Consider the following 57671-nt stretch of genomic DNA (forward strand, 5'->3'; position numbering starts at 1 on the left):
TCTTTAAAGACAGTTGGCTCACTCCCACCGGATCTCGGCTGGCTGAAAGACCAGGCTTCCACACATTCCAAGGTGTTGCACTTCTGTAGGAGCGCGCTTGCCCGCGAAGGCATTCCTACAGTCTCTGGAGATGTGGCGGCAGGGCCGGCCTCTTCCCGGCTGAAGCCGGTCCTACTGACGCTCCAAGCTTTTCGTAGGACCGGCTTTAGCCGGGAACGCGTCGGGTATCGCGCCGTTGATCGAAGAGCTCTTTAAAGACAGTTGGCTCACTCCCACCGGATCTCGGCTGGCTGAAAGACCAGGTTTCTCCACATCCCAAGGTGTTGCACTCTTGTAGGAGTGAGCTTGCTCGCGAAGGCGGATTCGTGGGCGCCGCATCTGCAGCGGCTTTCCCCTCCGTGGGAGCGAGCTTGCTCGCGAAAAGGGCCGGTTCATCCGCTCAACAGAGGGTGGGCAAATCAGGCCTTCGCGGGCGAGCTTTTCCCTGAGTTGGCCGGCGAAGGGCGTGAATTCAGGCGCTGCCATCTCGGCGTCAGTAACTGCTCTCGGGCAAGCTTGCGATGATCGATCGATAGCTGTTCATACGTTGCTGCTGCACGCGGCCGTCTTCCAGCGCCTTGAGCAGCGCGCAGCCGGGTTCGCGGTCATGCTTGCAGTCGCGGAAGCGGCAGCGGCCAAGCAGGTCGTTGAATTCGATGAAGCCTGCTTCGACGTCGGCACGGCTGACGTGGCCCAGGCCAAACTCACGGATACCGGGCGAGTCAATCAAATCGCCGCCACGCGGAAAGTGGAAAAGGCGTGCGGTGGTGGTGGTATGTGTGCCTTGCCCGGAATACTCCGAAAGGGGGCCGACCCTTGTTCCGACTTCCGGCAGCAGGCTGTTGACCAGCGATGACTTGCCTACGCCTGACTGGCCCACGAACACGCTGATATGGCCGTCGAGCTGGTCTTGCAACTGCTGCATGCCGTTTCCGTGATGCGCCGAGACCTCCAGCACCGGATAACCGAGCGTGCGATAAACCGCCAGCAGCGCATTCAGCGCCGGGGCGTTTTGCTCATCGATGAGGTCGAACTTGTTCAACAGCAACAGCGGACGAATGCCAGCGTGTTCGGCTGCAACCAGGTAGCGGTCGATCAGGTTGGCATGTGGCTCGGGCATCGGCGCGAAGACGATCACGATCAGGTCGACGTTGGCCGCAACCGGCTTGAGCTGGCCTCGCGTGTCGGGGCGGCAGAGTTCGGTAGTGCGCGGCAGCTGCGCAACGATGACGCCAATGCCCTGATTGCCAGCCCGCCAGACCACTCTGTCACCCGTGACCAGCGCCGGCAGGTTTGCCCGCAGATGGCAGCGGAATACCTGCCCGCTCAACTCACCTTCCTGAGCCTCGACTTCCACCTGCACGCCAAAATGCGCGATGACCAGGCCTGTCTGTTCAGGGCCCAGATCGCCGCCTTCCAGTGTTTCCAGTGCTTGAGATTCACGTTTGGCGGCACGCGCGGCGCGCTCGCCCTGAATCTTTTCGATGCGCCAGTTCTGGCGGCGGTTAAGTTGGCGTTTGGCCATGGGTGTTCAGTGTTCCATTTATATGATGCGTAAAGCATCCGAAGAGTGAAGCGCGGGGGAGTCTAGCATGCCAGCCTGAGCTAAACTGCGCGCCTACGTTGAGGAGCCGACTTATGCAGAACAAGCAGAACCTGATCTGGATCGACCTGGAAATGACTGGTCTTGACCCGGATAACGACGTCATCATCGAGATGGCCACCATCATCACCGACAGCGAATTGAACACGCTGGCAGAAGGCCCGGTGATCGCCGTTCATCAGAGCGATGAGCTTCTGAACGGCATGGATGAGTGGAACACGCGTCAGCACGGCGGCTCGGGCCTGACCCAACGGGTACGTGACAGCAAAATTTCCACGGCAGAAGCCGAGGCGATGACCCTGGACTTCATCAAGCAATGGGTGCCGGAACGCAGCTCGCCGATCTGCGGCAACAGCATCTGTCAGGACCGCCGCTTTCTTTATAAGCGCATGCCGACGCTGGAAAACTATTTCCACTACCGCAATCTGGACGTCTCGACCCTCAAGGAACTGGCGGCACGCTGGTCGCCTGAGTTGAAGTTCAAAAAGGGCAGCACGCACCTGGCGCTGGACGACATTCGAGAATCGATCGCCGAGCTGCGCTTCTATCGCGAACACTTCATCAAAGTCTGACCTCAGCCCCGCGTGTGCAGGATGCCACCGAAGCGACATCTGCGTCGTTGCCCTCTTTTGGTGCTCCGGCGCAGTGGTTAGACTGCGCCTCTTTTCGCAGGGACTGCTGCCATGCTGTTGATGCTCTACCTGATCGCCATCACTGCTGAGGCCATGACCGGCGCCTTGTCCGCTGGACGTCGCGGCATGGACTGGTTCGGCGTCGTGCTGATTGCGTGCGTCACCGCGCTGGGCGGCGGTTCGGTACGTGACGTGCTCCTGGGGCATTACCCGCTCACCTGGGTCAAACACCCGGAATACCTGATTCTCACCAGCGTTGCGGCGCTGGTGACCATCTTCATCGCGCCGCTGATGCGTCACTTGCGCTCGCTGTTTCTGGTGCTTGATGCGTTGGGATTGGTCGCCTTCACGCTCATCGGCTGCATGACCGCGCTGGACATGGGGCTGAGCCTGCTGGTCGCCGCGGTAAGCGGCGTCATCACGGGTGTGTTCGGCGGCATCTTGCGAGACATCTTCTGCAACGACATCCCGTTGATTTTTCGTCGTGAGCTCTACGCCAGCGTCTCGTTTGCCGCCGCGTGGTGTTTCATCGCGTGCCAGCAATGGGGATTGCCCATCGAGCAGGGCACCCTCATCACCTTGTTCGGCGGGCTGCTGCTGCGCTTACTGGCCATTCGTTTTCACTGGGAAATGCCCAAGTTCATTTACAAAGATGGGCATTGATAAAGCGGTCTACACCGTTGCAGCGTTCTGCCGGGCTTCATGCTGGCGCAACGCCCATTCCACATGTTCGCGCACCATGTCCGAGGGATAGGCCAGTCGTGCTTTCAGCGCTTCGATCACCGGAATGCTCGACGGTGCGTTGCCCAGCCCGACCGCCAGATTCCTGAGCCAGCGCTCGTAACCCGCGCGTCGCAATGGCGAGCCTTCGGTGTTGCTGAGGAAGGTCGTTTCATCCCATAAAAACAGCGTGGTCAACTCAGCGTTGTCCAGCCCGTGCCGGGGTTTGAAGTCATTCTGATCGGTCGGCCTGGCGAAACGATTCCATGGGCAGACGATCTGGCAATCGTCGCATCCGAATACCCGATTGCCGATCAGGGCGCGCAGCTCTTCCGGGATCGAGGTTTTCAATTCGATGGTCAGGTAAGAGATGCAGCGTCTGGCGTCCAGCACATAAGGCCCGACGAAGGCATTGGTCGGGCATATGTCCAGGCATGCGCTGCAACGGCCGCAATGCTCAGTGGCGTGGGGAGCGTCCACCGGCAGCGGCAGGTCGACGAACAGCTCGCTCAGAAAGAAATAGCTGCCTGCCTTGCGGTTGAGCACCAATGTGTTTTTACCGATCCAGCCGAGTCCGGCCTGTTCTGCGATGGCTTTTTCCAGCACGGGCGCGCTGTCGACAAAGGCCCTGAAACCAAATGGGCCGATGGCCTGCTGGATGCGCTCGGCCAGCTGCTGGACCCGCTTGCGAATCAGCTTGTGATAGTCGCGCCCCAAGGCGTAGCGAGAGACGTAGGCTTTCTCCGGCTGACTCAGGCGCTGAGCCATCTCAGTATCGCCGGGCAGATAGTCCATGCGCAGCGAAACGACCCGCAGCGTCCCCGGGACCAGTTCGTCGGGATGCGAACGTTTGCTGCCGTGAGCTGCCATATAGTCCATCTCGCCGTGATACCCGGCTTCAAGCCAGCGCTGCAAGTGCTGCTCGTGTTCCGCCAGATCCAGCCCCGAGATGCCGATTTGCTGGAAGCCGAGCTCGCGGCCCCAGTCCTTGATCGATCGAGCAAGGTCGGACAGCTCGGCCGTCGTGAGCGGCGCTGAGTTTGTGGATGGATCTACAGTTATCGCGGACATGCAAAGAGGACACCGGGGCGCAGGTGCGTATAATTCTGCCAGACATCGGAGCTCAAAGACGCATGTTGCACAGCAAACCCCCATTTCCCGACGCACTGTACAGCGCCGCGCAGGTGCGCGACCTCGATGCGCGCCTGATCGCCGCCGGCACGCCCGGATTCGAGCTGATGCAGCGTGCCGCCCATGCCGCCTGGCGTGCACTGCGCCGGCAATGGCCGGATGCCAGGCAACTGACGGTGATGGCAGGGCATGGCAACAACGCCGGTGACGGCTATCTGATTGCTGCTTTGGCCCAACGAGCCGGCTGGCAGGTCAGTGCGCTGGCAGTGGGCGATGTTTCGGCGCTGAGCGGCGATGCCGAATCTGCTTATAAAGAAGCGGGAGCAGCGGGCGTCGAGATCAAGGGCTGGCAGCAGCAGGCGCTTGCCGGGATTGTCGTTGATGCGCTGCTGGGGACCGGGCTCAAAGGGGACGTTCGTTCGCCGTACAGCGAAGCGATCCAGGCCATCAATGACTGCGGTCTGCCTGTCATGGCGGTGGATATCCCGTCCGGATTGTGTGCCGACACCGGCAGGCTGCAGGGTCAGGCGGTAAGCGCTGACCTCACCGTGACATTCATCGGTCTCAAGATCGGGCTGTTCACGGGCGATGCGCCGGATGTGGTCGGTGAGCTGGTATTCGATGATCTGCAAGCGGACGCCGATGTCGTCGCGCAGGCGCAGGCCACCATCACGCGGCTGGACACCTTCAATCTACCGAAACTCGATGCGCGCCCGCGCACTGCGCACAAAGGCATGTACGGGCGTGTTCTGGTGATCGGCGGCGATCTGGGTTTTGGGGGTGCGGCGTTACTGAGCACTGAAAGCACCCTGCGTTGTGGTGCAGGCATGGTCACGCTGGCAACCCGGCCTGAGCACATCACTGCCGCCCTGGCGCGCTTCCCTGAAGTGATGAGCGCAGGCGTCAGGTCAGCCAACCAGCTTCACGGGTTGATTGAGCCGGCGTCCGTTCTGGTGGTCGGTCCTGGCCTTGGGCAACACAGTTGGGGGCGGGCGCTTCTTTCTGCCGCCGCCAATGCCGATCGGCCGCAAGTCTGGGACGCTGACGCCTTGAACCAGCTCGCGTCCGGACAGGTGAAGCTGCCAGAAAACTGTGTGATCACGCCTCATCCCGGCGAAGCTGCGCGCTTGTTAGGCGTGAGCACCAGGGAAATCCAGAATGATCGCCCCGCAGCGGCGAAAGCGCTGGCCAGGAAATTCAATGCGGTCTGCGTGCTCAAAGGCAGCGGCAGTCTGATCGCCAGCCCGGACGGACGACTCGCGTTGGTCGATCACGGGCATCCGGCGATGGCGACAGGCGGGCTGGGTGACGTTCTGGCCGGGGTGATCGGGGCATTGCTGGCGCAAAAAATGGCCCCGTTCGACGCCGCGTGTCTGGCCGTCTGGCTTCATGCGCTGGCCGGAGAAAAGTGCGGAGCGAGCGGGCGCGGGCTGGCTGCCGCTGATCTGATTCCTGTTATTCGTCAGCTTCTGGAGGAGCAACAACCGTGTCTGAGTTAACCCTGCACCTGATCGGTGAAGAGGCCATGACCCACTTTGGTGCGCGAATTGCCCAAGTCACTGAAAGCAATGGGATTATTTTTCTTGAGGGCGATCTGGGGGCTGGCAAGACGACGTTATCGCGCGGAATCATCCGCGGCTTGGGTCACGTTGGCGCGGTAAAAAGCCCGACCTTCACGCTTGTAGAACCTTACGAAATCGGGAGAAATCGCGCGTATCACTTTGATCTTTACCGACTTGTTGATCCAGAAGAGCTAGAATTCCTCGGCATACGCGACTACTTCGAAGGAGAAGCGCTTTGCTTGATCGAGTGGCCTGATTTGGGTGCAGGCTTTTTGCCAAAGCCTGACCTGATCATTACCATTAGGCCGCACGCGGAAGGTCGAGCGCTGACCTTAAGCCCGAAAAGCTCGCGCGGCGAGAAGTGGTGTGCCGCTTTGGCTTTGGAAATCAAATAGATATGGGGTTAGGTATGCGCATGCGCGCGCTGGTTACTGTGATAGGACTGTTGCTGACGACATTGGCTGTCGACGCGTTGGCCGCTACACAGGTACGAAGTGTCCGCTTATGGCGCGCTCCGGATAACACTCGACTGGTGTTCGACCTGTCTGGCCCGGTCCAGCACAGTGTTTTCACGCTCCAGTCCCCGGATCGTCTGGTCATCGACATCAACGGCGCCACGCTGGGTGGTTCGCTCAACATTCCGACCGCCAACACCCCGATTACCAGCATGCGCTCCGCCCAGCGTACGCCTGACGACCTGCGCGTGGTTATCGACCTCAAGAAAGCCGTGACTCCGAAAAGCTTCACGCTGGCCCCGAACCAGCAGTACGGCAATCGCCTGGTGGTCGACCTGTACGACAATCCGGCCGATGCCAACCCGACGCCGACCGTTGCCGACACGCCTGCCACGGCGGCGCCGGCGACACCAGCCGTGCCGGTCAGCCCGTCCAAGCCGGAAATCAAGCTGCCTCCAGTGCCGAATGGCAAGCGCGACATCGTAGTCGTGGTCGACGCCGGCCACGGCGGTGAAGATCCGGGCGCCTCCGGCGGTCGTGGTCAGAAAGAAAAGAACGTCGTGCTGGCGATCGCCAAAGAATTGCAGCGTCAGATCAACGCCGAGAAAGGCTATCGCGCTGAGCTGACCCGCACTGGCGACTACTTCATTCCGTTGCGCAAACGCACTGAGATCGCCCGCGCCAAAGGTGCCGACCTGTTCGTCTCGATTCACGCCGACGCCGCGCCGTCTTCTGCAGCGTTCGGCGCCTCGGTCTTTGCCCTCTCCGAACGCGGCGCAACGTCCGAGACCGCCCGCTGGCTGGCCGACAGTGAAAACCGGTCCGACTTGATCGGCGGTGCTGGCGCTGTGAGCCTGGATGACAAGGACCGCATGCTTGCCGGGGTGTTGCTGGACCTGTCCATGACCGCCTCCCTGACCTCCAGCCTTAATGTCGGGCAGAAAGTGCTGACCAACATCGGCCGCGTCACTTCGCTGCACAAGTCCCGGGTGGAGCAGGCAGGGTTCATGGTGCTGAAGTCCCCTGACATTCCGTCGATCCTGGTCGAGACCGGTTTTATTTCCAACGCCGCCGAGGCCAACAAGCTCGAGGGAGCAAGTCACCAGCAGGCGCTGGCCCGCTCGATCACCGCAGGCGTGAAGCAGTTCTTCCAGCAGAATCCTCCGCAAGGCACTTACATCGCGTGGCTGCGGGACAACGGCAAGCTGGCGATGGGGCCGCGCGAGCACACAGTCCGCTCCGGCGAATCGCTGAGCATGCTGGCTGCACGCTACGACATGAGCATGGAAGCGCTGCGCAATGCCAACAAATTGAGTTCCGACGAGCTGAAAATTGGCCAGCAGTTGAAAATCCCGAGCGCAGAACTGGCGGGTGAGCCATGACCGACCTGCTGCTGGACGATCATGGCTTCGAGGTTTCCTCCGGCGCCGACAATGCGGCCGAAGCTGCGCGTATTCAATTGCTCAGCCCAAGGCTTGCCAACCAGATCGCTGCCGGTGAAGTGGTCGAGCGTCCGGCATCGGTCATCAAAGAACTGCTGGAAAACAGTCTGGACTCCGGTGCGCGACGCATTGATGTCGACGTCGAGCAGGCGGGTATCAAGCTGTTGCGCGTGCGCGACGACGGCGGCGGCATTTCGGCGGACGATCTGCCACTGGCCCTCGCGCGGCACGCCACCAGCAAGATTCGCGAGCTCGAAGACCTCGAGCGTGTCATGAGCCTCGGATTTCGGGGCGAGGCGCTGGCGTCGATCAGTTCCGTAGCCCGCCTGACACTGACCTCGCGCACCCGTGACGCCGATCAAGCCTGGCAGGTGGAGACCGAAGGCCGCGACATGGCTTCCCGCGTCCAGCCAGCCGCGCACCCGGTGGGCACGTCGGTGGAAGTGCGCGATCTGTTTTTCAACACACCCGCGCGGCGCAAGTTTCTCAAGGCTGAGAAGACCGAATTCGATCATTTGCAGGAAGTGATCAAGCGCATGGCGCTGGCGCGCTTCGATGTGGCTTTTCACCTGCGCCACAACGGCAAGACCATTCTCAGCCTGCACGAGGCCCGTGATGACGTTGCCCGCGCCAGACGTGTGTCGGCAGTGTGCGGGCCGGGATTTCTTGAGCAGGCGCTGCCAATCGAGGTTGAACGCAACGGCCTGAAACTCTGGGGCTGGGTCGGTTTGCCGACGTTCTCCAGAAGTCAGGCGGACTTGCAGTATTTCTTCGTCAACGGCCGGGCCGTGCGAGACAAGCTGGTTGCCCACGCGGTGCGTCAGGCCTATCGCGATGTGCTGTTCAACGGGCGCCACCCGACCTTTGTGCTCTTTTTCGAGGTCGATCCAGCCGTCGTCGACGTCAACGTCCACCCCACCAAGCACGAAGTTCGCTTCCGTGACGGCCGCATGGTTCACGATTTCCTTTACGGGACGTTGCACCGTGCGCTGGGCGACGTGCGCCCCGAGGATCAATTGGCGGGGACCACGTCGGTCACTGCGCTTGTGCGCCCCAGCGGGCCAGAGGCGGGTGAGTTCGGCCCACAGGGCGAGATGCGTCTGGCTAACAATGTGCTCGAGACCCCGCAAGGTCCGGCCTGGAATCCACCCGCTGGAGCAAGCAGCTCAGGCAGTGGCGCCGGTTATCAATATCAGTACACGCCGCGTCCGGCGTCGGTGTTGCCGGCCGAAGAGGCGCGCGCCGCCTACAGCACGTTTTTTGCGCCATTGCCGGGTACTCCGGCCAACCCCGAGCCCGGGACGCGCGTTGATCTGCCTGAGTCTCAGGGCGATATCCCGCCCCTTGGCTACGCGCTCGCGCAGCTCAAAGGCATCTATATCCTGGCTGAAAACGCCCACGGTCTTGTGCTGGTCGACATGCACGCTGCTCACGAGCGGATCATGTACGAACGCCTGAAAATCGCGATGGCCAGCGAAGGCTTGAGCGGGCAACCGTTGCTGGTGCCCGAGTCCATCGCCGTCAGTCAGCGTGAGGCCGATTGCGCTGAAGAACACATGGCCACCTTCCAGCAGCTGGGTTTCGAATTGCAGCGTCTCGGTCCCGAGAGCCTGGCGATCCGGCAGATCCCGGCGTTGTTGAAGCAGGCCGAGGCAAACCGGCTGGTGCACGCCGTTCTCGCTGACCTGATGGAATACGGCACCAGTGACCGGGTTCAGGCTCACATGAACGAGCTGCTGGGAACGATGGCGTGCCATGGCGCCGTGCGGGCCAACCGGCGTCTGGCGATTCCGGAAATGAACGGCCTGCTGCGCGACATGGAAAACACCGAGCGAAGTGGCCAGTGCAACCATGGACGACCGACCTGGACCCAGTTGGGCCTGGACGACCTCGACAAACTATTTCTGCGCGGTCGCTGATGAGTGCTCTTCCTCCGGCCATCTTTTTGATGGGGCCGACTGCCGCTGGCAAGACCGACCTGGCCATCGAGCTGACCAAAGTGCTGCCCTGCGAGTTGATCAGCGTCGATTCCGCGCTCGTTTATCGCGGCATGGACATTGGCACGGCAAAGCCTTCAAAAGCGCTTTTGGACAAGTATCCACACCGGCTGATCGATATCCTCGACCCGTCGCAGAGTTATTCGGCCGCAGACTTTCGCAGTGATGCTCTGCAGGCGATGGCTGAAATCACCGCTCGAGGAAAAATTCCTCTGCTGGTCGGTGGCACCATGTTGTATTTCAAAGCTCTATTGGAAGGCCTGGCGGACATGCCGGCAGCTGACGCTCAAGTTCGTGCACAACTTGAAGTCGAGGCGGCCAGTCGTGGCTGGCAGGCGTTGCACGATGAGCTGGCGAGCATCGATCCGGTGTCGGCGGCCAGAATTCATCCCAATGATCCGCAGCGTCTGGTTCGGGCGCTGGAAGTTTATCGGGTCAGCGGGATGAGCATGACCGCACATCGCGAGCAACAAAGTGCGCAAACTGCTCAAGCTAGCGCTTCGGGGCGTCATCAATTGCCCTATACTGTCGCAAATCTCGCGATAGCACCGACGGATCGCAAGGTGTTGCATGACCGGATCGCTCTTCGTTTCAGGCAAATGCTCGATGAGGGATTCGTGGAAGAAGTTATAGCGCTGCGTTCGAGAGGGGACCTTCACTCGGATTTACCGTCTATAAGAGCTGTAGGGTATCGCCAGGTCTGGGACTATCTGGACGGCAAACTGAACCATGACCAGATGCAGGAACGCGGCATCATCGCCACGCGCCAGTTGGCCAAGAGACAGTTCACCTGGTTGCGAAGCTGGGAAGATTTACACTGGTTGGACAGCCTGGCTTGCGACAATCTGCCACGCGCCTTGAAATACCTGGGATCGGTCTCCATATTGAGCTGAGTCCTTGCAATAGCCGTCTATCCTTGGGGGGTAACGGCCCAAGCCAATGTTTTCGAATTTATTCTATTGATCCTTAAAGGAGTGCGGCACATGTCAAAAGGGCATTCGCTACAAGACCCTTACCTGAACACTTTGCGTAAAGAAAAGGTTGGGGTTTCGATTTATCTGGTAAACGGCATCAAGCTGCAAGGCACCATCGAGTCCTTCGACCAGTTCGTGATCTTGCTGAAGAACACTGTCAGCCAGATGGTTTACAAGCATGCCATCTCCACCGTCGTTCCGGTTCGTCCTATTCGTCTGCCTAGCGCGTCCGAATCCGACCAGGCTGACGCAGAGCCAGGTAACGCCTGATAGGAGTCTGCTTTGTTCTTTGAGCGCCACGGTGGTGGTGAACGGGCCATCCTCGTTCACTTGGATGGTCAGGACCCTGAGGCGCGCGAAGATCCGCAGGAGTTCCGGGAACTGGCTCTTTCGGCAGGCGCCGATATCGTCGCATTCGTAAACGTGCCACGGCATCGGCCAACGGCCAAATATCTGGTAGGCAGCGGCAAGGTCGAGGAACTGCGCGATCTGGTCAAAGCCGAAAAATCGGATATCGTCATTTTCAATCACGTCCTTACACCCAGTCAGGAACGCAACCTCGAGCGAGTATTCGAGTGTCGCGTGCTTGACCGTACGGGCCTGATTCTCGACATCTTCGCCCAGCGCGCGCGCACTCACGAAGGCAAGCTGCAAGTCGAACTGGCTCAGCTTGAGCACATGAGTACCCGTCTGGTTCGTGGCTGGACTCACCTTGAGCGTCAGGGCGGCGGTATCGGCCTGCGTGGACCGGGTGAAACCCAGCTGGAAACGGACCGTCGTCTGTTGCGGGTTCGTCTGCGTCAGATCAAGGGCAGGCTTGAGAAAGTCCGCAGCCAGCGTGATCAGGCGCGTCGCGGTCGTTCACGGGCCGATATTCCCACTGTTTCCATCGTCGGTTATACCAACGCCGGCAAATCGACCCTCTTCAATGCGGTCACCGATTCTGACGTCTACGCTGCTGACCAACTGTTCGCAACGCTCGACCCGACCCTGCGTCGCCTCGAGCTCAACGACCTTGGCCCGATCGTACTCGCGGACACGGTGGGTTTTATCCGCCATCTGCCGCACAAGCTGGTCGAGGCCTTTCGGGCTACGCTCGAAGAGTCGAGCAATTCGGATCTGCTGCTGCATGTCATCGACTCTCACGAGCCTGAGCGCATGGAGCAGATTGAGCAGGTGATGGTGGTGCTGGGCGAGATCGGTGCCCAGGACTTGCCGATGCTCGAGGTGTATAACAAACTCGATTTGCTCGAAGGGGTCGAGCCCCAGATACAACGCGATGCCGATGGCAAGCCGCAACGGGTCTGGGTTTCTGCTCGTGACGGTCGTGGTCTGGATCTGCTTCGGCAAGCGATTGCCGAGCTGCTGGGCAACGACCTGTTCGTTGGAACTTTGCGCCTGTCGCAACGCTTCGCCCGGTTGCGTGCCCAGTTTTTCCAGTTGGGTGCGGTACAGAGCGAAGAGCATGATGAAGAAGGCCAGAGCCTGTTGGCTGTGCGTTTACCCCGAGTTGAACTCAATCGCCTGGTGAGTCGCGAAGGACTGCAGCCGCTGGAATTCATCGAGCAACACACTTTGCAATAAAAGCCTGAAAAAGCGGTTGTGCTGCTTTGACGGGCATTCTGTAGCATTGGTCGGCGCGCCGCGGGCGCGTCTTTGCTTTATCAGATGGAGAGCGCTATGGCTTGGAATGAGCCGGGTGGCAACTCGAATAATCAGGATCCTTGGGGTGGCAAGCGCAAGGGCGGCGACCGCAAGGGGCCACCAGATCTCGACGAGGCCTTCCGAAAGCTGCAGGAAAGCCTGAATGGGTTGTTCGGTGGTGGCAAGAAACGTAGTGGTGACGGCGGCGGCAGTGGCGGCGGTTCGGGCAAGGGCGGTGGCTTCGGCCTGCTCGGCATCGGTCTGGTCGTGCTGCTCGCGATCTGGCTCTACAACGCAATTTACGTGGTCGACGAACAGGAGCAGGCCGTTGTCCTGCGCTTCGGCAAATACTACGAAACGGTCGGTTCGGGTCTGAACATTTACTTCCCGCCATTCGATCGCAAGTATCTTGAAAACGTGACGCGCGAACGTGCGTACAGCAAGCAGGGCCAGATGCTGACCGAGGACGAAAACATCGTCGAGGTGCCTCTGACCGTGCAGTACAAGATCACCAATCTGCAGGATTTCGTGCTGAACGTGGATCAGCCTGAAGTCAGTCTGCAGCATGCAACTGAAAGTGCACTGCGCCACGTTGTCGGCTCTACCGCAATGGATCAGGTGCTCACCGAAGGTCGTGAATTGATGGCCAGCGAGATCAAGGAGCGCTTGCAGCGTTTCCTCGATACGTATCGCACCGGCATCACCGTGACCCAGGTGAACGTACAGAGCGCTGCGGCGCCGCGTGAAGTTCAGGAAGCGTTCGATGACGTGATCCGTGCCCGTGAAGACGAGCAACGCTCGCGCAACCAAGCCGAAACCTACGCCAACGGTGTGATTCCAGAGGCTCGTGGTCAGGCTCAGCGCATTGTCGAGGACGCCAACGGTTACCGCGATGAAGTGGTGTCGCGTGCCAAGGGTGAGGCGGACCGCTTCACCAAGCTTGTCTCCGAGTATCGCAAGGCTCCCGAAGTCACTCGCGAGCGTCTGTATCTGGACACCATGCAAGAAGTCTTCAGCAACACAAGCAAGGTGCTCGTGACCGGCGACAAGGGTCAGAACAACCTGCTTTACCTGCCATTGGACAAAATGATCGAAAGCAGCCGCACTGGCTCTGCTCCGTCTACCGGCGCAGCAGCGACCGTAGTCGATCCGGGCTCTCGGGCCGCGGACATGCAACAGCAACGCGACACGCGCACTAGGGAGACTCGCTGATGAGCAATAAATCTCTGGTCGCCCTGATCGTCTGTGTCGTGCTGGCAGTCGTTGCGTGGAACAGCTTCTATATCGTTGCCCAGACCGAGCGGGCAGTTTTGCTGCAGTTCGGTCGAGTGGTTCAGGCCGATGTTCCACCGGGCCTGCACGTGAAGATTCCTTACGTGAACCAAGTGCGCAAGTTCGACGGTCGCCTGCTGACCCTCGATGCACCGACTCAGCGTTTCCTGACGCTGGAAAAGAAAGCGGTCATGGTCGATGCCTATGCCAAATGGCGCGTGAAGGACGCTGAGCGTTTCTACACCGCGACATCGGGCCTGAAGCAAATCGCCGATGAGCGTCTGTCGCGCCGTCTGGAATCCGGTCTGCGTGACCAGTTCGGCAAGCGCACCCTGCACGAAGTGGTGTCGGGTGAGCGTGACGCATTGATGGCCGATATCACCGCTTCGCTGAATACGATGGCCGGGAAAGAGCTGGGCATCGAGGTCATCGACGTCCGGGTCAAGGCTATCGATCTGCCGAAGGAAGTGAACCGCAGCGTGTTCGAGCGCATGAGCACCGAGCGTGAGCGTGAGGCGCGTGAGCATCGCGCCAAGGGTAATGAGCTGGCTGAAGGCATCCGTGCCGATGCCGATCGTCAACGTCGTGTGCTGCTGGCTGAAGCCTATCGCGAGTCCGAAGAGGCGCGCGGTGACGGTGATGCACAAGCCGCCGCGATCTACTCGAAGGCCTATGGTCAGGACCAGGAGTTCTACGCGTTCTATCGCAGCCTGCGCGCCTACCGCGAAAGCTTTGCCAACAAGGGCGACGTGATGGTGCTCGATCCGGGCAGCGAGTTTTTCCGCTATCTGGAGAAAGCCAAGCCGTAATCGCGACCCGCGAACGATGGCTCCGCCGGGCGGCAAAACTGCCCGGCGGGGTGATCGCGCGCTAAAACGTGTGTATGATGCGGCAGCCGGGAAATTCCCGGCTTTTTTGCGTCTACACGATTGATTGGCCGTGGCGTGATTCGTGCGCGGCAGTTTTTTCGAGGACAGTGTTCGCAAAGCTGCGGCGCATAAGGCGTTGGGTTGTTTCCGGTCTGGCGCCCGCAGAATGCTGTCTGCTTCACTCAAGGCTCGCCCCGAGGGGTTGGCCGCCCGGATCATAGGGGAAAGGCGTAATGGCAACGGTTGACCGCTGGCTGCTGCCGGATGGCATCGAAGAAGTACTGCCGCCGGAAGCTGCGCGCATAGAAGTGGCGCGTCGTCAGGTGTTGGATCTGTTTCAAAGCTGGGGCTACGAGTTCGTCGTGACCCCGCATATCGAATACCTCGAATCACTGCTCACAGGTGCTGGCCAGGATTTGGATCTGCGCACCTTCAAAGTGGTCGATCCGCAATCGGGTCGGCAGATGGGTTTCCGGGCGGACATCACGCCGCAGGTCGCCCGCATCGACGCGCACACGCTGCGTCGCGAAGGTCCGAGTCGTCTGTGCTATGCCGGCAGCGTGCTGCACGCGCAACCTCGTGCACTGTCATCCTCGCGCAGCCCGATTCAGCTGGGCGCCGAGTTGTATGGCGATGCAAGTCCGAGCAGCGACGTCGAAGTCATCAGCCTGATGCTGGCAATGTTGCAACTGGCGGACGTGCCCGACGTCCACATGGATCTGGGGCATGTCGGCATCTATCGAGGTCTGGCCCGTGCGGCAGGCTTGTCCGGCGAGGTCGAGCAGCAACTGTTCGATGCGCTCCAGCGCAAGGCCATCGATGAAGTCATCGCCCTGACCGAAGGTCTCTCGGCGGATCTGGCCGGCATGCTGCGTTCGCTGGTCGGCCTGTGTGGCGGCCGTGAAGTGCTGGTGCAGGCGCGCGAGCGTCTGGCAGCGGCGCCTGGGCCGGTGCTCGAAGCGCTGGATGATCTGCTGGAAATCGCCGAACGTCTGTCGGCGCGTTTTCCTGAGCTACCGTTGTACTTCGACCTGGGTGAGTTGCGCGGCTACCACTACCATACGGGCGTAGTGTTTGCGGTATTTGTGCCGGGTGTCGGTCAGTCGATCGCACAAGGTGGTCGCTATGATGACATCGGTGCGGACTTCGGGCGCGCGCGTCCGGCGACGGGCTTTTCCACCGATCTGAAGACCCTGGTCACGCTGGGGCGGGCAGAGATCGAGTTACCGTCTGGCGGTATCTGGATGCCCGACAGTACTGATGCGGCGCTCTGGCAGAAAGTCTGTCAGCTGCGCGGCGAAGGTCAGCGCGTCGTCCAGGCATTGCCGGGCCAGCAGGTTCAGGCAGCGAAAGAAGCCGACTGTGATCGGCAATTGATTCAGCACGGCGAGCTTTGGCAGGTAATGCCGCTGGCCTCTTGAGTTTTCCAGTCGGCGGCAGCCGGCACCAGTTTGCGTGAATGAGGACAAGTGTTATGGGTAAGAATGTCGTAGTCCTGGGCACCCAATGGGGTGATGAGGGCAAAGGCAAGATCGTTGATCTGCTGACCGAACATGCTACCGCGGTAGTTCGCTATCAAGGCGGCCACAACGCCGGTCACACCCTGGTGATCGATGGCGAGAAAACCGTTCTGCACCTGATTCCGTCCGGTGTGCTGCGCGAAGGCGTGCAGTGCCTGATCGGTAACGGTGTGGTCGTGGCGCCTGACGCACTCATGCGTGAAATCAACAAGCTCGAAGAGAAGGGCATCCCTGTGCGCGAGCGTCTGCGCATCAGCCCTTCCTGCCCGCTGATCCTGTCCTACCACGTCGCACTGGATCAGGCGCGTGAGAAAGCCCGTGGCGAGCACAAGATCGGCACCACCGGTCGTGGCATTGGCCCGGCTTACGAAGACAAGGTTGCACGCCGCGGCCTGCGCATCGGTGATCTGTTCCATCGCGAGCGCTTCGCCGCCAAGCTGGGCGAGCTGCTGGATTACCACAACTTCGTACTGGTCAATTACTACAAAGAGCCTGCGGTCGACTTCCAGAAGACGCTCGACGAGTGCATGGAATACGCCGAACTGCTCAAGCCGATGATGCTGGACGTCACCGCTGCGCTGCATGAAATGCGTCGCGCCGGCAAAGACATCATGTTCGAAGGCGCTCAAGGTTCGCTGCTGGACATCGACCACGGTACCTACCCGTACGTCACCAGCTCCAACACCACGGCTGGCGGTATCGCTACCGGTTCCGGTGTGGGCCCGATGTTCATCGACTACATCCTGGGCATCACCAAGGCTTACACGACTCGCGTCGGTTCCGGTCCGTTCCCGACCGAACTGTTCGACGACGTGGGTGCCTTCCTGGCCAAGCGTGGCCACGAGTTCGGTGCGACCACCGGCCGTGCCCGTCGTTGCGGCTGGTTCGACGCCGTCATTCTGCGTCGCGCCATCGACGTCAACAGCATCTCGGGCATCTGCCTGACCAAGCTGGACGTGCTGGACGGTCTTGAAACCATCAACATCTGTGTGGGTTACAAGAACGAAAACGGTGCTGTGATCGATGCTCCGACCGATGCCGACAGTTACATTGGTCTGGAGCCTGTCTACGAGCAGGTGCCGGGCTGGTCGGAATCGACCCTGGGCGCCAAGACCCTGGAAGAGCTGCCTGCCAACGCTCGCGCCTACATCAAGCGCCTGGAAGAGCTGGTCGGCGCACCGATCGACATTATTTCGACGGGCCCGGATCGCAACGAGACCATCGTTCTGCGTCACCCATTCGCTTGATAAGTCGTTGAAATACAAACGAAGGGTCGCTCAGGCGGCCCTTTGTTTTGCCCGCTTGATATCCATCAGCACAACGGCACGACCCTTGCTGTAAATACCGTCATAAAAGATGCCATCATTTTAATGGCGTTTGTTGTGGGGGGATCTCCTGTGTCGGCCGTTCTTTCTCTTCTGCGCAGCCGCTTGCTGCGGCCCGTATTCATCGCCCTCGGCATTGCCCTTTTGGTGCAGGTGCTGGTGGCGGTCGCCCTCACCCGGAGCACCGTCACTGCGCTTGAAGCCGATCTGGCTACGCGCCTGAGTGTAGATTCGCAACACTTGTCCGGGGAACTGGAGCAGGCGAGCCGCGACGTAACATCCAGTCTGGAAGGGTTATCGCGCAATACGCGTCAGCGATTGAGCGCAGGCCTGTCCGCCCGTCTGAAGGACGAGCAGGGTCAACTGCGTACGACGTTGGAAAAGGACTTGAAGGATTCGGCGACCGACATGGCCGAGCTTCTTGCTGCCGTCGCCCCGCGCGCGATGTGGGATGGGGACACTCCGACATTGTCGGAATTTGCCCGGCGCGCTCAACGCAATCCTAACGTGCTGTTTGTCGTCTACGACGACGCGCAGGGCGAACACCTCACCCGTTACCTCAATCGTGAGAACGAATCGATCAAGGCGCTCCTGGCCAAAGGCGAGGGCGATCGGGCGATGGACAAGGTCCTGAACGCTGCGCAAAAAGATCCTTCCGTTTACTACGTCGAAGCGTCCATCAGCCCCAACGGCGTGGAAATCGGCAAAGTGCGCATGGGCGTCTCGACCCGTGCTGTGGAAGACAACCTTGCAGCTCTGGACAAGCGCTTCACGGCGTTGATCGGCAGTGGCGAGCAATTGGTTTCCGACAGTCTGGGTGGGGCCGCGACTGAAAGCTCGGCAGCGTTGCGTTCGCGCCTGCAAAACGCGCAGTCGTCCGCTTCGGCGATGGCGACCAATACCGGTTCGGCGGTGCAGGAGGCGGCCTCGACGTTGCGCTGGAGAATCGGCGTCGGTCTGGCCCTGGTGGGCTTGGGTGTGTTGATTGCGCTGGCGATCGTTCTTGGGCGCCGAGTGGTGCTGCGACTGCAATTGCTCAACCGCGCGCTGGATGATCTGGCCGCCGGTGAGGGCGATCTGACCAAACGCGTGAAGCTCAACAGCAACGACGAAATCGGTGAGATGGCGGCAGCGGTCAACCGCTTCGTCGATAAGCTGCAACCGATCGTGAGAGAGGCGGGCGACGTCGCTCAGCAGACGGGAGTAGAGATCGGTGCGATGAGCAAGCGCAATGCCGGAGCTGATGCCGCTGCCGAGCTGCAACGTGACGAAGTGGCGGCGAGTCTTCAGGCGCTGTCGCAAATGGCCGACGAAGCACAGGCGGAAAGCCAGGCCATGCAAGCGGCTTTGCGTCAGGTGATCGATATTCGTCAGGCGACGGACGAGAACACGCGCACCTCCAATCAGGTCGGCAATTTGATCGAGGCGCTGGCCGGTCAGGTCGAAACCGGGGCGCAGGTCATTGAGCGCCTGGCGCAACAGAGCGAGCAGATCGAGGTGGTGCTGGAAGTGATTCATGGCATCGCTGAGCAGACCAACTTGCTGGCGCTCAACGCTGCCATTGAGGCGGCTCGAGCGGGCGAGACCGGGCGCGGGTTCGCCGTGGTAGCCGATGAGGTCCGCGCGTTGGCGAGCAAGACGCAAAGCTCGACCGGCGACATTCAGGAACACATCGCCAAGCTGCAGTCTGGCGCGAAAGAGGCGGTCGCGACCATTGGACTTGCGGGTCGTCAGGCCAAGGAAGGGCTGGCCGTGCTGCGTGACAGTGCGCGGCTGCAGCAAACGGTTCAGGCTTCGGTCGAGCAGGTTCATGCCGCCATCGGGTTGGCGACGCGAGCGGCTGAGCATCAGGCCAAGGGGGCGCAAGCGGTGAGAGGGCGCGTGGAGGTGATCCATGCCCAGGCCGAGAAAGCGGCGCAGGCAGTTGTCGAGACGACGGCGAGTGGCAAGACGCTGGACAAGCTGGCAGCACAGCTGAAAGCGAGCCTGGGGCAATTCCGCGCCTGATCCGGTTTTGATCGACTGAGTGCAAACGTAAGTTTGCTCGCAATCGCAATGCATCAGGCTGGGTGCAGGGCGATTGCGAGCACGTTCGGCCTGCAAATGAGGCGAGCGTCAGTTGTAGATTTACGAACCCCAGAAAGCACAAAACCGAGCACTTGGCTCGGTTTCGTTTGATTTGGTGCCCAGGAGAAGACTCGAACTTCCACGACCGTAAGGTCACCAGCACCTGAAGCTGGCGTGTCTACCAATTTCACCACCTGGGCATGGCGCTGATTTAATTAGATTTTTCGTTTCAATGCAACTGAATTTTTCGAAATATCGATCGAGCGTTGCAGGTTGAGTGTTTGGAGCGGAGTTTTAGGATGGCCCGAGCAGGCAGACCCGTATCTCCAATGAGGAGGTCACGCCCATGGCATTCGATTGCTGTTGAGGACAGAGAAGAGGAACTGATCTACGCTCAGGGCTGTTTTTCAGCGGTGACAGGTTTTCAAACCGCAAAAAGCACAAAACCGAGCACTTAGCTCGGTTTCGTTGAATTGGTGCCCAGAAGAAGACTCGAACTTCCACGACCGTAAGGTCACCAGCACCTGAAGCTGGCGTGTCTACCAATTTCACCATCTGGGCAAGGCGTTGATTTCATTCGACTAATTTTTTAAAAAGCCGTCTGATTTTCAACTACAACGTGGCAGTGCCGTCGTTGTGGGGCGCATCTTACGGATGAGTTTGGGGGCTGTAAACCCCCGAGGTGAAATTTTTTTTGAAATAGCGAAATGTCTCAGCAAACGCTGTCTTCGCGTTTCAATCTGGTATATGCCAAACTAATTGCATACAGATAAGGTGAACTCATTCTAATGGCCGATTGGCAGTCCCTCGATCCCGAGGCCGCTCGTGAAGCGGAAAAATACGAAAACCCCATTCCTAGTCGTGAGCTGATTCTGGCGCACCTTTCCGAGCGCGGATCCCCTGCGGCCCGCGAGCAGTTGGTGGAAGAATTTGGCCTGACGACTGAAGATCAGATCGAGGCCTTGCGCCGCCGTCTTCGCGCCATGGAGCGCGATGCTCAGCTGATCTATACGCGCCGCGGCACTTACGCCCCTGTCGACAAGCTCGATCTGATCCTGGGCCGCATCAGCGGTCACCGTGACGGCTTCGGATTCCTGGTGCCGGACGACGGCTCCGACGACCTGTTCATGAGCCCTGCCCAGATGCGTCTGGTGTTCGACGGTGACCGTGCGCTCGCGCGTGTTTCGGGCCTGGATCGCCGTGGTCGCCGCGAAGGCGTCATTGTCGAGGTCATCTCCCGTGCCCACGAAACCGTGGTCGGCCGCTATTTCGAAGAGAGCGGGATCGGTTTCGTCGTGCCGGACAATCCGAAAATCCAGCAGGAAGTGCTGGTGACGCCCGGCCGCAATGCCGACGCGAAGATCGGCCAGTTCGTCGAAGTGAAAATCACCCACTGGCCAACGCCACGCTTCCAGCCGCAAGGCGATGTGGTCGAAGTCGTGGGTAATTACATGGCGCCGGGCATGGAAATCGATGTCGCGCTGCGTACCTACGACATTCCTCACGTCTGGCCTGAGGCTGTGCTCAAAGAGGCCGTCAGGCTCAAGCCGGAAGTCGAAGAGAAAGACAAAGAGCATCGCGTCGATCTGCGCCACCTGCCTTTCGTCACGATCGATGGCGAAGACGCCCGCGATTTTGACGACGCCGTTTATTGCGAAGCCAAACCGGGCAAGCTGCGCCTGTTCTCCGGTGGCTGGAAGCTTTACGTGGCAATTGCCGACGTCTCCAGCTACGTGAAGATCGGCTCGGCGCTGGACGCCGAATCCCAGGTGCGCGGCAACTCGGTGTACTTCCCCGAGCGCGTGGTGCCGATGTTGCCAGAGCAGCTGTCGAACGGTCTTTGCTCGCTGAACCCGCACGTTGATCGTCTGGCGATGGTCTGTGAGATGACCATCTCCAAGACCGGCGAGATGACCGATTACGTGTTCTACGAGGCGGTCATTCACTCCCATGCGCGCCTGACCTACAACAAGGTCAGCTCGATTCTCGAACACCCGAAAACAACCGAAGCCAAGCAGCTTCGCGGTGAGTACAGCGAGGTCGTGCCCGATCTCAAGCAGCTGTATGCGCTGTACAAGGTGCTGCTGGGCGCTCGTCACACTCGCGGCGCAATCGACTTCGAAACCCAGGAAACCCGGATCATTTTCGGGTCCGAGCGCAAGATTGCCGAAATCCGTCCAACTACACGCAACGATGCCCACAAGCTGATCGAAGAGTGCATGCTGGCGGCGAACGTGGCGACTGCCGAATTCCTCAAGAAGCATGAAATTCCGGCCCTCTATCGCGTTCATGATGGTCCGCCGCCTGAGCGTCTGGAAAAACTTCGCGCATTCCTTGGCGAACTGGGCTTGTCGCTGCACAAGGGCAAAGACGGTCCGACGCCCAAGGATTATCAGGCGCTGCTTGAAACCATCAAGGATCGTCCGGATTACCACCTGATCCAGACCGTCATGCTGCGCTCGTTGAGTCAGGCAGTGTACAGCTCGGACAATAACGGCCACTTCGGCCTGAATTACGAGGCGTATACCCACTTCACTTCGCCGATTCGTCGTTATCCGGACTTGCTGACTCACCGCGCGATTCGCAGCGTGATTCGCTCCAAGCAGGAAACGCCGCATGTTCGCCGCGCAGGCGCTGCGACCATTCCGAAAGCGCGCATTTATCCTTACGACGAGGCGGTGCTCGAGCAATTAGGCGAGCAGTGCTCGATGAGTGAACGCCGTGCCGACGAGGCCACTCGTGATGTCGTGAACTGGCTCAAGTGCGAGTTCATGAAGGACCGCGTGGGCGAGTCGTTCCCGGGCGTGATCACGGCTGTGACCGGCTTCGGCCTGTTCGTCGAGCTGACTGACATCTACGTCGAGGGTCTGGTCCACGTCACGGCATTGCCGGGGGACTACTACCATTTCGATCCGGTTCATCATCGTCTGGCAGGCGAACGCAGCGGTCGTAGCTTCCGACTGGGAGATACGGTCGAAGTGCGCGTCATGCGGGTTGACCTGGACGAGCGCAAGATCGACTTCGAGATGTCCGAGAAGACGACCAGCGCTCCGGTCGGTCGCAAGCGCAAAGCGGCTGAACCGGTTGCCGCCCAGCAGCCCAAAGAGAAAGAAAAGGAAAAGGCCACCGCGTCCCGTCCGAGTCGCCGCAGTGCCAACAAGGAACCGGTCGTCGAGGCCTACCGCCCCAGTGATGCAGCCGCGAAAAACGCTGAAGTCCGTAAGAGTCGGGAACTGAAAAAAGCCTTGTTGGCAGAAGCTAAGGGCGGTAGCAAGGCATCGTCGGGAAAGCCGGCAAGGAGTGATTCCGCTCCGGCAGGCAAAACGGCAAAACCGAGCAAACATCGTAAGGGTCCGCCGAAATCGGGCTCGGCGCCTGCCGCGAAGAGCGGTGGGGTGCGCAAACCTAAGGCCAAGTCATGAGTGCGTTGGAAAAAATCTATGGCGTGCATGCTGTAGAAGCGTTGTTGCGTCACCATCCCAAGCGGGTCAAGCAGATCTGGCTGGCTGAGGGGCGCAGCGATCCGCGGGTTCAGGTCTTGGTTGATCTGGCTGCCCAGAATCGGGTTTCCGTCGGGCAGGCCGAGCGTCGTGAGATGGACGCCTGGGTCGAGGGTGTTCACCAGGGCGTGGTGGCGGACGTGAGTCCAAGCCAGGTCTGGGGTGAGGCGATGCTGGACGAGTTGCTGGATCGCACGGAAGGCGCGCCTTTGATTCTGGTGCTGGACGGTGTCACCGATCCGCATAACCTCGGCGCCTGCCTGCGCACCGCCGATGCGGCCGGTGCGCTGGCGGTGATCGTGCCCAAGGACAAGTCCGCGACGCTGACGCCAACGGTGCGCAAAGTCGCTTGCGGTGCAGCGGAAGTGATTCCGCTGGTCGCGGTGACCAACCTCGCACGTACGCTTGAGAAACTTCAACAGCGCGGTCTGTGGGTCGTCGGCACGGCCGGTGAGGCCGAGCAGGAACTGTATCAGCAGGACTTGACCGGCCCGACCATCATGATCATGGGCGCCGAGGGTAAGGGCATGCGCCGACTGACCCGCGAACATTGTGATTATCTGGTCCGTCTGCCAATGGCAGGCAGTGTCAGCAGCCTCAATGTGTCGGTGGCGACCGGCGTCTGCCTGTTCGAAGCCATGCGCCAGCGCAGCGTCAAGGCGGCCGCTTCACGGAAGTAACGAGTTTCAGGCGGCAAACGGTAAGCTGAAACCACCCGCGATCAGCTTGTCGTTTGCGGCTTACAGCTCAAGCCTGCCTTTGTTCAAATAATCACCAATTTCCTTGCGCCGCCTCTGGTGCTTCTCTACAATTGCGCCCCTTGCTGTCATGGCAGGCGCTTTTGTGCCTGTCCCTGTGCAAGATAAACCAGTGTTATTCACTCCTTGTCTGACCGCTTTGGCGGCAGGCTACAACCCGTAAGGAGCATTCATGCGTCATTACGAAATCATCTTTCTGGTTCACCCGGACCAGAGCGAGCAAGTCGGCGGCATGGTTGAGCGTTACACCAAGCTGATCGAAGAAGACGGCGGCAAGATCCACCGTCTGGAAGATTGGGGCCGTCGTCAACTGGCCTACGCAATCAACAATGTTCACAAGGCTCACTACGTGATGCTGAACGTTGAGTGCACTGGCAAGGCTCTGGCCGAGCTGGAAGACAACTTCCGTTACAACGATGCCGTGATCCGTAACCTTGTCATCCGTCGCGACGAAGCCGTTACCGGCCAGTCCGAAATGCTCAAGGCTGAAGAGAACCGCAGTGAGCGCCGTGAGCGTCGCGACCGTCCTGAGCACTCCGACGCTGAAGGCGTTGACAGTGATGACAGCGACAACAGCGATAACGCTGACGAGTAATCCACGGACCTTTTGAGGAGCCTATTACATGGCACGTTTCTTCCGTCGTCGTAAATTCTGCCGCTTCACAGCTGAAAATGTGAAGGAGATCGATTACAAAGATCTCAACACCCTGAAAGCCTACGTATCTGAAACCGGCAAGATCGTTCCTAGCCGTATTACCGGTACCAAAGCTCGTTATCAGCGTCAGCTGGCTACCGCTATCAAGCGCGCCCGCTTCCTGGCCCTGCTGGCCTACACCGACAGCCACGGCCGCTGAGACCAGGTTCAGTCGACAAAAAGCAGTAAGGGATAAATCGCATGCGCGCCTTGGCTGAATTCATCATGCGCGGCCGCGTGCAAGCCACTCTCGTAGTGGTGGGATGTGCGGCGTTGCCGCTGTTGTTCTGGTTGAGTGCTGCCGCAGGGTGCCTTGTGCTCCTGCGACGCGGGTTGAGTGACGCCTTGAGCGTTCTCGCCTGGGCTCTGCTACCGGCGTTGGTCTGGTGGTATTTCGGTGAACCTCGCACCCTGATGGTGTTGCTGGGTTCATGGGGGTTGGCGGCCGTGTTGCGCGCCAGCGAGTCCTGGGTCCGCGTGCTGCTGGTCAGCGTAGTGGCGGGATTGTTGTACGCAGTGATTCTGGGAGCGGTTTTCCGCGAGCCCATCGAAGCCATGGCGGGGGAGTTGCAGAAACTTCTGCCCCACGTCTTCGGTGATGTCTACCAACAGATGTCGGTAGAAGAGCGAGCGCGACTGGGAGCACTGATTACGCCGGTCCTGAACGGCCTGATCGCAGCGTTGTTGCAGATCGTCAGCGTGGTATGCCTGATCCTTGGGCGTTACTGGCAGGCGCTGTTGTATAACCCGGGTGGTTTCGGTCGCGAGTTTCGCAGCCTGAGACTCCCGCGGGCACCGATGCTGGTGCTGCTGGTGTGCATGTTGGTGGGGCCGAACTTCGGTCCGCAACTGGCGATGCTGACACCGTTGTGCAGCGTGCCGCTGATGTTCGCGGGGCTGGCTCTGATTCACGGTCTGGTGGCTGCAAAGCGCCTGACCCGTTTCTGGCTGGTGGGGTTGTACGTCACGCTTCTGCTGTTCATGCAGCTGATTTATCCGTTGCTGGTGGTGTTTGCCATTGTCGACAGCCTGATTGATTTTCGCGGCCGGCTGGCGTCGAAAGATGCCGATGACGGTTCTGCGAACGGTGAAGGTTAAAGTTAAGAGGTTATTACCAAATGGAACTCATCCTGCTGGAAAAAATCGCCAACCTGGGCAACCTGGGCGATAAAGTAAACGTTAAGGCTGGCTACGGTCGTAACTACCTGCTGCCTTTCGGCAAAGCCACCGCTGCAACCGCTGCCAACCTGGCCGCGTTTGAAGAGCGTCGCGCTGAGCTGGAAAAAGCCGCTGCCGAGAAGAAAGCTTCTGCTGAAACTCGCGCTGCTCAACTGGCTGAGCTGGAAGTGACCATCACTGCCACTGCTGGTGACGAAGGCAAGCTGTTCGGTTCGATCGGTACTCACGACATCGCTGATGCACTGACCGCCTCAGGCGTCGAAGTTGCCAAAGCTGAAGTTCGTCTGCCGAACGGCACCATCCGTAACGTTGGCGAATACGACGTTGCCGTGCACCTGCACAGCGATGTTGAAGCTACCGTTCGCGTTGTTGTGGTGGCTGCTTAAGCAGTTCGATTCCCGCGCTTCGGTGCGGGCGTCTGATCGGTTGGCGACTCGCTCATCAGCCGGTTAGCATTGGGCACGATCCTGTTCGCAGGTCGTGCCCTTTGTCATTTCTGAGTATCCTGATTCAAACCCCCTGATTCCGTGTGGCCATGAACGATATTTCCGCTCCCGAGCAATACGATCTGCAAACCGCTGCCCTAAAGGTGCCTCCGCATTCCATCGAGGCCGAACAGGCCGTGCTCGGTGGTCTGATGCTGGACAACAATGCCTGGGAGCGCGTGCTGGATCAGGTTTCGGATGGCGACTTCTATCGTCATGACCACCGTCTGATCTTCCGCGCCATCGCCAAGCTGGCTGATCAGAACCTGCCAATCGACGTCGTGACGCTGTCCGAGCAACTGGACAAAGAAGGCCAGACCTCTCAGGTCGGCGGTCTCGGTTATCTGTCGGAACTGGCGAAGAACATTCCCTCGGTCGCCAACATCAAGGCCTACGCGCAGATCGTGCGCCAGCGCGCGACGTTGCGTCAGTTGATCGGCATCAGTAACGAGATTGCCGACAGCGCGTTCAATCCCGAAGGGCGCACCGCAGAAGAGATTCTCGATGAGGCCGAGCGGCAGATCTTCCAGATCGCCGAGGCGCGGCCCAAGACGGGCGGACCGGTCGGCGTGAACGATCTGCTGACCAAAGCCATCGATCGCATCGACACGCTGTTCAACCTGGGCGAGGGCATCACCGGCCTTTCCACCGGTTACACCGATCTGGACGAGAAGACCAGCGGCCTGCAGCCTTCGGACTTGATCATCGTCGCCGGACGACCGTCGATGGGTAAGACCACGTTCGCGATGAACCTGGTCGAGAACGCGGTGTTGCGCAGCGAAAAGGCGGTTCTGGTCTACTCGCTTGAGATGCCAGGTGAATCGCTGATCATGCGTATGCTGTCTTCGCTCGGGCGTATCGATCAGACCAAGGTGCGTTCCGGTCAGTTGGACGACGACGATTGGCCGCGGCTGACGTCGGCGGTCAATCTGCTCAATGACCGCAAACTGTTCATCGACGATACCGCAGGCATCAGCCCATCCGAGATGCGGGCGCGCACCCGGCGCCTGGTGCGCGAGCATGGCGATGTCGGCCTGATCATGATCGACTACCTGCAACTGATGCAGATTCCGGGCTCGAGTGGTGACAACCGGACCAACGAAATTTCCGAAATTTCGCGATCCCTCAAAGCGTTGGCCAAAGAATTCAACTGCCCGGTGGTCGCCCTTTCTCAGCTGAACCGCTCGCTTGAACAGCGCCCGAACAAGCGGCCGGTCAACTCCGACTTGCGTGAATCCGGAGCGATCGAGCAGGACGCCGACGTCATCATGTTCGTGTACCGGGATGAGGTGTATCACCCGGAGACCGAGCACAAGGGCATCGCTGAAATCATCATCGGTAAACAGCGGAACGGTCCGATCGGCTTCGTGCGGCTGGCCTTCATTGGTAAGTACACGCGCTTCGAGAACCTGGCGCCGGGCAGTTACAACTTTGATGATGATGAGTAAAACCTAGCCGCATGGTCGGAATTGGTTATTTTTTGTGCTATTCTCCGCGCCCGCGATTTTCCCCAAGAAACTCGCCTCCCTGATTACGAACACTGGTCATCGACATGCAAGCAGCCAAGCCGTTATTTGACTATCCGAAGTACTGGGCCGAATGTTTCGGGCCAGCGCCTTTCCTGCCGATGAGCCGGGAAGAGATGGATCAGCTTGGCTGGGATTCCTGCGACATCATCATCGTCACCGGCGATGCCTACGTCGACCATCCGTCGTTCGGCATGGCGATCATTGGCCGGCTGCTGGAGTCGCAAGGCTTTCGTGTCGGCATCATTGCTCAGCCGGACTGGAAATCCAAAGACGACTTCATGAAGCTGGGCGAGCCGAATCTGTTCTTCGGCGTCGCGGCTGGCAACATGGATTCAATGATCAACCGCTACACTGCCGACAAGAAAATCCGTTCGGACGATGCCTATACGCCGGGTGGCATGGCGGGCAAGCGTCCCGATCGCGCCAGCCTGGTCTACAGCCAGCGCTGCAAGGAAGCGTACAAGAATGTGCCGATCGTGCTCGGCGGCATCGAGGCCTCCCTGCGTCGCATCGCGCATTACGACTATTGGCAGGACAAGGTTCGCAACTCGATCCTGATCGACGCCTGCGCTGACATCCTGCTGTACGGCAACGCCGAGCGGGCCATCGTCGAGGTCGCCAATCGTCTTTCTTATGGTGAGTCGATCGAAAGCATCACCGACGTGCGCGGCACTGCGTTCATTCGTCGCGACACGCCTGAAGGCTGGTACGAGGTCGACTCCACGCGCATTGATCGTCCGGGCAAGATCGACAAGATCATCAACCCATACGTCAACACGCAGGACACGCAGGCCTGCGCCATCGAGCAGGAAAAAGGGCCGGTTGAAGACCCGAATGAAGCCAAGGTCGTGCAGATCCTGGCGAGCCCGCGCATGACCCGCGAAAAAACCGTCATCCGCCTGCCGTCCATGGAAAAGGTGCGAAACGACGCCGTTCTTTATGCTCACGCCAACCGCGTGCTGCACCTGGAAACCAACCCGGGTAACGCGCGGGCGCTGGTACAGCGGCATGGCGAGGTCGATGTCTGGTTCAATCCGCCGCCCATTCCGATGACCACCGAAGAAATGGACTACGTGTTTGGCATGCCATACGCACGTGTTCCTCATCCGGCGTACGGCAAGGAGAAAATCCCGGCCTACGACATGATCCGCTTCTCGGTGAACATCATGCGTGGCTGCTTCGGCGGCTGTACGTTCTGCTCGATCACCGAACATGAAGGACGGATCATCCAGAACCGCTCCCATGACTCGATCATTCGCGAAATCGAAGAGATCCGTGACAAGGTGCCAGGCTTCACGGGGGTGATTTCCGACCTCGGTGGCCCGACCGCCAACATGTACCGCATCGCCTGTAAAAGCCCGGAAATCGAATCCGCATGCCGTAAGCCGTCCTGCGTGTTCCCGGGCATCTGCCCGAACCTGAACACCGATCACTCGGCATTGATTCAGCTGTATCGCAGCGCTCGCGAGCTGCCGGGCGTGAAGAAGATCCTGATCGCCTCGGGCCTGCGCTACGACCTGGCAGTCGAGTCGCCGGAGTACGTCAAGGAACTGGTCACGCACCACGTCGGCGGCTATCTGAAGATCGCGCCGGAGCATACCGAGGAAGGCCCGCTCAATCAGATGATGAAGCCGGGCATTGGCTCTTACGACCGCTTCAAGCGCATGTTCGAGAAGTTCTCCAAGGAAGCGGGCAAAGAGCAGTACCTGATTCCTTACTTCATCGCGGCTCATCCGGGCACGACCGATGAGGACATGATGAATCTGGCGCTGTGGCTCAAAGGCAACGGCTTCCGCGCCGACCAGGTGCAGGCGTTCTACCCGTCGCCGATGGCCAGCGCGACTGCCATGTATCACTCGGGCAAGAACCCGCTGCGCAAGGTCACGTACAAAAGCGACCCGGTGACCATCGTCAAGAGCGAAGAACAGCGTCGTCTGCACAAGGCGTTCTTGCGTTATCACGATCCGAAAGGCTGGCCGATGCTGCGTGAAGCGCTCGAGCGCATGGGCCGTTCCGACCTCATCGGCTCGGGCAAGAACCAGCTGATTCCGCTGCATCAGCCGGAAACCGACAGCTACCAGAGCGCGCGTCGCAAGAACTCGACGCCGGTGGGAAGCCACAAGGTCGCGAAGACCACGAAGATTCTCACCCAGCACACTGGCCTGCCGCCGCGCGCAACCGACGGCAGCAAGCCGTGGGACAAACGCGAAGAGGCCAAGGCCGCTGCGGCCGCTCGCAACAAACAGGCGGCCAAGGAGCGCGCTGACGCTGCGAAAGGCGGGAAGGGCGGCAAGAGCAAGAAGCCGTCCCGTCAGCCGGTGTTTCCACGCTGAATGATGCCGCGGTGAAAAACGCCAGCTTTCGAGCTGGCGTTTTACTTTCTCCCTTTCAAAACCTGCGCGCCAATGACCACGATTCGCACCGTGGCCCCCGGCAAATTGGCGGTTCCCGCGTAAATAACCCCACCCGCCTCATTTCCGTGCGACCCTTGCACCGTCCGCCGAAGCTGGCGCGATTTTGGTGCTGTGCTTAGCTGAGCGAGCATCATCAACGCCGAAGGCGCCTGACTTGCCTGGATGGCATAAGTCTTGCGCGGTTCCGCTACCGTCCAGGCTCGCAGGAGGCACGCCGTGTCGATTCACATTGCCTTGCACCACGTCACGCATTACCGCTACGAACGAGCGGTAGAACTGGGTCCGCAGATCGTGCGCTTGCGTCCTGCGGCTCACAGCCGCACGCGTGTGTTGTCCTATTCGCTGAAAGTCCTGCCTGACAATCACTTCATCAATTGGCAACAGGATCCGCAGGGTAATTACCTGGCCCGCCTGGTGTTTCCGGAAAAGACCGACGAGTTGCGCATCGAGGTCGACCTTGTCGCCGAAATGGCGGTGTTCAACCCTTTCGATTTCTTCCTTGAGCCGTACGCTGAGAACATCCCGTTCACCTACGCCCGGGAAGAGCATCACGAGCTGTTGCCGTATCTGGAAAAACTCCCGCTGACGCCGAAGTTTCAGGCGTACTTGAACAGTATCGACCGCACGCCGATTCCGGCCATCGACTTTCTGGTCAATCTTAATCAGCGGCTGGCCAACGACATCGGTTATCTGATTCGCATGGAGCCGGGCATTCAGACGCCTGAGTTCACGCTGGAAAACGCTTCCGGTTCCTGCCGCGATTCCGCCTGGCTACTGGTGCAATTGCTGCGTCATCTGGGGCTGGCAGCGCGTTTTGTGTCCGGCTACCTGATCCAGCTCAAAGCCGACGTTGCGGCGTTGGACGGTCCTTCCGGCACCGATGTCGACTTCACCGATCTGCACGCCTGGTGCGAGGTGTATCTGCCGGGGGCAGGCTGGATCGGTCTGGACGCGACGTCGGGACTTTTCGCAGGCGAAGGCCACATTCCGCTGGCCTGCAGTCCCGAGCCGTCTTCTGCAGCGCCGATCAGTGGTCTGGTCGAACCGTGCGAAACCCAATTCAGTCATGACATGTCGGTGGAGCGCATCTGGGAGGCGCCGCGTGTCACCAAGCCTTACACCGAAGAGCAGTGGCTGGAGATTCAGGCGCTGGGCCGTCAGATCGACACTGACCTGTCCGCCCATGACGTGCGCCTGACCATGGGCGGCGAGCCGACGTTCGTGTCCATTGACGATCGTGACGGCAGCGAATGGAACACCGCCGCGCTCGGCCCGAAGAAACGGGCGTTGTCGGCTGAACTGTTCCAGCGCATGCGCAAGCATTATGCGCCTCAGGGCATCGTCCACTTTGGCCAGGGCAAATGGTATCCGGGCGAGCAGTTGCCGCGCTGGTCGCTGAACTGCTTCTGGCGACGTGACGGCGAGCCGGTATGGCGCAATGACGCCCTGATCGCCGATGAAAGCGAAGACTACGGCGCCGACAGCGAGACGGCCGGGCGCTTCCTGCGCAGCGTTGCCGAACGGCTGAAATTGCCTGCCCGCTACGTGTTCCCTGCTTACGAAGACAACTTCTACTATCTGTGGCGCGAGGGTGCGCTGCCGCAGAACGTCACCGCCGAAGACTCCCGGCTTGGCGACGAACTCGAGCGTGCGCGGCTGAACAGAGTGTTTTCCCAAGGGCTCGACAAAGTCGTGGGGCACGTGCTGCCACTGGCCCGCACGGCCGCCGATGATCGCTGGCAAAGCGGGCGCTGGTATCTGCGCGACGAGCATTGTCGGCTGGTGCCGGGCGACTCCGCCCTGGGCTACCGTCTTCCGCTCGCCTCGCAGCCCTGGGTCAAGGCGGCCGAGTATCCGTACATTCACCCCAATGACCCCAATCAGGAATTCCCGGACCTGCCGGACCGTGAAGCGCTTCAGTCCCGGCTGGACGGGCTGACCGAGCAGGCGGACACGGAAGCCGAGCGGGCGCCGGTCATCGACGAGTCCGCCGACTGGTTGACCCGTACGGCGTTGAGTGCCGAGGTGCGAGGTGGCCGGCTTTATGTGTTCATGCCGCCATTGCAGTCGCTCGAGGCCTATCTGGAACTGGTCGCTGCCATTGAATCGACTGCGCAGGAACTGCATTGTCCGCTGCTGCTGGAAGGCTATGAGCCGCCGAGCGATCCGCGTCTGGCCAACTTCCGCATCACGCCGGATCCAGGTGTGATCGAGGTCAACGTGCAGCCGTCGTCCACGTGGGACGAGCTGGTCGAGCGCACCGAGTTCCTGTACGAGCAGGCGCGGCTGACCCGCCTGACCACCGAAAAATTCATGATCGACGGGCGCCACACCGGCACCGGCGGCGGCAACCATTTCGTGCTCGGCGGCGCGACACCGGGCGACTCGCCATTCCTGCGCCGGCCTGATCTGCTGCGCAGTCTGTTGAGCTACTGGCACAACCATCCCTCGCTGTCCTATCTGTTTTCCGGGCTGTTCATCGGGCCGACCTCGCAGGCGCCGCGTGTCGATGAGGCGCGCAACGACTCGCTTTACGAGCTGGAAATCGCCTTCTCGCAGATGCCAGCGCCTGGCGAGGAATGTTCGCCATGGCTGGTGGACCGGCTGCTGCGCAACCTGCTCATCGACGTGACCGGCAACACGCACCGCGCCGAGTTCTGCATCGACAAGCTCTATTCGCCAGACGGCGCCACGGGGCGGCTGGGGCTGCTGGAGCTTCGTGCATTCGAGATGCCGCCTCACGCGCGAATGAGCCTTGCGCAGCAGTTGCTGTTGCGCGCGCTGGTGGCGCGGTTCTGGCGTGAGCCTTACGCCCCGGCAAAACTGGCGCGTTGGGGCACCGAGTTGCACGACCGCTTCATGCTGCCTCACTTCATCGAGCAGGATTTTGCCGATGTGATCGTCGAGCTCAACGCTGCGGGTTACCCGGTGCGCGCCGAGTGGTTCGCCGCGCATCTGGAGTTTCGATTCCCCAAAGTCGGCGATTACGCGGTCAGCGGCATCGAACTGGAGCTGCGTCAGGCCCTGGAACCCTGGCACGTGCTGGGCGAAGAGGGTGCCGCCGGTGGCGCGGTGCGTTATGTCGACTCGTCTCTTGAACGCCTGCAGCTGAAGGTCACCGGTCTGCCGCCGCAGCGCTACATGCTGACCTGCAACGGCGTTCCGGTGCCGCTGCAACCCACCGGGCGAGTGGGTGAATTCGTGGCCGGCGTGCGCTATCGGGCCTGGCAACCCTTCAACGCCCTGCAGCCAACGATTCCGGTGCATGCGCCGCTGGTATTCGACATCCTCGACACCTGGATGCAGCGTTCTCTGGGCGGCTGCGAGTATCATGTCGCGCATCCTGGAGGTCGCAATTACGAGACCCTGCCGGTGAACGCCAACGAGGCCGAAAGCCGACGCCTGTCGCGGTTCTTCCGCGTCGGCCACACGCCCGGCAAGCTGTCCGTCCCTGCGCTGACCATCAACGATGAACTGCCCATGACGCTGGATCTGCGTCTGCACCGATAAGATCACAGCCCGGACCAATCGCCTGACCCGAACGTCAGGCGATCCGGCACCGCAAGCGGCCGCAAGGAAGCGAGCCTCTGCGTGTCATTGTGTCTGCGCTAATCTGACTCCTTTAGTTGTCTGCCGAGCCTTCCATGCCTGACCTGCTTGACCGATATCCGCTTTCTGCGGGCACTTATCACGAAATGCTCGACGCCAGCGGCGCGGTTCGGCCGCATTGGCTGCGTCTGTACGAGCATTTGCAGCGCAGCACGCCCGCGCAATTGATCCAGCGTCAGGCATTGCTCGCCCGGCAGATTCAGGAAAATGGTGTCACCTACAACGTTTACGCCGACCCCAAGGGCGCGGATCGTCCGTGGGAACTGGATCTGCTGCCGCATCTGATTCCGGTCGACGAGTGGCAACAGGTCGCTGCCGGAATTGCCCAGCGCGCGCGATTGCTCAATGCCGTGCTGGCTGATCTCTACGGCCCGCAGCAACTCATTGCCGACGGTTTGCTGCCGGCTGAGCTGGTCTTTGGTCACAACAATTTCCTCTGGCCTTGCCAAGGGATGAAGCCACCGGAAGGCACGTTTCTGCATGTTTATGCGGTGGATCTGGCGCGCACGCCGGATGGACGCTGGTGGGTCACCGCCGACCGGACTCAGGCTCCCTCGGGCGCAGGCTACGCGCTGGAAAACCGCCTCATCGTGTCGCGGGCTTTTCCGGACTTGTACCGCGATCTGGAAGTGCAGCACCTGTCTGGCTTTTTCCGCTCGCTGCAAGAAACCCTCGCGCGTCAGGCGCCGAGCAGCCACGAGGCGCCGCTGGTTGTCCTGCTGACGCCGGGTCGCTTCAACGAAAGCTATTTCGAACATCTTTACCTGGCAGGGCAGCTGGGTTATCCGCTGGTAGAGGGCAGCGACCTGACCGTGCGCGACGCCACGGTGTACCTCAAAACCTTGAGCGGGCTTCGCCGGGTGCACGCCATCATGCGGCGTCTGGACGATGACTTCTGTGATCCGCTGGAGCTGCGAACGGATTCCGCGCTCGGGGTGCCAGGCCTGCTCGAAGCCGTGCGTCAAGGTCGGGTACTGGTGGCGAACGCGCTGGGCAGCGGTGTGCTGGAGTCGCCGGGCCTGTTGGGTTTCCTGCCGAAAATCAATGAACACCTGTTTGGCGAAGAATTGATACTGCCGTCCATTGCAACGTGGTGGTGCGGCGAGCCGCCGGTGCTCGCTCAGGCACTCGAGAAGCTGCCCGAGCTGTTGATCAAACCGGCTTTCCCGTCTCAGAGTTTTGCCCCGGTCTTCGGTCGCGATCTTGACGAGGGTCAGCGCCAGGCATTGGCTGCGCGCATGCAGGCCAGGCCCTACGCCTACGTCGCTCAGGAACTGGCGCAACTGTCCCACGCGCCGGTCTGGCAGGGCGAGGACCGCCAACTGCAACCTCGTGCCATCGGCATGCGCGTCTACGCCGTGGCGACGGCAGACGGATACCGCGTGCTACCGGGTGGGCTGACCCGCGTCGCCGCCGATGCCGATGCCGACGTGGTGTCGATGCAGCGCGGCGGGGCCAGCAAGGACACGTGGGTGCTGGGTGAGCGGACGCTGGGCAGCGAGCCGTGGAAAGGTCGCCGGTCCCTGGGCGTGCATGACCTGATTCGCCGCGATCCCTATCTGCCCTCGCGTGTCGTCGAGAACTTGTTCTGGTTCGGCCGTTATTGCGAACGTTGCGACGACAGTGCGCGGCTGCTGCGCATCATGCTGGCGCGTTATGTCGATGGCGATGACCCCGCTGCACTGCAAGCCGCCGTCGAACTGGGCGAGCGGTTGAACCTGCTGCCCCGCGAGGACGAGGAAACAGGCACGGCGCTGCACGAGCGTCTGCTGGCCGCGTTGCTCGGCGATGAGTGGCCGTTCAGTCTTCGTTCAAACCTGCAGCGGTTGCAGTGGGCAGCCTCTCAGGTGCGTGGCAAGTTGTCCCGAGAGAACTGGCAGGCGCTGGTCGAGCTGCAGCGCGAAGCGATGAGCCTGGAAACCGACGCCCCGGACTTCGGTGAGCTGCTGGACTTTCTCAATCGGCTGGTGATGTCGCTGGCTGCGTTGTCCGGCTTTGCGCTGGATGACATGACCCGCGACGAAGGCTGGCGCTTTTTGATGATCGGGCGTCGCATCGAGCGCCTGCAATTCCTCAGCACAACGCTGGCGGCTTTTCTGCGCAGCGATGCCGTGTTCGATCAGGACGCACTGGACTGGCTGCTTGAGCTGGGCAACAGCAGCATCACGTACCGCTCGCGTTACCTGGCGCTGCCGCAGCTGATTCCTGTGCTCGACCTGCTGCTGCTCGATGACCAGAACCCGCATGCCGTGCTGTTCCAGCTCAAGCTGGTGGCGCGATCACTCAAACGCCTGAACGACGATTTCGGTGCGCCCGCGGACAACAGCCTGACTGTGCTGACCCAGCGTCTGGCGGTGTTTGATCTGGGATGCCTGGAAAATGGCCTGTTCGGCGAGAGCAGTGTCCAGGCTGCGCTGCACGGGCTGGCCGATCTGCTGCAAAGCGTTGGTGATATCAGCGGTCAGGTGTCTGACCGGCTGGCGTTGCGCCATTTCGCCCATGTCGATGATGTCAGCCAGCGCACGGTGTCCGTCTGATGAACAGCGCCCATTACCAGATCCTTCACGACACTCACTACAAATACGACAGTCCGGTGTCGCTCGCTCAGCAGCTCGCGCATCTGTGGCCCAGATGCAGCCCGTGGCAGCGATGCCTCGAACAGGATCTGCAGATCAGCCCGACACCGACCACGCGCCGCGATGAGCTGGATGTCTTCGGCAACCCGCTGACGCGCCTTGCATTCGAGCGTCCCCACGATGAACTGCAGGTCAATGCGCGACTGCGTGTCGAAGTGCTGGAGCGTCCCGCGCTGGATTTCCAGCAGTCGGCTTCGTGGGATCACACGCGTGGCACCTTGACCTACAGCGCGTCGAAAATGTCGCCGGACATCCTCGACGCCTGTCGTTATCGCTTCGAATCGCCCTATGTGCACTTGAAGCAGTCGTTCGTGGCGTTCTCGGAAAGTTGCTTCCCGGCGGGGCGCCCGATGCTGCTGTGTGCGCAGGCATTGATGGAGAAAATCTTCGACGAGTTCACGTTCGATGGCGAAGCGACCCAGGTCGCGACCCCTTTGGTGCAAGTGCTGGAAACGCGCCGTGGCGTGTGTCAGGACTTCGCCCATCTGATGCTGGCGTGTCTGCGCTCCCGCGGGCTTGCGGCGCGTTACGTCAGCGGCTATTTGCTTACCCAACCACCGCCAGGCCAGCCCCGGCTGATCGGCGCTGACGCGTCGCATGCCTGGGTTTCGGTTTTCTGTCCGTTGCTCGGCTGGGTGGATTTTGATCCGACCAACAACATTCAGCCTGCGCTGGAGCACATCAGTCTGGCGTGGGGCAGAGACTTTTCTGACGTCTCGCCGTTGCGTGGCGTGATTCTGGGAGGGGGTAATCACGACCCCGAAGTCCGGGTTACCGTGATGCCGATTGCAGAGTAACGCGGGCGTGATATCGGTTGCAGTCGCGGACTTGCCCGCGATGCGCAGGTGAGTCCGGCACATCTGTATCGCCGGACAGGTCCATCGCGGACAAGCGCATTCAGCAAGGGTGATTCTGACCCGCAGCAGGCAGGTCAGCGGTCTGCAATCAATTCATTCAGCCGGTTTTTCTTCGCCTGGCTGCTGCTCGGCGGTATGTTCGTCCGCCGCGTCACCCTCGGTCAGCGCTTCGGCTTTTTCAGCCTGTTTGCGTTGAGCCTTTTCCTCTTTCTTCTGCTCCTTGGCCAGATCGCGTTGGCGTTTGGCGAAGGAATAGTTGGGTTTGGCCATGGGCAGTCCTCAAGTGGGGCAATAAGTCCGTTCATTCTGCCTGAGTTCGGCGCTCACTCGGGCCTGTATTTTCGCGGGGCCAATGTGCTGTCCGGCAAAAAACCTGCGCGCGTCGCGTGGTCAGGCACTGCGACCGGCCTGGGCGTAATGGCTATAGTCCTGACGCGCGCTGTCGTAATCGCCGCCAGCGCCACAGGCATAGGCCGCGAGCAGGCTGCGGAAAAAGTGGTTGAGTTGCATGATGATCGTCCTGATAGATGAGTGACAGAGCGATGATAGAAGGCCACAGTGCTGCCCGCCGCTTGATTGTCTCGATGGCCCTGATAGAGCCTTTCTGAACAGTTTCATCATCAGGTGTTGATAAATTGTTTAAAGTTAGGGCAGTCTTTGTATACAAAAAACAGCAGTACCCACTAGGAGACGTACCATGATTCGCAAGCTTGTAGTCGCATCCTTCCTGACCCTGGCCAGCGGGCATTTGCTGGCTGCGGAATGTTCGGTCGAGGTCGATTCGACTGACCAGATGACCTTTTCCACCAAGGCCATCGAAATCGACAAGAGCTGCAAGGAGTTCACCGTCAACCTGAAACATTCCGGCAGCCTGCCCAAGAACGTCATGGGGCATAACCTGGTGATCAGTAAAGAAGCCGATATGCAGCCAATCGCCACCGATGGCCTGAGCGCCGGTATCGACAAGCAATATCTGAAAGAGGGGGATGCGCGCGTCATCGCCCACACCAAAATCATTGGCGCAGGCGAAACCGATAAGGTGACGCTCGATGTCTCGAAACTCGATCCGGCCGAGAAATACGGCTTCTTCTGCTCGTTCCCCGGCCACATCAGCATGATGAAAGGCACGATCACGCTGAAGTAATATTCGTCGTTTGATTTCCTGTAGGAGCGTGGCTTGTCCCGCGACCGGCGACAGGGTCGTCGTAAATGCTGCAACATCGGTCTTCCTGACACACCGAAGCTGCTGATTTACGGCTGCTGCGCAGCCGGTCGCAGGGCAAGCCAGCTCCTACAGGTATTCACAGGTTTCGCTAATTGAGAAAGCCCTCAAGACGCGGTCATCTTGAAAATCCCCTGTGCATTACTGCTGTCGAAATTCAGGTCGATCTTGCCGTTGTCCGGGTCGATCTTGCGTTGGATGAATTCAACGAACGAGCCTGGCACCTGATGCGTCTTGAGCGTGCCCGATGCATCGAGCAGATCCCGGCTGACGGTGCAAGCCTTGTAGGCGGTCTGCATCACGCGACCTGACGTAGACACCTCGATGCTGTCCTTCATGAGCCGCTCGCGGCGAATCTGTTCCTCGACCGTTGCTTCCAGATCGGCGACTCGATCGGTGAGGTGGTTGAAGCTGTTGCCTTCGGTTGCAATCCAGGCCATTTCTGCGCTTTCGCTGAGCAGTTGGCGATAGTCAGCTTCGCTGACGACGCCGTGCTGACGGGCAAAGGCGCGATAAAGGCCGGGCAGCAGACGCCTGGCTTCGTCCAGGCTGCAGTGGCGAGTGGCGTGCAGACGTTTGAGGGTGCTCAGGTCTTCGCTGCCCAGCGGGTCACGGCTTGAGCTGACAACGCGGCCGACTGCCTGCTGGAATGCCTCGCTCAGGCGGCCGGGATGCAATTCGGAGACGAAGAACTGCGCGATCTGCTCGGGCAGGTCCATCTGACGATAGCCCCAGCCGGTCATGTTCAGTTTTGTCAGCGGATAGGTGCGCACGTCGGTGAAACCCAGCGGCTCCAGCAGGCGGGAAAACGCCAGGCGGCCGCGCGGCAGTTCGCCGTTGTCAGCCCAGTCGACGGTGCGGATCGCGCCATGGTCGAACACCACCTTGCGGCCCGACTCGAATTGTTCGTTCACATAACGCAGACCGTCCGGCACGGCTTCCACCAGCTTGTGGAACAGGCACAGGTTCAGGGCCTGAGCGATCCAGACGCGATGGATCGCGTCTTGCGACCAGGAGAAGTCCTGCAAGCCTTGAGGAACCTCGACACGGTGTTCGAGCCAGTCAGCAGCGGGCTGGCCAACGGTGGACGCAACAAGATTGAAAAGGCCTTGGAAAGCGGTCATGGATAGCGGCTCTGGGCAAGAATGTCAGGACGCTATGTAAGCTGCGATGACGAACGCCATCAAGCGAAAAAAAACGACGGGTTCATTCCGTTTTCTATTGAATGCCCCTTGCATGCCGACGTGCTGGACATCCTTTGAATCAACTGCGGGAGCGAACTCGCCCACAAGGAGTCGGGCTCAGCCAACCAAATGTTTTGGATGGCTGGCCTTTTCGTCCAGATGCGGCCAGGACACCGCTCGCTCCCACAGGTTTTGCGCGTTTTCGGACCCATCAATGCGCTTGCTTTACGGCGCGTAAGGCAAGTCGCGTTTGTGCTGAGTCTTGCGATAGGTGTTGACGATGATGTCGAAGGCCTCCTGACGCAAAGGCTGGCCGTGCAGGAATGCATCGATCTCGGCATAGGTCACGCCGTGGGATGCCTCGTCTGGCTTGCCCGGTACGAGGTCCTCGAGGTCGGCCGTGGGTACTTTCTCGACCAGAAACTCCGGCGCGCCGAAGCTGCGGGCGATCGCGCGCACCTGGTTTTTCACCAGGCCGCTCAACGGCGCCAGGTCGCAGGCGCCGTCGCCGAACTTGGTGAAGAAGCCCATGACCGCTTCGGCGGCATGATCGGTGCCGATGACCAGACCGCCACGTACGCCTGCGATGGTGTACTGCGCGACCATCCGCGTGCGGGCCTTGACGTTGCCTTTGACGAAGTCGACCGCAGCGTCGGGCTGACCCTCGAACGCTTTGACCTGCTCGACCAGTGCCTTCACCGACGGCGCGATGTCGACGGTGTGGCGTTCGTCCGGATTGATGAAGTCCACCGAGGCCGTGGCCTCGTGCTCGTCGTGCTGAATGTGATACGGCAGGCGTACGGCAATGAACTGATAGGCGTTGTCGCCGGTGCTGTCGCGCAACTCCTTCACCGCGCGCTGGGCCATCAGGCCTGCGGTCAGCGAGTCGACGCCGCCGCTGATTCCCAGTACCAGCACCTTCAGGCGAGCGTTTTGCAGGCAGTCCTTGATGAACTGAATACGACGTGCAACTTCGGTTTCTAGCTCGCCCTGAGTGGCGAAGGGGGCCTGAACCTTGAGTTCTCTGGCGATCTCGAGCTGTACGGCTTGCATGATTGACTCCTCATGAGGAAGAAGAAAAAGAGGCATTTCAAGAAAGTGAAAAGCGGTGCTCGAGTCAGGCTGGCACCTTGAATACATGACGCAGGTAGGACACGAATTCCGGGTCCTTGCACTGCGTTTTTCCGGGCTCGTCGGAGATTTTCGCGACAGGCTGGCCAGCACAGGCAGTCATCTTCAGCACGATGCTCATCGGTGCGATACCGGGGACGTCGGCGGTCAGGTTAGTGCCGATGCCAAAGCTGACATTGATCCGACCACGCAACGCCCGGAATATTTCCAGGGCTTTGGGCAGGTTCAGGCCGTCGGAAAACACCAGCGTCTTGCTCATCGGATCGATGCCGAGCTTCTGGTAATGCCGGATGCATTTTTCTGCCCACTGCACCGGATCGCCCGAGTCGTGGCGCAGGCCGTCGAAGAGCTTGGCGAAGAACAGGTCGAAGTCGTTCAGGAAGGCGTCGGTGGTGATGCAGTCGGTCAAAGCGATGCCCAGCAGCCCCCGGTATTCGCGGACCCAGCAATCGAGCGCGGCGATCTGGCTGTCGATCAGGCGCGGCCCCAGTTGCTGGTGCGCCATGATCCATTCATGGGCCATCGTGCCCAGCGGCTTGAGGTCGAACTTTCGCGCCAGATGGACGTTGCTGGTGCCGACGAACTGTCCGGGGAAGTCCTTTTTCAGGACCGAGACGACGTCTTCCTGCACGGCAAAAGAGAAGCGTCGACGCGTGCCGAAATCGGCAACCTTCAGCTCGGCGAGTTCGTCTGCGGTGGCGGTTGCGGTGAGCCAGTCGAACTTGCGATACAGCTGATCGCGCGCCTGACTGAGCAGCGTTTCAGGATTGCGGTGGCGGTTGCGCACTTCGCTGACGATGGCCAGGATCGGCACTTCGAACAGGATCACGTGCAACCAGGGGCCGGCAAGGCGGATGCACAGCTCATCGTTTTCGATGCTGGTGTGCACGTAGCGAAGGTTGAAGCGGAACAGGCCGAGAAAGCGCAGAAAATCCGGCTTCATGAAGTTGATGCGTTCCAGAAAACCGGTTTCTTCCACGCTCAGGGACAGGTCGCAGAGCTGTTCGATCTGCTGACGGATTTGTGTCAGATAAGGGCGAAGATCTTCGTTGTTGCGGCAGCGAAACTCCCACTCCACATCCACGTTCGGGTAGTTGTGCAGCACAGCCTGCATCATGCTCAGCTTGTAGAGGTCGGTATCGAGCAGGTTTTGCACGATGCGATCCGCGAAAGCGCTCTCACTCATTGTGTCGCTCCAGCCAGCAGTGGCCGCCCAGGGTGCGGCCGTGGAATCGGGTCGATGTCGCATACAGCCTTGTGGCAGCAGCAATATTGGCTTCCTGCCACTACGTCCGGCCTGTTATTGACGATGGCGGACATAATGCCAGTCGTCGTGCGAGAGGGGCAGAAATGTTTCAGCCATTGATTGCGTGCACCTGATAAACACGGGCTGAAACGCCTATGCGTGGACTGCCGAAGCTCCAATTTGTAGGACCGGCTTTAGCCGGGAATACGTCAGGAGGCATGCTGCAGAATCGATGGTGCTCATACCGGCGGCTTCCCGGCTGAAACCGGTCCTACGAGTGTGCGTTTTTATTGCGGTGTTTGACACGAACGCGAGTTGTCACTGCGGTGTGGGCTCGTTGAGCTGCTCCAGCATCCACTCCACGAACACTCGAATTTTCGGGACTTCCGCCGCATGTTCCGGATACGCCAGGTAGTAAGCGTCGTGGCTGGGAAGTGCGTGCTGCCAGGGGATGATCAGCTTGCCGTCAGCCAGCTCTTCTTCCACCAGAAAGCGTGGCAGCAGCGCCACGCCGCAGCCGACCTGTGCCGCCCGTATGCACATGTAGAACGTTTCAAAGCGCGGGCCGTGATAGCTGTGTTCAGTCTGATGGCCCTGGCTGTCGAACCAGTCATGCCAGGCTTGCGGTCGGTGAGCGTTCTGCAGCAGCACCAGTTCGGCCAATTGCGTCGGATCGGTGAAAGGCTTGTCCGGCAGGATGTCAGGCGCGCAGACGGCAACCAGTTCCTCGCTGAACAATTTGACGCTTTCAGCGCCCGGACGGGCCCCTTGGCCAAAGTAGAACGACATGTCACAGCGACTCTGCGCCAGGTCGTCGCTCTCCTGTTCATTGACCAGATCCAGATGAATATGCGGATGCCGCAATCGCCAACCCTTCAACCGCGGCACCAGCCAGCGCGCCCCGAAGGTTGAAGGTGTCGATACACGCAGTACTTCGGTTTCGCCGCCGTAGGAACGCAGAAAATGCGTCGACATCTCCATCTGCGTCAAGACCTTGCGAACTTCGCTCAGGTACAACGCGCCGGCGGGCGTCAGCTGCAAACGGCGCCGCACGCGCCGGAACAACAGGTGCTGCACCAGTTCCTCAAGCTGAGCGACCTGTTTGCTGACAGCGCTCTGGGTCAGGTTCAGCTCCTCGGCGGCGCGAGTGAAACTCAGATGGCGAGTGACCGCTTCGAAGCATTGCAGCGCGGTCACCGAGGGAAGGTGGCGTTTGTTCAGCATATTCAGGCTTGCCCGCAGTCAGCATGAAAAAACGGAATGATATCTCGCTTAATCGTCGTTTGTTCAGCCACTTCCATCCAGCTATTACTACAGGCTGACGCTATCACCGTATGGCCGCACCCACTTCAGTATTGCGCATTCGCGTTTACGGCCCATCCGAACTCAGGAGATACCATGCTAAACGACCTGCTCACCCGCCTCGGCGTTGACCCTGCTCTTTATCAGAAGGGCGACAAGCCTGTGCACACCCCGATCGATGGCAGCCAGGTTGCGTCGGTAAGCTGGGAAGGCGCCGCTGAAGTCGAGCAGCGCATCACCCGCGCCGAACATGCTTTTCAGGCGTGGCGAAAAGTGCCTGCGCCGCGCCGAGGCGAGTTGATTCGCCTGTTCGGCGAGGTCCTGCGCAAGCACAAGGCCGATCTGGGCGAACTGGTTTCCTGGGAAGCCGGCAAGATCACTCAGGAAGGCCTGGGTGAAGTGCAGGAAATGATCGACATCTGCGACTTCGCTGTCGGGTTGTCCCGTCAGATTTACGGCCTGACCATCGCGTCCGAACGTCCTGGCCACCACATGCGTGAAACCTGGCACCCGCTGGGCGTCGTGGGTGTGATCAGTGCGTTCAATTTCCCGGTGGCCGTCTGGTCATGGAACACCGCGCTGGCGCTGGTGTGCGGTAACTCGGTTATCTGGAAACCTTCGGAAAAGACCCCGCTGACCGCCTTGGCTTGCCAGGCGCTCTTCGATCGCGTTGCCGCTGAGTTTTCCGATGCTCCGCCCTACCTTGCTCAGTGCGTTGTCGGGGGCCGTGAAGCCGGCGAGACGCTGGTCGACGACGCCCGCGTTGCGCTGATCAGTGCCACGGGCAGTACGCGCATGGGCCGGGAAGTGGCGCCGAAAATCGCCGCGCGTTTCGCTCGCAGCATCCTCGAACTGGGCGGCAACAACGCCATGATCCTGACCCCGAGTGCCGATCTGGATCTGGCCGTTCGCGCCGTGTTGTTCAGTGCCGTTGGCACCGCCGGTCAGCGTTGCACCACCCTGCGTCGTCTGATCGCGCACAACTCGGTCAAGGCTGAGTTCGTCGAGCGCCTGAAGACCGCATACGCCAAAGTGCGCATCGGCCATCCGCTGGAGGGCAATCTGGTGGGCCCGCTGATCGACAAGCAAAGTTACGACAACATGCAGGAAGCGCTGGAGCAGGCATTGAGCGAAGGCGGCAAGGTCTTTGGTGGCAAGCGCCAGTTGGACGAGCAGTTCCCGAACGCCTATTACGTGTCGCCTGCCATCGTCGAGATGCCGGAGCAGAGCGACGTGGTGCGCAGCGAGACGTTCGCACCGATCCTGTATGTGGTCGGCTACGACGAGTTCGAGGAGGCGGTGCGCTTGAACAACGACGTGCCGCAAGGCTTGTCCTCGTGCATCTTCACCACCGACGTGCGTGAAGCGGAGCAGTTCATCTCGGCGCTGGGCAGCGATTGCGGCATCGCCAACGTCAACATTGGCCCGAGTGGTGCAGAGATTGGCGGCGCGTTCGGCGGAGAGAAGGAAACCGGCGGCGGCCGTGAGTCGGGCTCCGATTCCTGGAAAGGCTACATGCGCCGCCAGACCGCCACCGTGAACTACTCCCGCGAACTGCCGTTGGCGCAAGGGATTACGTTTGATTGATTGAAGCGCGGCCAATAAAAGTGCTGCGTTGACCTTATTCGCGAGCAAGCTCGCTCCCACAAAAAATGGTGCGTACCTTTCGGCCGTATCCATTTTGTGAGAGCGAGCTTGCTCGCGATAGCGTCAGAACAAACAACACCGAATTTGAATCATCGTTGTCTCTTTCCGAGGTTGTGCGATGCCGTTACGCGAAGAATGCTTGTGGGAAACGCTGACGCCGCAGAGGCCTGAGGCGTCGGCGTTGAAAGGGGAGGTTACGGCTGATGTCTGCGTGATCGGCGCGGGGATTACCGGGTTATCGGCCGCGATTCATCTGCTCGAGCAAGGCAAGAGCGTGGTTATCGTCGAGGCCCATCGTACGGGGCAGGGCGGTTCGGGGCGTAACGTAGGACTGGTGAACGCCGGCCTGTGGATTCCGCCTGATGAGATCGAAGCCGGTTTCGGCGAGAAAGTCGGCAGTCAGCTCAACACCATGCTCGGCAACGCGCCATCTCTGGTGTTCAGCCTGATCGAAAAATATGGCATCGAATGCCAGGCCACGCGCAAAGGCACCTTGCACATGGCGCATAACGCCAAAGGTGAACTGGACCTGCGCAGCCGCGAGGAGCAATGGAAGCGCCGCGGCGCACCGGTCGAACTGCTCACCGGCAAAGCCTGCCAGGAGGCGACCGGCACCCGGCAAATCACGTCTGCACTGTTGGACATGCGCGCAGGCACCATCAACCCGATGGCGTACACCAGCGGGTTGGCCGCTGCCGTCACGAAACTGGGCGGGCTGCGGTTCGATCATTCGCCGGTCAAGCAGCTGGAGCGACAGGGCCAACGCTGGTGCGTGATCACGGAAAACGGCTCGGTCCTCGCCGATCAGGTGGTCATTGCTTCCAATGCCTACACCGAGGGTGAGTGGACCGAGCTGCGTCGGCATTTCTTCCCCGGCTATTACTATCAGGTGGCTTCGGCGCCTTTGACCGAAGAGGCCGCGCAGCAGATTTTGCCGGGCGGCCAGGGTTCCTGGGATACCCGTCAGGTGTTGAGCAGTATTCGCCGCGACGCCGACGGACGCCTGTTGCTGGGCAGTCTGGGCAATGGCAATCAGAAACCGGGCTGGTTCCTCAAGGCTTGGGCCGATCGCGTCCAGCAGCACTACTTTCCGTATCTGAAGAATGTCGAGTGGGAATGCACCTGGACGGGCTGCATTGCATTTACGCCCGATCATTTGCTGCGGGTGTTCGAGCCTGCACCAGGATTGGTCGCGGTCACCGGTTTCAACGGGCGCGGCAATACCACCGGCACAGTGGTGGGCAAAGCCTTCGCCGATTACCTGTGCACCGGTGACAAGACCGTCCTGCCCATTCCTTTCGCCGACATGCAGCCGCTCTCGGCTATCGGTTTGCGCAGTGCTTTGTACGAAGCTGGCTTTTCGCTATACCATGCCGGTCAGTGCCTCAGAGTTGTCATCTGAGGCCGGATGTCTGTCCTAGACCAACGCTTTGTCGTGCATCCACTAACCTGAAATGGTGCGTCCCGTAGCGGCCCCGCACCGGCGGTGTGCAGTTCGGTGACGCAGGCTGTAACAACAGGGTTGTACAGGTCAGTTTGGCGCGGTTGCGCGCATTATTCGGGAGGGTTGCTCTTTCAATGTCGCAGGGTTGCACCTTGCGCGGTTTAGACGGTTGCACGCCCAGTTAAAAAGGGCTCGAATCAGTCGCATAACAACAAAACGATGACTTTTTTCAGAATAAAAAACCGATGGCACGCCACTTGCTCAGAGCAACTCTGTGGTCGCAGTGCTAATTAAAAAACCTAGGAGCACCAACTCATGTCGCAGACGTTTTACAGGAAAGGCTTTCTGGCACTCGCAGTCGCTACTGCAATGGGTGCGGCTACTTTTGCGCAGGCTGACATCAAGATCGGCGTTGCAGGCCCGATGACCGGTGCTAACGCCTCGTTTGGCGAGCAGTACATGAAAGGCGCTCAAGCAGCAGCCGACGCGATCAACGCTGCAGGCGGTGTCAACGGCGAGAAAATCGCGATTACCGCATACGACGACGCGTGCGAGCCCAAGCAGGCCGTAGCGGTCGCCAACAAGGCGGCGTCGGACAAAGTAGCTGGCGTCGTCGGTCACTTCTGCTCCTCTTCCACCATTCCAGCTTCTGAAGTCTATGACGAAGCCGGCATCATCGCGATCACCCCAGGCTCCACCAACCCGACCGTTACCGAACGCGGCCTGAGCGCCATGTTCCGTATGTGTGGTCGTGACGACCAGCAAGGCGTCGTTGCCGGTGACTACATCGTCGACGTGCTCAAAGCCAAGAAAGTCGCGGTCATCAACGACAAAGACACCTACGGCAAAGGCCTGGCTGACGCCACCGCCAAACAGCTGACCGCTCGCGGTGTGAAGCCGGTGCTGGAAGAAGGTCTGACCCGTGGCGAGAAAGACTTCAGCGCCCTGGTCACCAAAATCCGCTCTACCGGCGCTGATGTCGTCTACTTCGGCGGCCTGCACCCGGAAGCCGGTCCTCTGGTCCGCCAGCTGCGTGAACAGGGTCTGAAAGACGTCAAGTTCATGTCCGACGATGGCGTTGTGACCGACGAACTGGTCACAACCGCTGGCGGCGCACAATACGTTGATGGCGTGTACATGACCTTCGGTGCCGACCCGCGCCTGCTGCCAGACAGCAAGGCTGTAGTGGAAGAGTTCCGCAAGAAGGGTTATGAGCCTGAAGGCTACACCCTGTATGCGTACGCTTCGGTTCAGGCCCTGGCTGCCGGCTTCAACGGCGCCAAGTCCAACAAAGGCGAAGACGCTGCCAAGTTCCTGAAAGCCCACCCGGTCAAAACCGTCATGGGCGAGAAAGCCTGGGACACCAAAGGCGACCTGAAAGTCTCCGACTACGTGGTTTACCAGTGGGACAAGGACGGCAAATATCACCAGCTCGAAAAGCAGAAGTGAGTTGAGCTCCTAGTCGGAAGCGTCGTGTCGCGGACTTCGGACCTCGACTCGACGCTCTCCGGTAATCGGGGCTGCGCAGGCGCTGCCCCGGATTTCTTCTGTTGCCATCGTGCCGTCCCGCTGTCTCTCACGAGGAGACAAACCGGTACGTGCCAGGTTGGCCTTTCAAGTTCGTGAGCGTGCGTGATGGATGGTATTTTCCTGCAGCAAATGGTCAACGGCCTGACCCTCGGTTCGGTTTACGGCCTGATCGCCATCGGTTACACGATGGTTTACGGCATCATCGGCATGATCAACTTCGCCCACGGCGACGTGTACATGATCTCCGCCTACCTTGCAGCGATCGGCCTGGCCGTGCTGTCCTTCTTCGGCATCGAGTCGTTCCCGTTCCTGATTCTCGGCACGCTGATCTTCACCATCGTGGTGACCGGTGTGTACGGTTTCGTCATCGAGCGCGTGGCTTACAAACCGCTGCGTAACTCGACCCGTCTGGCGCCGCTGATCAGTGCCATCGGTATTTCCCTGATTCTGCAAAACTACGCACAGATCGCCCAGGGCCCTCGCCAGCAAGGCGTTCCCACCCTGCTCGAAGGCGCCATGCGCTTCGAAGTGGGCAGCGGTTTCGTGCAGATCACCTACACCAAGATCTTCATCCTGATTGCCGCATTCATCGGCATGGGCGTACTGACCTACATCATCAAGTACACCAAGCTGGGCCGCATGTGCCGCGCGACGCAGCAGGACCGCAAAATGGCGTCGATCCTGGGCATCAACACTGACCGGATCATCTCCTACGTATTCGTCATCGGTGCAGCCATGGCGGCATTGGCCGGCGTGTTGATCACCATGAACTACGGCACCTTCGACTTTTTCGCCGGGTTCGTCATCGGCATCAAGGCCTTCACCGCCGCGGTACTGGGCGGCATTGGCTCGTTGCCGGGCGCGATGCTCGGCGGGTTGATCCTGGGGGTTGCCGAGTCGCAATTCTCCGGTCTGATCAACTCCGACTACAAAGACGTGTTCAGTTTCGGCCTGCTGGTAGTGATTCTGATCTTCCGTCCTCAAGGCCTGCTGGGTCGCCCACTCGTGGCGAAGGTATAACCATGTCTGCACCTACTAAACCCATCGATATCAAACAAAGCCTGATCGACGCAGTGGTCGCCGGCTTGCTGGCGCTGATCGTGTTCGGTCCCATCGTCGGCATCGTGCTGGACGGCTATGGCTTCAACATGCAGCCGGGTCGTGTCGCGGCGCTGGTCGGCGTGGTAGTGGTCGGCCGCTTCCTCATGAGTCTGTTTCTGCAGACGCCCAAGGGCGTGGCCATCGCTCAGAGTTTCGAAAGCTCGGGCTCCGGCGTGCACGTGCTGCCGCCGGGCTACAAGACACGGCTGCGCTTCATCATCCCGCTGATGATTCTGATCGCGGTGATTTTCCCGGTGTTCGCCGACAAGTATCTGCTGACCGTGGTCATCCTCGGGCTGATCTACGTATTGCTCGGCCTGGGTCTGAACATCGTGGTGGGCCTGGCCGGCCTGCTCGATCTGGGTTATGTGGCGTTCTACGCTATCGGCGCCTACGGTCTGGCGCTGGGTTATCAGTATCTGGGCCTGGGTTTCTGGTCGGCATTGCCATTGGCGGCCATCGCTGCGGCGTTTGCGGGCTGCATTCTCGGCTTCCCGGTGTTGCGCATGCATGGCGACTACCTGGCGATCGTGACCTTGGGTTTCGGCGAAATCATCCGTCTGGTGCTCAACAACTGGCTGTCGTTCACAGGCGGCCCGAACGGCGTTCCCGTGCCGTCGCCGACGTTCTTCGGCCTGGAGTTCGGTCGGCGTGCCAAAGACGGCGGCATTCCCATCCACGAATATTTCGGTTTCGAATACAACCCGGACCTGAAATTCATATTCATCTACACCGTGCTGTTCCTCGTCGTGCTGGCCGTGCTGTATATCAAGCACCGCCTGACCCGCATGCCGGTTGGTCGCGCCTGGGAAGCATTGCGTGAAGACGAGATCGCCTGTCGCTCCATGGGCCTGAACCACGTGCTGGTCAAGCTTTCGGCGTTTACCATTGGTGCGTCGACGGCGGGTTTGGCGGGCGTGTTCTTCGCCAGCTATCAAGGCTTCGTCAACCCGACGTCGTTCACCTTTTTCGAATCCGCGCTGATCCTGGCCATCGTCGTGCTCGGCGGCATGGGCTCAACCGTGGGCGTGGTGATCGCCGCGTTCGTGCTGACCGTCGCTCCGGAAATGCTGCGCAGCTTCGCTGAATACCGCGTGCTGCTGTTCGGCATCCTGATGGTGCTGATGATGATCTGGCGTCCACGTGGCCTGATTCGCATCAGCCGTACCGGTGTACAACCACGCAAAGGCGTGCTGGCAAAAGTGGAGGGCGCGTGATGAGCGACGAAATCGTTCTTTCCGTCGAAAACCTGATGATGCATTTCGGTGGCATCAAGGCCCTCAGCGACGTCAGCCTCGAGGTGCGCCGCAATTCGATCTTCGCCCTTATCGGCCCCAACGGAGCCGGCAAAACCACGGTGTTCAACTGCCTGACCGGCTTCTACAAAGCCACCGGCGGGCGCATCGAGTTGAACGCCCGCGGCAAGAAGACCAACGTCATCCAGCTGCTGGGCGAGCAGTTCCGCGCCAGCGACTTCGCGTCGCCCAAGCGCTTCGGCAGCCGTCTGTTCTACAAAATGTTCGGCGGCACGCATCTGGTGAACCGGGCGGGTCTGGCGCGCACGTTCCAGAACATTCGTCTGTTCAAGGAAATGTCGGTCGTCGAGAACCTGCTGGTTGCCCAACACATGTGGGTCAATCGCAACATGATTGCCGGCATTCTCAATACCAAGGGCTACCGCAAGGCCGAAGAAGACGCCATGAATACGGCCTTCTACTGGCTTGAAGTGGTGGATCTGGTGGACTGCGCCAACCGCCTGGCTGGCGAATTGTCCTACGGCCAGCAGCGCCGACTGGAGATCGCCCGCGCCATGTGTACGCGTCCGCAGGTCATCTGTCTGGACGAACCGGCCGCAGGCCTCAACCCACAGGAAACCGAAGCGCTGAGCGGCATGATTCGCCATTTGCGTGATGAGCACGACATGACCATCGTGCTGATCGAACACGACATGGGCATGGTCATGGGGATTTCCGACGATATCGTCGTGCTCGACCACGGCAACGTGATCGCCAAAGGCAAGCCGGAGCAGATTCGCAACGATCCGAAAGTGATCGCCGCGTACCTGGGTGCTGATGAAGAGGAGTTGGTATGAGTAAGCCGATCCTCGAACTGAAAGAGATCGACGTGTACTACGGGCCGATCCAGGCCCTCAAGAAAGTCTCGCTGCACATCGACGAGGGCGAAACCGTCAGCCTGATCGGCTCTAACGGCGCGGGTAAATCCACGCTGCTGATGTCGATCTTCGGCCAGCCAAGGGCGGCCAGCGGGCAGATCATCTATCAGGGCACCGACATTACCCACAAGTCGTCGCACTACATCGCGTCCAACGGCATCGCGCAATCGCCCGAAGGCCGCCGCGTATTCCCCGACATGTCGGTAGAAGAAAACCTGATGATGGGCACGATCCCGATTGGGGATAAGTATGCCAGCGAGGACATGCAGCGCATGTTCGAGCTGTTTCCGCGCCTCAAGGAGCGTCGTAATCAGCGGGCGATGACCATGTCCGGCGGCGAGCAGCAGATGCTTGCCATCGCCCGTGCATTGATGAGTCGTCCCAAGCTGCTGCTGTTGGACGAGCCGAGCCTTGGCCTGGCGCCGATCATCGTCAAGCAGATCTTCTCCACGCTGCGTGAGTTGGCGCAGACAGGGATGACGATTTTTCTGGTCGAGCAGAACGCGAACCATGCGTTGAAGCTGTCGGATCGCGCCTACGTGATGGTGAACGGCGAGATTCGTCTGACGGGCACCGGCAAGGAGCTGCTGACCAACGAAGAAGTCCGGAACGCCTACCTCGGCGGGCATTGATTTCTGATTACATGGGTTTGAACGCTGACGCCCCGGGTTGCACGCCCGGGGCGTTTTTGTTTTAGGTGGGGTCCGCCGGTGATTTGAGGCGCCGTTGTACACAGCGTCAGGCAATTGTGGAAAACAATTTTGCAGTGCTCTCAAAGCGCGACAGTTAGCCGCTGCAAATGGTTGTTTTGTCACGGTTTTGACTTGTTCAGTTTTACTGTGGAACTGACTGTGAATAAGTTGGTGGCAGTTGGCTACAAGCCTTTGAATACGGGGCTTTCAGAGCATTGGTTGATTTTTGATCAATGATTTCGGCCTGTATTTTGAGGGTGTTTGTCAACGCTTTATAAGCTGGTTTTTTATACAGTTGGTGGTGTCCGCAGTCCTGTGGATAACTCTGTGTGCAACCCTTGGAAAGGACGCCGCAGGTAGCGCAATCTCTGGCTTGTGGCCCTCGATCCTGTCCACTTGAGCAGGTCTGCCTTCGGTCAGGTGTCAGATACGTTCCTGCAGGTCAAGCGAAACTCTCCCGTGAGTTGCCCACAGGCCGTGTATGACGGGGCATGCAAACAAATGAGTTGCCCCCGGATTTTGTGAGTCTGGCTGTGGATAAGGTGGGCAAAACCGCGTGCAGGCCTTAAGTTGCAAGGCTTTGCTGCAGCTGTACGTTTTTTGTACTGCCTCAATGTCGTACGACGATGGTTGCGCGAAGACTTGCTCCAGAGCCGCCCGCGCGGGCATTCTCCAGTACTTTCCTACATCAAACGCAGATTGCGTTAACCCAACGCTTATCCCTATAAGCCGCAACCCTCAGTCAGGAGAACGATATGACTTCTACCGTGTTCATTACCGGTGCTACTTCCGGGTTTGGCGAAGCCTGCGCACGCCGTTTCGCAGAGGCCGGCTGGTCACTGGTGCTGACCGGTCGCCGTGAAGAGCGTCTGCAGGCGCTGAGCGCTGAGTTGTCGAAGCAGACCAAGGTTCACACCCTGACACTGGATGTGCGCGATCGTGAGGCGGTCGAGAAGGCCGTCGAAGGCCTGCCTGCCGAGTTTGCGAAGATCCGTGGCCTGATCAACAACGCCGGTCTTGCGCTGGGTATCGATCCTGCGCCCAAGTGCGATCTGGACGACTGGGACACGATGATCGACACCAACGTCAAAGGGCTCGTCTACACCACCCGCACGCTGCTGTCTCGACTGATCGCTTACGGGCGTGGCGCCAGCATCGTCAACCTGGGTTCGGTGGCGGGCAACTATCCGTATCCGGGTGGCAACGTGTACGGCGGCACCAAGGCATTCGTCGGGCAGTTCTCGCTGAACCTGCGCAACGACCTGGTCGGCACTGGCGTGCGCGTGACCAATCTTGAGCCTGGCCTGTGCGAAAGCGAGTTTTCGCTGGTGCGTTTCGGTGGCGATCAGTCCAAATACGACGCGACCTACGCTGGCGCCGAGCCGATCCAGCCCCAGGACATCGCCGAGACGATTTTCTGGATCATGAACACCCCGGCGCACGTCAACGTCAACAGCCTGGAACTGATGCCTGTCAGCCAGACCTGGGCAGGTTTCTCGATTGATCGCAGTCGCGGCGAGAAGTAAGTCGTTTCGCCGACCGTCTCATGCGCTGGGAGGGTGCTGAGTACGTTCGTGTGGGAGTGAAGTTGCTTACGAAGAGGGGGTTCAACCGCTGAGTCTTTAGCGGATGTGCTTGCCTATTCGCTAGCAAGCTCGCTCCTACAGGTGCTACGCGTGCCAGAAACCTGCGGTGTCGCCGTGTTAGATAGACCCAGCGCTGTCTCGCGGCATACGCAGCCCATGTGGGAGTGAGCTTGCTCACGAAGACTGACTTCCCGGGCGCTACATCTCCACAGCAAGCACCGGCCTCTTCCCGGCTGAAGCCGGTCCTACAGACGTTGCAAGCTTTTCGTAGGACCGGCTTTAGCCGGGAAGGTGTCGGGTCTAACGCCGTTGAACAGAGGGGGCGTTAAAGACAGTTGGCAACCGCCGAATCTCTAGCATTGTCCTTGCCTATTCGCGAGCAAGCTCGCTCCTACAGGGGGCCGGGCGAGACGCAGAATCAGGCGTCGAACGGTGTCGAATTGTGGGAGTGAGCTTGCTCACGAAGACGGTATTTCAGTCGCTGCATCCCTAGCGGGTGTATTTCTCTCTTCGCGAGCGAGCCCGATCCCTCATGAAATCAGCTCAGGCGTTGAAGTACTCGGCCAGGCCGAGGTAACAGGTCGCCAGGTGATACGGCGTGGTGGAAGGCATGTCGCTGCGGCTGATCTGGCCCTGACTGTCCAGGCACTCATTCCAGCCGCCGGGATGCAGGAAGCGTTGCTGCAAGGCGTTGAGTTGGCGCGCGAGCAGATCTTCGCTGCCCGGACGCAGCGTCAGCGCCCTCAGGTATTCAGCCTGAGCCCAGATGCGTTGGGTGCCGTCCTTGACCGAACCGTCCACTTCCAGCATCGCGGCGACCGCGCCCGTTTCGTTGTCGACACCCTGCGCCTGTGCGTGAGCAAACGCCGTCGTGAGCGAGCCGTGCAAAGGCGTGCCACGCAAATGCGCTGAAGATTCCAGCAGATAAAACCACTCGAATTGATGACCCGGCTCAGACCAGTTATCCACAGCGTCCAGCGGTTTCTCCAGCATGACGCCGAGTTCGACATCGACGAAACGCCGCTGCATGCCCTGCGCCAGCGCATCGAGCGCCGCCAGCGTGTCGGCGTCTTCCCGCACCTCCAGGGTGGCCAGAAACGCTTCGGCCAAATGCATCAAAGGGTTTTGCAGAGGGCCAGCGTCAAGCGAAGACCAGTCTTCGGCCAGCACGGATTCGTACAACCCGTCCCCATCGGCAAAGCGCTCGGCGATGACCGTCAGCGCAGCATTGAGTACCGATTCGACCAGCGGCTCGCGGACCTTGCCCCAGTAGTGCGCGCAGGCGAACACGATGAAGGCGTGGGTGTAGAGGTCTTTGCGACGATCCAGCGGCGCGCCCTGTGGATCGATGCTGTAGAACCAGCCGCCATGCTCGGCGTCGTGAAAGTGCCGCTGTAACGAACGGAAGAGCGCAGCGGCGCGTTCGCCTGCTTCTGGCACGGCCGAATGACCTATCAGGCTGGAAAACAGAAAAAGCTGACGCGCACAGGCCATGGCCCGGTAGCGTTGCGGCGGCAAAGGCTGATGTTGGGCGTCGACCGCCTCGAACGGCAACGCCATCTGCGCATTCCATCCCGGACCCTGCCACAACGGCACGACCACCCGCATGAAGTGTTGTTGCACCTCGGCGAATATTGCGGACAGTGAGGACTTGGCGGCAGGGAGGGAAACGTCAGGCATCGGATGGCGTCACGGCAGGGGTCAGATTGCGCGACATGGTAGCAGGAGGCGTGCATGACGGGGTGAATGGCGGATCGATTGATCTGCGCGGTTTGTAGGAGCGTGGCTTGTCCCGCGATCGGCGACGAAGTCGTCGTCAAGCCTGGGCATGCAGTCTGCCTGACATGCCGCGCCATCCGATTCTGCTGCCGCTGCGCGCCAGATGGCGGGACAAGCCACGCTCCTACAGGATTAGCGTCCTTTCAGATCAGCCAGCAAACAACCACACGCCGGTCGCCGCCGACACTGCACCGGCAATCCGAACGAGCGGTGCGGCGGCGGTCGGCAGAAACCTCACTACGGCGTAACCGGCGGCGTGCAGAGCTGCGGTCGCGCCGACGAACCCAAGGGCATAGCCCCAAGGGCTCGACATTTCAGGCAGTTCCAGGCCATGCGCCACGCCGTGGAACATCGCGAACAGGGCCGTTGCACCGACTGCCATGAACAGTGGAGGACGCACGGCCAGCGCGACTGCCAGGCCCAGCGCAAACACGGAGGCCGCGATGCCGCTTTCCAGTCCCGGCACGTTGAGGCCTTCAAAACCCAGCAGGCCGCCGATCAACATGGTGCCGACGAATGTGCAGGGCAGTGCCCAGCGGGCGGCGCCTTTCTGCTGCGCGGCCCACAGGCCGACGGCAATCATCGCCAGCAGGTGATCGAGCCCGCCCAGGGGATGGCTGATGCCAGCAACCAGACCACTTTCATCGTGGCCCGGATGCGCGAACGCCAGAGCGGGGGCAAGCAACAACGTGGCTGCGCCGAGGAATTTTTTGTAGTTCATGGACATGAAGAGTTTTCCTTGAGGGCCTTGGAATGGATGAAATCAGGCAGCGGTCAGCAGGCCCTGGCGCTCGATGAAGGCGATGATGTCCTCCAGGCCATGGCCGGTTTTCTGATTGCTGAACACGAACGGCTTGTCGCCACGCATCTTTTTGGTGTCGCGGTCCATCATCTCCAGCGAAGCACCCACCAGCGGGGCGAGGTCGATCTTGTTGATCACCAGCAGATCGGATTTGCAGATCCCGGGACCCCCTTTGCGCGGCAGTTTGTCCCCGGCTGATACGTCAATGACGTAGATCGTCAGGTCCGACAGCTCCGGGCTGAAGGTCGCCGACAGGTTGTCGCCGCCAGATTCCACGATGATCAGGTCAAGTCCCTCGAAGCGGCGATTCAGTTGATCCACCGCCTCAAGATTGATCGACGCATCTTCGCGAATCGCCGTGTGCGGGCAGCCGCCGGTCTCGACGCCGATAATGCGCTCGGGCGCCAGCGCTTCGTTACGCACCAGAAAATCGGCGTCTTCGCGGGTATAGATGTCGTTGGTCACGACCGCGAGGTTATAGCGCTCGCGCAGGGCCAGGCACAGCGCGAGGGTCAGCGCGGTCTTGCCCGATCCGACCGGACCGCCGATACCGACACGCAAGGGTTGGCTGTTCATTCAGTGCTCTCCGTTGATCTTTTTTTGCAATTCTTGGGGGGGCGACGGTCAGGACCTGCATCGTCAGGACCGAAACAGCCGACTGTACTGCCGCTCATGCGCCATGCTTGCCAGCGACAGGCCGAACGCGGCGCTGCCGATGTGTTCGGGATCGAGTGCCGAGGCGTTCTGCTGGGCGTTCTGCAGCAACGGCAACAGCTCGCTGGTCAGGCGCTGCGCGGCTTGCTGGCCCAGCGGCAGGGTTTTCATCAATACCGCGAGCTGGTTTTCCAGCCAGCTCCACAGCCACGCCGCCAGCGCATCCTGCGGACTGATTTGCCAGGCTCGCGCGGCCAGCGCCCAGCCGAGGGCCAGATGCGGTTCGCCTATCCGCTGCAGAAAGTCTCGCGCCGGCTCATCGAGTTCAGGCAGGCCATTGAGCAGTTGCTGGAGCGAATAACCCATCTGGCGACTTTCCAGATGCAGCTCGCGGGTTTCGCGGCTGGCGCGGTGTTCTTCACTCAACTGCATCAAAGCGGCCCAGTCGTTTTGCGCCGCCGCGTTGCAGTGAGCCAGCAACAGCGGGGCCTCGAAGCGCGCGAGGTTGAGCAGCAACTGATCGCCAATCCAGCGCGCGGCGCTGGGCGGATCGGTGACCACGTGCTGTTCAACCGCCATCTCCAGTCCCTGGGAATAGCTGTAGCCGCCGATCGGCAGCTGCGGACTGGCCAGACGCAGCAGCGCCCAGGCCTTGTTCATTTGCGTACGCCGAACTGGTGAATTCGCGGCGCGTAATTGAAGTCCTCTTCACCCGCACGCGAGTGGTGGTGACCGCCGCCATAGGCGCCGTGTTCTGGTTGAAACGGCGCTTCGATGGACTTGGTCGTTGCTCCCAACTGGTCGAGCATCGCCTTGAGCACGTAATCGTCGAGCAGCCGCAGCCAGCCGTCGCCGACTTGCAATGCGACGTGGCGGTTGCCCAGGTGGTAGGCGGCGCGGGTCAATTCGAATGCACTGCTGCAGGTCACATGCATGAGCTGCTCGGGGCGAGCGCAGACACGCACCACGCGTCCGTCCTCAGCTTCAAGAAAGTCGCCGTCGCGCAATGGCTGCTGACCGCGCTCGAGGAACAGCCCGACATCTTCACCTTCGGCGCTGAAACAGCGCAGACGGCTTTTGCTCCGGGCTTCGAAATTCAAATGCAGCTCGGCGGCCCATTCGGCTTGGGGTTCGATTCGTTTATGAATCACCAGCATCGGAAAATTCCAGCAATGTGCGATGCAATTGGCAGAGCAAGTGGCTTGCCAACAGGCAGCGCAAACAGAATTTGCCTACAGACAGTGCAGATGTGGTTGAGGATGGGG

At 60.2% G+C, this 57671-nt stretch carries 46 protein-coding genes and 2 tRNA genes; 34 read left to right on the top strand and 14 right to left on the bottom strand.

Features of this window, described 5'->3' with window-relative positions; genetic code table 11:
* Positions 1 to 532 precede the first annotated feature (532 nt).
* Positions 533 to 1564, bottom strand: coding sequence for a small ribosomal subunit biogenesis GTPase RsgA (gene rsgA, locus QRN36_RS10785; RefSeq protein WP_093465077.1), 1032 nt, complete (start codon positions 1562 to 1564; stop codon positions 533 to 535).
* 113 nt (positions 1565 to 1677) lie between these two features.
* Between rsgA and orn the strand changes: the two genes are divergently transcribed.
* Positions 1678 to 2214, top strand: a complete 537-nt coding sequence (orn, locus tag QRN36_RS10790; protein ID WP_285424081.1) for an oligoribonuclease — start codon at positions 1678 to 1680, stop codon at positions 2212 to 2214.
* A gap of 111 nt (positions 2215 to 2325) precedes the next feature.
* A complete protein-coding gene (locus QRN36_RS10795; RefSeq protein ID WP_285424082.1) occupies positions 2326 to 2937 on the top strand; it encodes a trimeric intracellular cation channel family protein in 612 nt (203 codons plus the stop codon).
* A 9-nt stretch (positions 2938 to 2946) separates the two neighbouring features.
* Here the strand turns inward: QRN36_RS10795 and queG are convergent, their stop codons facing one another.
* Positions 2947 to 4065, bottom strand: a complete 1119-nt coding sequence (gene queG, locus QRN36_RS10800; RefSeq protein WP_285424084.1) for a tRNA epoxyqueuosine(34) reductase QueG — start codon at positions 4063 to 4065, stop codon at positions 2947 to 2949.
* Positions 4066 to 4127: 62 nt separating this feature from the next.
* Between queG and QRN36_RS10805 the strand changes: the two genes are divergently transcribed.
* The 12 genes from QRN36_RS10805 to QRN36_RS10860 all read left to right on the top strand — a co-directional run bounded on the left by QRN36_RS10805 (position 4128) and on the right by QRN36_RS10860 (position 19192).
* The gene (locus QRN36_RS10805) at positions 4128 to 5624 is read left to right on the top strand and encodes an NAD(P)H-hydrate dehydratase (RefSeq protein ID WP_285424085.1); all 1497 of its coding nucleotides are present in this window, start codon (positions 4128 to 4130) and stop codon (positions 5622 to 5624) included.
* Positions 5612 to 6082, top strand: coding sequence for a tRNA (adenosine(37)-N6)-threonylcarbamoyltransferase complex ATPase subunit type 1 TsaE (gene tsaE / locus QRN36_RS10810; RefSeq protein ID WP_285424086.1), 471 nt, complete (start codon positions 5612 to 5614; stop codon positions 6080 to 6082). The genes QRN36_RS10805 and tsaE overlap by 13 nt, the downstream gene beginning before the upstream one ends.
* 2 nt (positions 6083 to 6084) lie before the next feature.
* Positions 6085 to 7524, top strand: coding sequence for an N-acetylmuramoyl-L-alanine amidase (locus QRN36_RS10815; protein WP_285424087.1), 1440 nt, complete (start codon positions 6085 to 6087; stop codon positions 7522 to 7524).
* A complete protein-coding gene (gene mutL, locus QRN36_RS10820) occupies positions 7521 to 9503 on the top strand; it encodes a DNA mismatch repair endonuclease MutL (RefSeq protein ID WP_285424088.1) in 1983 nt (660 codons plus the stop codon). The genes QRN36_RS10815 and mutL overlap by 4 nt, the downstream gene beginning before the upstream one ends.
* A complete protein-coding gene (gene miaA / locus QRN36_RS10825; RefSeq protein ID WP_285424089.1) occupies positions 9503 to 10474 on the top strand; it encodes a tRNA (adenosine(37)-N6)-dimethylallyltransferase MiaA in 972 nt (323 codons plus the stop codon). Before mutL ends, miaA begins: the two co-directional genes overlap by 1 nt.
* A 90-nt stretch (positions 10475 to 10564) precedes the next feature.
* The gene (gene hfq, locus QRN36_RS10830; RefSeq protein ID WP_093465047.1) at positions 10565 to 10825 is read left to right on the top strand and encodes an RNA chaperone Hfq; all 261 of its coding nucleotides are present in this window, start codon (positions 10565 to 10567) and stop codon (positions 10823 to 10825) included.
* Between the two features lie 12 nt (positions 10826 to 10837).
* On the top strand, positions 10838 to 12139 hold the full coding sequence (gene hflX, locus QRN36_RS10835) for a ribosome rescue GTPase HflX (protein WP_093465044.1): 1302 nt from the start codon (positions 10838 to 10840) through the stop codon (positions 12137 to 12139).
* A 96-nt stretch (positions 12140 to 12235) separates the two neighbouring features.
* Entirely contained in the window at positions 12236 to 13411 is a 1176-nt protein-coding gene (gene hflK / locus QRN36_RS10840; protein WP_093465041.1) for an FtsH protease activity modulator HflK, read from the top strand.
* Complete coding sequence (hflC, locus tag QRN36_RS10845) at positions 13411 to 14280, top strand: protease modulator HflC (protein ID WP_285424090.1); 870 nt, start codon at positions 13411 to 13413, stop codon at positions 14278 to 14280. The genes hflK and hflC overlap by 1 nt, the downstream gene beginning before the upstream one ends.
* Positions 14281 to 14573: 293 nt before the next feature.
* A complete protein-coding gene (locus QRN36_RS10850) occupies positions 14574 to 15761 on the top strand; it encodes an ATP phosphoribosyltransferase regulatory subunit (RefSeq protein ID WP_285424091.1) in 1188 nt (395 codons plus the stop codon).
* 53 nt (positions 15762 to 15814) lie between these two features.
* The gene (locus QRN36_RS10855) at positions 15815 to 17107 is read left to right on the top strand and encodes an adenylosuccinate synthase (RefSeq protein ID WP_093465033.1); all 1293 of its coding nucleotides are present in this window, start codon (positions 15815 to 15817) and stop codon (positions 17105 to 17107) included.
* 150 nt (positions 17108 to 17257) lie between these two features.
* Positions 17258 to 19192 carry a methyl-accepting chemotaxis protein gene (locus QRN36_RS10860; RefSeq protein WP_285424092.1) on the top strand — a complete coding sequence of 645 codons (1935 nt, stop codon included), beginning with the start codon at positions 17258 to 17260 and terminating at the stop codon, positions 19190 to 19192.
* Positions 19193 to 19365: 173 nt separating this feature from the next.
* Here the strand turns inward: QRN36_RS10860 and QRN36_RS10865 are convergent.
* Both QRN36_RS10865 and QRN36_RS10870 read right to left on the bottom strand, forming a co-directional pair.
* Positions 19366 to 19452 (bottom strand) — tRNA-Leu (locus QRN36_RS10865).
* Positions 19453 to 19726: 274 nt separating this feature from the next.
* Positions 19727 to 19813: transfer RNA gene (locus tag QRN36_RS10870), tRNA-Leu, on the bottom strand.
* A 227-nt stretch (positions 19814 to 20040) separates the two neighbouring features.
* Between QRN36_RS10870 and rnr the strand changes: the two genes are divergently transcribed.
* The 11 genes from rnr (at position 20041) to QRN36_RS10925 (ending at position 36853) form a co-directional block, all read left to right on the top strand.
* Positions 20041 to 22674 (top strand): ribonuclease R, encoded by a 2634-nt coding sequence (rnr, locus tag QRN36_RS10875; RefSeq protein ID WP_285424093.1) that lies wholly within the window; start codon positions 20041 to 20043, stop codon positions 22672 to 22674.
* Positions 22671 to 23432, top strand: coding sequence for a 23S rRNA (guanosine(2251)-2'-O)-methyltransferase RlmB (rlmB, locus tag QRN36_RS10880; RefSeq protein ID WP_285424094.1), 762 nt, complete (start codon positions 22671 to 22673; stop codon positions 23430 to 23432). Before rnr ends, rlmB begins: the two co-directional genes overlap by 4 nt.
* Before the next feature lie 250 nt (positions 23433 to 23682).
* Positions 23683 to 24105, top strand: a complete 423-nt coding sequence (gene rpsF / locus QRN36_RS10885) for a 30S ribosomal protein S6 (protein ID WP_062379020.1) — start codon at positions 23683 to 23685, stop codon at positions 24103 to 24105.
* A gap of 28 nt (positions 24106 to 24133) precedes the next feature.
* The gene (gene rpsR, locus QRN36_RS10890) at positions 24134 to 24364 is read left to right on the top strand and encodes a 30S ribosomal protein S18 (RefSeq protein WP_037015707.1); all 231 of its coding nucleotides are present in this window, start codon (positions 24134 to 24136) and stop codon (positions 24362 to 24364) included.
* 41 nt (positions 24365 to 24405) lie between these two features.
* Positions 24406 to 25302, top strand: coding sequence for a hypothetical protein (locus tag QRN36_RS10895; RefSeq protein ID WP_093465021.1), 897 nt, complete (start codon positions 24406 to 24408; stop codon positions 25300 to 25302).
* A gap of 20 nt (positions 25303 to 25322) precedes the next feature.
* Positions 25323 to 25769: a 50S ribosomal protein L9 gene (gene rplI, locus QRN36_RS10900; RefSeq protein WP_062379016.1), complete on the top strand. Its 447-nt coding sequence runs from the start codon at positions 25323 to 25325 to the stop codon at positions 25767 to 25769.
* A 149-nt stretch (positions 25770 to 25918) separates the two neighbouring features.
* Positions 25919 to 27316: a replicative DNA helicase gene (gene dnaB / locus QRN36_RS10905; protein ID WP_093465019.1), complete on the top strand. Its 1398-nt coding sequence runs from the start codon at positions 25919 to 25921 to the stop codon at positions 27314 to 27316.
* A 104-nt stretch (positions 27317 to 27420) separates the two neighbouring features.
* A complete protein-coding gene (locus QRN36_RS10910; RefSeq protein WP_285424095.1) occupies positions 27421 to 29730 on the top strand; it encodes a YgiQ family radical SAM protein in 2310 nt (769 codons plus the stop codon).
* Positions 29731 to 30027: 297 nt separating this feature from the next.
* Positions 30028 to 33321, top strand: a complete 3294-nt coding sequence (locus tag QRN36_RS10915) for a transglutaminase family protein (RefSeq protein WP_285424096.1) — start codon at positions 30028 to 30030, stop codon at positions 33319 to 33321.
* A gap of 134 nt (positions 33322 to 33455) precedes the next feature.
* The gene (locus tag QRN36_RS10920) at positions 33456 to 35957 is read left to right on the top strand and encodes a circularly permuted type 2 ATP-grasp protein (protein WP_285424097.1); all 2502 of its coding nucleotides are present in this window, start codon (positions 33456 to 33458) and stop codon (positions 35955 to 35957) included.
* On the top strand, positions 35957 to 36853 hold the full coding sequence (locus QRN36_RS10925) for a transglutaminase family protein (RefSeq protein WP_285424098.1): 897 nt from the start codon (positions 35957 to 35959) through the stop codon (positions 36851 to 36853). Before QRN36_RS10920 ends, QRN36_RS10925 begins: the two co-directional genes overlap by 1 nt.
* Before the next feature lie 153 nt (positions 36854 to 37006).
* Here the strand turns inward: QRN36_RS10925 and QRN36_RS10930 are convergent, their stop codons facing one another.
* A complete protein-coding gene (locus QRN36_RS10930) occupies positions 37007 to 37183 on the bottom strand; it encodes a hypothetical protein (RefSeq protein ID WP_285424099.1) in 177 nt (58 codons plus the stop codon).
* 427 nt (positions 37184 to 37610) lie between these two features.
* Between QRN36_RS10930 and azu the strand changes: the two genes are divergently transcribed.
* Positions 37611 to 38057, top strand: coding sequence for an azurin (azu, locus tag QRN36_RS10935; protein WP_093465009.1), 447 nt, complete (start codon positions 37611 to 37613; stop codon positions 38055 to 38057).
* Positions 38058 to 38242: 185 nt separating this feature from the next.
* Here the strand turns inward: azu and QRN36_RS10940 are convergent, their stop codons facing one another.
* The 4 genes from QRN36_RS10940 to QRN36_RS10955 form a co-directional block, all read right to left on the bottom strand.
* On the bottom strand, positions 38243 to 39259 hold the full coding sequence (locus QRN36_RS10940) for a DUF1338 domain-containing protein (protein WP_285424100.1): 1017 nt from the start codon (positions 39257 to 39259) through the stop codon (positions 38243 to 38245).
* Between the two features lie 285 nt (positions 39260 to 39544).
* On the bottom strand, positions 39545 to 40372 hold the full coding sequence (nadE, locus tag QRN36_RS10945; protein ID WP_285424101.1) for an ammonia-dependent NAD(+) synthetase: 828 nt from the start codon (positions 40370 to 40372) through the stop codon (positions 39545 to 39547).
* Positions 40373 to 40436: 64 nt separating this feature from the next.
* Positions 40437 to 41636 (bottom strand): nicotinate phosphoribosyltransferase, encoded by a 1200-nt coding sequence (gene pncB, locus QRN36_RS10950; RefSeq protein WP_285424102.1) that lies wholly within the window; start codon positions 41634 to 41636, stop codon positions 40437 to 40439.
* A gap of 378 nt (positions 41637 to 42014) precedes the next feature.
* The gene (locus QRN36_RS10955) at positions 42015 to 42920 is read right to left on the bottom strand and encodes a LysR family transcriptional regulator (RefSeq protein ID WP_093465001.1); all 906 of its coding nucleotides are present in this window, start codon (positions 42918 to 42920) and stop codon (positions 42015 to 42017) included.
* Positions 42921 to 43094: 174 nt separating this feature from the next.
* On the opposite strand from QRN36_RS10955, the gene QRN36_RS10960 reads away from it, so the two are divergent.
* From QRN36_RS10960 to QRN36_RS10995, 8 genes are all read left to right on the top strand, one after another.
* Positions 43095 to 44585 (top strand): aldehyde dehydrogenase family protein, encoded by a 1491-nt coding sequence (locus QRN36_RS10960; RefSeq protein WP_285424103.1) that lies wholly within the window; start codon positions 43095 to 43097, stop codon positions 44583 to 44585.
* 178 nt (positions 44586 to 44763) lie between these two features.
* Positions 44764 to 46047 (top strand): FAD-binding oxidoreductase, encoded by a 1284-nt coding sequence (locus tag QRN36_RS10965; RefSeq protein ID WP_285424104.1) that lies wholly within the window; start codon positions 44764 to 44766, stop codon positions 46045 to 46047.
* 357 nt (positions 46048 to 46404) lie between these two features.
* On the top strand, positions 46405 to 47538 hold the full coding sequence (locus tag QRN36_RS10970; RefSeq protein WP_285424105.1) for an ABC transporter substrate-binding protein: 1134 nt from the start codon (positions 46405 to 46407) through the stop codon (positions 47536 to 47538).
* A 186-nt stretch (positions 47539 to 47724) separates the two neighbouring features.
* On the top strand, positions 47725 to 48639 hold the full coding sequence (locus QRN36_RS10975) for a branched-chain amino acid ABC transporter permease LivH (protein WP_093464991.1): 915 nt from the start codon (positions 47725 to 47727) through the stop codon (positions 48637 to 48639).
* Between the two features lie 2 nt (positions 48640 to 48641).
* The gene (livM, locus tag QRN36_RS10980) at positions 48642 to 49937 is read left to right on the top strand and encodes a high-affinity branched-chain amino acid ABC transporter permease LivM (protein ID WP_285424106.1); all 1296 of its coding nucleotides are present in this window, start codon (positions 48642 to 48644) and stop codon (positions 49935 to 49937) included.
* The gene (locus QRN36_RS10985) at positions 49937 to 50812 is read left to right on the top strand and encodes an ABC transporter ATP-binding protein (RefSeq protein ID WP_093464985.1); all 876 of its coding nucleotides are present in this window, start codon (positions 49937 to 49939) and stop codon (positions 50810 to 50812) included. The genes livM and QRN36_RS10985 overlap by 1 nt, the downstream gene beginning before the upstream one ends.
* Positions 50809 to 51525: an ABC transporter ATP-binding protein gene (locus QRN36_RS10990; protein ID WP_062378956.1), complete on the top strand. Its 717-nt coding sequence runs from the start codon at positions 50809 to 50811 to the stop codon at positions 51523 to 51525. The genes QRN36_RS10985 and QRN36_RS10990 overlap by 4 nt, the downstream gene beginning before the upstream one ends.
* Positions 51526 to 52340: 815 nt before the next feature.
* Complete coding sequence (locus QRN36_RS10995; RefSeq protein WP_285424107.1) at positions 52341 to 53111, top strand: SDR family oxidoreductase; 771 nt, start codon at positions 52341 to 52343, stop codon at positions 53109 to 53111.
* A gap of 603 nt (positions 53112 to 53714) precedes the next feature.
* On the opposite strand, the gene QRN36_RS11000 is transcribed toward QRN36_RS10995, so the two are convergent.
* The 5 genes from QRN36_RS11000 to ureE form a co-directional block, all read right to left on the bottom strand.
* Positions 53715 to 54851 carry an AGE family epimerase/isomerase gene (locus QRN36_RS11000; protein WP_285424108.1) on the bottom strand — a complete coding sequence of 379 codons (1137 nt, stop codon included), beginning with the start codon at positions 54849 to 54851 and terminating at the stop codon, positions 53715 to 53717.
* A 247-nt stretch (positions 54852 to 55098) separates the two neighbouring features.
* Complete coding sequence (locus QRN36_RS11005) at positions 55099 to 55671, bottom strand: HupE/UreJ family protein (protein WP_285424168.1); 573 nt, start codon at positions 55669 to 55671, stop codon at positions 55099 to 55101.
* 42 nt (positions 55672 to 55713) lie between these two features.
* On the bottom strand, positions 55714 to 56328 hold the full coding sequence (ureG, locus tag QRN36_RS11010; RefSeq protein ID WP_062378949.1) for an urease accessory protein UreG: 615 nt from the start codon (positions 56326 to 56328) through the stop codon (positions 55714 to 55716).
* A gap of 63 nt (positions 56329 to 56391) precedes the next feature.
* Entirely contained in the window at positions 56392 to 57066 is a 675-nt protein-coding gene (locus QRN36_RS11015; RefSeq protein WP_285424109.1) for an urease accessory protein UreF, read from the bottom strand.
* Complete coding sequence (gene ureE / locus QRN36_RS11020; RefSeq protein ID WP_285424110.1) at positions 57063 to 57563, bottom strand: urease accessory protein UreE; 501 nt, start codon at positions 57561 to 57563, stop codon at positions 57063 to 57065. Before ureE ends, QRN36_RS11015 begins: the two co-directional genes overlap by 4 nt.
* Between the last annotated feature and the right edge of the window lie 108 nt (positions 57564 to 57671).

Source organism: Pseudomonas sp. efr-133-TYG-103a (assembly GCF_030209235.1).
Taxonomy (GTDB): Bacteria; Pseudomonadota; Gammaproteobacteria; order Pseudomonadales; family Pseudomonadaceae; genus Aquipseudomonas.

Coding starts and splice junctions, on each gene's coding strand:
- rplI (WP_062379016.1), top strand. CDS start 25,323: ATGGAACTCATCCTGCTGGAAAAAATCGCCAACCTGGGCAACCTGGGC.
- QRN36_RS10940 (WP_285424100.1), bottom strand. CDS start 39,259: ATGACCGCTTTCCAAGGCCTTTTCAATCTTGTTGCGTCCACCGTTGGC.
- QRN36_RS10850 (WP_285424091.1), top strand. CDS start 14,574: ATGGCAACGGTTGACCGCTGGCTGCTGCCGGATGGCATCGAAGAAGTA.
- QRN36_RS10895 (WP_093465021.1), top strand. CDS start 24,406: ATGCGCGCCTTGGCTGAATTCATCATGCGCGGCCGCGTGCAAGCCACT.
- QRN36_RS10970 (WP_285424105.1), top strand. CDS start 46,405: ATGTCGCAGACGTTTTACAGGAAAGGCTTTCTGGCACTCGCAGTCGCT.
- rsgA (WP_093465077.1), bottom strand. CDS start 1,564: ATGGCCAAACGCCAACTTAACCGCCGCCAGAACTGGCGCATCGAAAAG.
- rpsR (WP_037015707.1), top strand. CDS start 24,134: ATGGCACGTTTCTTCCGTCGTCGTAAATTCTGCCGCTTCACAGCTGAA.
- hfq (WP_093465047.1), top strand. CDS start 10,565: ATGTCAAAAGGGCATTCGCTACAAGACCCTTACCTGAACACTTTGCGT.
- nadE (WP_285424101.1), bottom strand. CDS start 40,372: ATGCAAGCCGTACAGCTCGAGATCGCCAGAGAACTCAAGGTTCAGGCC.
- QRN36_RS10955 (WP_093465001.1), bottom strand. CDS start 42,920: ATGCTGAACAAACGCCACCTTCCCTCGGTGACCGCGCTGCAATGCTTC.
- ureE (WP_285424110.1), bottom strand. CDS start 57,563: ATGCTGGTGATTCATAAACGAATCGAACCCCAAGCCGAATGGGCCGCC.
- QRN36_RS10960 (WP_285424103.1), top strand. CDS start 43,095: ATGCTAAACGACCTGCTCACCCGCCTCGGCGTTGACCCTGCTCTTTAT.
- ureG (WP_062378949.1), bottom strand. CDS start 56,328: ATGAACAGCCAACCCTTGCGTGTCGGTATCGGCGGTCCGGTCGGATCG.
- rlmB (WP_285424094.1), top strand. CDS start 22,671: ATGAGTGCGTTGGAAAAAATCTATGGCGTGCATGCTGTAGAAGCGTTG.
- QRN36_RS11005 (WP_285424168.1), bottom strand. CDS start 55,671: ATGAACTACAAAAAATTCCTCGGCGCAGCCACGTTGTTGCTTGCCCCC.
- queG (WP_285424084.1), bottom strand. CDS start 4,065: ATGTCCGCGATAACTGTAGATCCATCCACAAACTCAGCGCCGCTCACG.
- rpsF (WP_062379020.1), top strand. CDS start 23,683: ATGCGTCATTACGAAATCATCTTTCTGGTTCACCCGGACCAGAGCGAG.
- mutL (WP_285424088.1), top strand. CDS start 7,521: ATGACCGACCTGCTGCTGGACGATCATGGCTTCGAGGTTTCCTCCGGC.
- dnaB (WP_093465019.1), top strand. CDS start 25,919: ATGAACGATATTTCCGCTCCCGAGCAATACGATCTGCAAACCGCTGCC.
- QRN36_RS10975 (WP_093464991.1), top strand. CDS start 47,725: ATGGATGGTATTTTCCTGCAGCAAATGGTCAACGGCCTGACCCTCGGT.
- QRN36_RS10815 (WP_285424087.1), top strand. CDS start 6,085: ATGGGGTTAGGTATGCGCATGCGCGCGCTGGTTACTGTGATAGGACTG.
- hflC (WP_285424090.1), top strand. CDS start 13,411: ATGAGCAATAAATCTCTGGTCGCCCTGATCGTCTGTGTCGTGCTGGCA.
- QRN36_RS10985 (WP_093464985.1), top strand. CDS start 49,937: ATGAGCGACGAAATCGTTCTTTCCGTCGAAAACCTGATGATGCATTTC.
- pncB (WP_285424102.1), bottom strand. CDS start 41,636: ATGAGTGAGAGCGCTTTCGCGGATCGCATCGTGCAAAACCTGCTCGAT.
- QRN36_RS10965 (WP_285424104.1), top strand. CDS start 44,764: ATGCCGTTACGCGAAGAATGCTTGTGGGAAACGCTGACGCCGCAGAGG.
- miaA (WP_285424089.1), top strand. CDS start 9,503: ATGAGTGCTCTTCCTCCGGCCATCTTTTTGATGGGGCCGACTGCCGCT.
- QRN36_RS10910 (WP_285424095.1), top strand. CDS start 27,421: ATGCAAGCAGCCAAGCCGTTATTTGACTATCCGAAGTACTGGGCCGAA.
- hflK (WP_093465041.1), top strand. CDS start 12,236: ATGGCTTGGAATGAGCCGGGTGGCAACTCGAATAATCAGGATCCTTGG.
- rnr (WP_285424093.1), top strand. CDS start 20,041: ATGGCCGATTGGCAGTCCCTCGATCCCGAGGCCGCTCGTGAAGCGGAA.
- orn (WP_285424081.1), top strand. CDS start 1,678: ATGCAGAACAAGCAGAACCTGATCTGGATCGACCTGGAAATGACTGGT.
- QRN36_RS11000 (WP_285424108.1), bottom strand. CDS start 54,851: ATGCCTGACGTTTCCCTCCCTGCCGCCAAGTCCTCACTGTCCGCAATA.
- QRN36_RS10795 (WP_285424082.1), top strand. CDS start 2,326: ATGCTGTTGATGCTCTACCTGATCGCCATCACTGCTGAGGCCATGACC.
- QRN36_RS11015 (WP_285424109.1), bottom strand. CDS start 57,066: ATGAACAAGGCCTGGGCGCTGCTGCGTCTGGCCAGTCCGCAGCTGCCG.
- azu (WP_093465009.1), top strand. CDS start 37,611: ATGATTCGCAAGCTTGTAGTCGCATCCTTCCTGACCCTGGCCAGCGGG.
- QRN36_RS10920 (WP_285424097.1), top strand. CDS start 33,456: ATGCCTGACCTGCTTGACCGATATCCGCTTTCTGCGGGCACTTATCAC.
- QRN36_RS10990 (WP_062378956.1), top strand. CDS start 50,809: ATGAGTAAGCCGATCCTCGAACTGAAAGAGATCGACGTGTACTACGGG.
- QRN36_RS10930 (WP_285424099.1), bottom strand. CDS start 37,183: ATGGCCAAACCCAACTATTCCTTCGCCAAACGCCAACGCGATCTGGCC.
- QRN36_RS10925 (WP_285424098.1), top strand. CDS start 35,957: ATGAACAGCGCCCATTACCAGATCCTTCACGACACTCACTACAAATAC.
- livM (WP_285424106.1), top strand. CDS start 48,642: ATGTCTGCACCTACTAAACCCATCGATATCAAACAAAGCCTGATCGAC.
- QRN36_RS10805 (WP_285424085.1), top strand. CDS start 4,128: ATGTTGCACAGCAAACCCCCATTTCCCGACGCACTGTACAGCGCCGCG.
- QRN36_RS10855 (WP_093465033.1), top strand. CDS start 15,815: ATGGGTAAGAATGTCGTAGTCCTGGGCACCCAATGGGGTGATGAGGGC.
- QRN36_RS10995 (WP_285424107.1), top strand. CDS start 52,341: ATGACTTCTACCGTGTTCATTACCGGTGCTACTTCCGGGTTTGGCGAA.